Here is a 55,012-nt window from a genome sequence, read left to right as displayed (position 1 = left end):
GTCCTCGGCGAGGGCGGAGCCGAAGATCCGCGACGGAATGCCCAGCTCGAAGGGGATCACGCCGTCCAGGGCGAGGACGGCGACCCGGTTGACCGGCCGCACGGAAGAGGACATGGCCAGATTCTGTCACATCATGTCCATCTGGCCAGTATTCGTGGGCGGGCCTCTCGCGGAGGGTGGTGGACACGCCGGGATCAGCCGGCACCCCACCGGCAACCGCCACAGCACCCCTCGCACTGGAGCGCACCCTCATGAACGACACGTCCACCGCCGCCCCCGCCACCATGCGCGCGATCACCGCCGCCGGGTGGGGCGGACCCGAGGTCCTCACCGAGACCCGGGTGGCGCGCCCCGAACCCGGCCCGACCGAGATCCTCGTCCGGGTCCACGCGGCCGGCCTGAACCCGGTCGACTGGAAGTCCCGCGCGACCGGCGGTTTCGGCGGCTGGGCCGAACAGCCGGTTCTCGGCTGGGACGTCTCCGGAGTCGTCGAGGCCGTCGGACTGGGCGTCACGCTCTACGCGCCCGGCGACGAGGTCTTCGGCATGCCGCGGTTCCCGGGTCAGGCGGGCGCTTACGCCGAGTACGTCACCGGCCCGGCCCGGCACTTCGCTCGCAAGCCCGCCACCCTCGACCACGTCCGGGCCGCCGCCCTCCCGCTGGCCGGGCTCACCGCCTGGCAGTCCCTCGTCGGCACCGCCGAACTGCGCGCAGGCCAGCGGGTCCTGGTCCACGCGGCTGCCGGCGGCGTCGGACACCTCGCGGTGCAGATCGCCAAGGCCAGGGGCGCCTACGTCATCGGGACCGCGAGCGCCGCCAAGCACGACTTCCTGCGCACCCTCGGCGTCGACGAGCCGATCGACTACACGGCGGCGGACTTCGCCGAGACCGTACGGGACGTGGACGTCGTCCTCGACTGCTACGGCGGCGACGACTACGGGACGCGCTCGCTCGCGGTGCTGCGGGAGGGCGGCACGCTGGTGACCCTGCCGTCGCCGGACGCCGTCCCCGCGGCGGAGCGGGGGATCCGTACCGGCTTCACCCTCGTCGAGCCGGACTACGCGGGACTGCTCGGCCTGGCGGAGCTGGTGGAGACGGGGCGGCTGCGGCCCGAGGTGGAGACCGTACTGCCGCTGGAGGAGGTGGCGAAGGCGCACCGGCTCGGCGAGTCGGGCCGGACGCGCGGAAAGATCGTCCTGACCGTCCGGGACGCGGACGCCTGACCGCGCGAACGAGAGGCGCCGGCCCGCTGCGAACGGGGGCCGGCGCCTCTCCCCGGGTGGCCGGCAGCGGGTCGGCGCCCTTCCTGCCGGCTGAGGCTCAGGCGCCGAACCGGGCCGGGTCGGGGCCGAGGCGCCGGTTCTCGTCGAGGGCGGCGATGCCCGCCATGTCCTCGTCGTCGAGCTCGAATCCGAAGACGTCGATGTTCTCCCGGATACGGGAGGGGGTCACCGACTTCGGGATGACCACGTTGCCGGTCTGCAGGTGCCAGCGCAGCACCACCTGGGCCGGGGTCCTGCCGTGCTTCTGGGCGATGGCGACGACCGCCGGGACCTCCAGGAGCCCCTTGCCCTGTCCCAGCGGCGACCAGGCCTCGGTCGCGATGCCGTGCCGGGCGTGGGCCTCACGCGAGGCCTGCTGCTGGAGGTGGGGGTGGAGCTCGATCTGGTTGACGGCGGGCACGACCGAGGTCTCCTCGATCAGCCGGTCCAGGTGCTCCGGAAGGAAGTTGGAGACACCGATCGCCTTGGCGCGGCCGTCGGCATGGATCTTCTCGAACGCCCGGTAGGTGTCGACGTAGGCGTCCTTGGCCGGCACCGGCCAGTGGACGAGGTACAGGTCGACGTAGTCCAGGCCCAGCTTGTCGAGGGAGGCGTCGAAGGCGCGCAGGGTCGAGTCGTAGCCCTGCTCGCTGTTCCAGAGCTTGGTGGTGACGAAGAGCTCGTCGCGGGGGATGCCGGAAGCGGTGACGGCCCGGCCGGTGCCCGTCTCGTTCTCGTAGGCCGCGGCGGTGTCGATGGAGCGGTAGCCCGCCTCCAGAGCCGTGGTCACGGCCTCCGTCGCCTCGTCGTCCGGCACCTGCCAGACGCCGAAGCCGAGCTGCGGCATCACCACGCCGTTGTTCAGGGTGAGGGAGGGGACCTTGTTGTCCGTGCTCACGTGCGGTCGATCCTAACGTCGTCGGGTGGTACTCCCAGGGTCAACGATCGAAGCGAGGATCGCATTCCGCCGGGCCGGAAGCCGCACGGGACGCGGGGGCGGACGCCGGCCCGGAACCGGAAGCCTCGCCCGGGTGCGCTGCTTGCACGGCGGGGCAGGCCCGGACCCAGGACGTCGAAGAGGGTCGTCCCGCCGGCGCCGTTCGGGCCGCGTGTGCAGGCGGTGACGAGAAGCAGCACAAGGGCGGCGGCGATGGCGCCCAACGGTCGAGGCACGGGCGGTCCCTCGTGCGGTGACCGCTTTTTGACCGCGCTGATGAACCGTCCATAGCTGATGAGGCGTCAAATTCCGACCGGTCGGGCCCAGATGTCGTCCGGTTCGGCCCGCTCCGCGATCAGCCGTACAGCGCCTCGACCTCCACCGCGTACGCCTTCTCGATCGCCTTCCTCTTCAGCTTCAGCGAGGGCGTGAGCAGACCGTGCTCCTCGCTGAACGGGTGCGCCAGGATCCGGAAGGTGCGGATGGACTCCGCCTGCGACACCAGGGTGTTGGCCGCCACCACCGCCCGGCGGATCTCCGTCTCCAGGCTCGGGTCCCGGACCAGTTCGGCCGGTGGCAGCGGCGCCCGGCCCTGCATAGCCAGCCAGTGCTCCACCGCCTCCTGGTCCATCGTCACCAGCGCGGCGATGTAGGGCCGGTCGTTGCCCACCACGATGCACTGAGCGATCAACGGATGCGACCGCACCCGCTCCTCCAGAGCGGCCGGCGACACGCTCTTGCCGCCCGAGGTCACCAGGATCTCCTTCTTCCGCCCGGTGATCGTCAGATAGCCCTCCTCGTCGAGCATGCCCAGGTCGCCCGTGGCCAGCCAGCCGTCGTTGAGCACGGCGTCCGTGGCCTGCGGATTGTTCAGGTACCCCGAGAAGATGTGACCGCCGTGCAGCCACACCTCCCCGTCCTCCGCGATGTGCACCGTCGTGCCGGGGATCGGCTGCCCGACCGTCCCGTACTTGGTGCGCTCGGGCGGGTTCGCCGTGGCGGCGGCCGAGGACTCGGTCAGGCCGTACCCCTCGAACACCGTCACCCCCGCGCCCTCGAAGAACAGCCCGAGCCGCCGGTTCATCCCGGAGCCGCCCGACATCGCGTGCCGCACCCGCCCGCCCAGGGCGTCGCGGACCTTCCCGTACACGACCTTCTCGAAGAACTGGTGCTGCACCCGCAGCGCCGCCGACGGTCCGGGGCCGAGCCCGAAGGCCTTGTGCTCCATGGCCTCGGCGTACCGCACCGCCACCTCGACCGCCTTGTCGAAGGGCCCGGCCCTCCCCTCGCTCTCCGCCTTGCGGCGGGCCGCGTGGAAGACCTTTTCGAAGACGTAGGGGACCGCGAGGACGAACGTCGGACGGAAGGAGGCGAGGTCCGGCAGCAGCGCGGACGCCGCGAGGGCCGGCTGGTGACCCAGCTTCACCCCGGAGAGGACCGCCGCAACCTCCACCATCCGCCCGAAGACGTGCGCGAGCGGGAGGAAGAGCAGCGTGGAGGCCTCGTCGCCCGGCTTGGAGTGGAACACCGGCTCCCAGCGGCCCACCAGCATGTCCGCCTCGAACATGAAGTTGGAGTGCGTGATGACGCAGCCCTTGGGGCGGCCCGTGGTGCCCGAGGTGTAGATGATCGTGGCCACGGACTCCGGCGTCACCGCCCGCCGGTGCCGGTGCACCACGTCCTCGTCGATCTCCGCGCCCGCCGCCATCAGCTCCGCGACCGCCCCCTCACCCGCGTCCAGCTGCCACAGGCGCCGCAGCAGCGGCAGCCGGTCGATCACCGAGCCGATCGTCATGGCGTGGTCCTCGTGCTCCACCACGCACGCCGTCACCTCGGCGTCGTGCAGCATCCAGTGGACCTGGTCGGCGGAGGAGGTGGCGTAGATCGGCACGGGCTGCGCGCCCAGCGTCCACAGCGCGAAGTCGAACAGTGTCCACTCGTAGCGGGTCCTCGCCATGATGGCGACCCGGTCGCCGAACCGTACGCCGTGCGCGATCAGCCCTTTCGCGAGGGCCAGCACCTCGTCGCGGAACTGGGCCGAGGTCACGTCCCGCCACCGGCCCGAGGCGTCCTTGCGGCCGAACGTGACCCGGTCGGGAGTCTTCTCGGCGTGATCGAACACGGCGTCCGCCAGGCCGCCGACCTGAGGCGCCGCCTCGACGGGCGGCACGGTGAACTCGCGCAATGACCTGCTCCTCGACCGCTCGTTGTCGCGCTCCGTACAGCGCGGGTGACGGTACCCCACCCGACCAGCGGGTGGGAGGGCCTTCACCAACCCGGGACATTGGGCGTTCGCACAGGTCAGAGGGTAGAGAGCAGGCAAGGGGCGGTCGACCGGGGCTCCTTACTGACTCGCGGGTAAGCAAGGGGCGCCGGAATCTCCACCGAATCTGTACGTACCAGTCACCGTCCCGTCCGACGCCGGCCTCGGCCCGCACCGACATGCGCACGCGGTGAGGCCGAAGTCTCCCGCCGCCCCGAGTCAGCGCGGGCGCTGCAGCCGGTCGCCACTCGCCAGGATCGCCGTGGCCAGGGCGTCCGCCGCCTCCTGGCCGGCCCCACGCCGCCGCCCCTTGCGCAGAACGAAATCGACATCGCCGAGGTCCGGCAACCCGGCGCGGGCCGGGACCTGGACGAGACCCGGCGGGACCAGACCCCGCGTGTGCGCCATGACGCCGAGCCCGGCCCGGGCCGCCGCCACGTTCCCGCTCAGACTGCTGCTCGTACAGGCGATCCGACAGGCCCGCCCCTGCGCCTCCAGCGCTTCGAGCGCCCTGGCGCGCGTGATCCCCGGAGGCGGGTAGACGATCAGCGGAACGGGCCGGTCCGCCTCGAGGCGCAACCGCGGGGAGCCGATCCAGATCAGTGAGTCCTGCCACACCAGCTCGCCCCCGCTCTCCTCCGCGCGCCGCTTGGCGAGGATCAGATCCAGCCGACCCGCCTCCAGGCGGGCGTTCAGCGTCCCGGACAGCTCGACCGTCAGCTCCAGATCCACCTCGGGGTGCTCGCGCCGGAACGACTCCAGGGTCTCGGGGAGCCGGGTCACCACGAAGTCCTCCGACGCGCCGAAGCGCAGCCGCCCGCGCAGCCGGGTCCCCGTGAAGAAGGCCGCGGCCCGCTCGTGCGCCCGCAGGATCGTCCGGGCGAAGCCGAGCATCGCCTCGCCGTCCTCCGTCAACTCCACACTGTGGGTGTCCCGGGTGAACAGCGGCCGCCCGGTGGCGGCCTCCAGGCGCCGCACGTGCTGACTCACGGTCGACTGGCGCAGCCCGAGCCGGCGCGCGGCCTGCGTGAAGCTCAGCGTCTGCGCGACCGCGAGAAAGGTGCGCAGCTGGGAGGGGTCGTACACGCTTCGAGGCTATCGCGGAACGTGATGACAGTCAGAGCGCTGTACGGGATTCCCGATCGCGGGAGCCGGGAGCAGGATAGGGAGGGCACGATCCCGCCCCCCTCCGGGCAGCCGGCCGCACCGGGCCCCGGGCAGCCCGACCCTCAGCAAGCAGAGCAGTGGAGCACATGCGCCGTACGACCCTTCTGCCGTCCTGGCTGCCGATCGACCCGTACATCCTGGCGCTGCTCGGCACGGTCGGCCTCGCGGCGCTCCTGCCCGCCTCCGGCACCGCCGCAACGGTCGCGAACGGAGCCTCGACCGCCGCCATCGCCCTGCTGTTCTTCCTCTACGGCGCCCGGCTCTCCACCCGCGAGGCGCTCGACGGGCTCCAGCACTGGCGGCTCCACCTCACCGTCCTCGCCTGCACCTTCCTCGTCTTCCCGCTCCTCGGACTCGCGGCGAAGGGGCTGGTACCGGCCGTTCTCTCCCCACCGCTCCACAGCGGCCTCCTCTTCCTGTGCCTGGTGCCCAGCACCGTCCAGTCCTCCATCGCCTTCACCTCGATCGCCCGCGGCAACGTGCCCGCCGCGATCTGCGCAGGCTCGTTCTCCTCCCTCGCCGGAATCGTGATCACCCCGCTGCTCGCCGCAGCCCTGCTCGCGGGCGGTGCGGGCGGTGCGGGCAGTGCGGGCGGATTCTCCGCCGACTCGCTCCTCAAGATCGTGGTCCAACTGCTCCTGCCCTTCCTGGCCGGCCAGTTCCTGCGGCGCTGGGTGGGAGCGTTCCTGGTACGGAACAAGAAGGTGCTCGGGTACGTCGACCGGGGCTCGATCCTGCTCGTCGTGTACGCGGCCTTCAGCCAGGGCATGGTCGCCGGCATCTGGCACCAGGTGACTCCGGCGCGGCTCGGACTGCTGCTCGTCGTCGAGGCCGTGCTGCTCGCCCTGATGCTGACGCTGACCTGGTACGGGGCGAAAAGGCTCGGCTTCGGCCGGGCGGACCGCATCGCGATCCAGTTCGCGGGCTCGAAGAAGAGCCTGGCGGCCGGGCTCCCCATGGCCGGCGTGCTCTTCGGGCCGCAGGCATCGCTCGCGGTCCTGCCGCTGATGCTCTTCCACCAGATGCAGCTGATGGTCTGCGCCGTGATCGCCAAGCACCGGGCGCGCGACCCGGAACCGACGCCGGCCGAGGGGCCGGATCCCGCCGGGGCGAAGGACCCGGACGCCGCGCCGCCGGAGCCCGGCCGTGAGCCGTCCGTGGGCACGGCGAGCACCCACCCCTGAGACGGGCGGGAGGGCGGCGGCCGTGGCGGGATCACCACCCACCACCACCGGGAAGATCAACGGTGCCGCTACCGTGCTCCCATGCCCGCACTCGATCCCGGCCGCACCGCGCTCGTCCTCGTCGACCTGATGGAACGCATCGTCGCGCTGCCCCTCGCCCCCCGCTCCGGAACCGACGTCGTCGCCGCCGCGACCCGGCTCGCCGACACCTTCCGGGCCGCCGGCGCCCCTGTGGTCCACATCAGGGTCGAGCGGCCGAACGTCGACCCCCAGCCGCCCGGCAGCGAACTCGTCCCCTCCCTCGTCCATGACGACGACCTGATCGTCGTCAAGCGCACGATCGGCGGGTTCCACGCCACCGGACTCCACGAGCTGCTTGCCGAACGCTCCGTATCCACCGTGGTCTTCGGCGGCATCGCCACCAACCTCGGCGTCGAGTCCACCGCCCGTGCCGCCTGCGACCTCGGCTACGAACCGGTCTTCGCCGAGGACGCCATGACCGCCTTCACCGCCGACGAGCACCACGCCTCGGTGAGCCTCGACTTCCCCCGCCTCGGCACGGTCGCCACCGTCTCCCAGATCACCCTGGACGGCCCCGAGTGACCCGCGCGCCGATACGCTACGGCGCCCGCCCCTGCTCCCTCGTCGTCTGCCGAGGCTGCTGCTGCGGCGACGCCCGCAAGAACCCCGGCATCGACCACGCCGGCCAGCTCGACCGGCTCCGCCGCGCCGCAGCGGCCTCGGCCGGCCGGCTGTCCGTCCGTACCAGCGACTGTCTCGGCCCCTGCGCCCAGGCGAACGTCGTGGTGGTCCAGCCCTCCACGGAGGGCCGCCGCCGCGGCGGCCGGGCCGCGTGGATCGGCTGGACGGCGGACGACGACTGCCTCGACGACATCCTCGCCTGGACGGCGGCGGGCGGCCCCGGTCTCGCCGACCCCCCGGCCACCCTCACCCTCCAGATGATCGACCCCCCGAAGGAAGCCGGCACCGGCGGCCGGGCCCGCCGATAGGGGGATGCCCGTACGGGCGATGTGCGGACGGTGTGACGGCTGCGTGTCGACGACGTGGGACAGGGCCGGCCGGCGCAGGGGGCGCTCCCCGCCGTCCGGTGCCCGACCCGAGCAGCGGGAGCCTCCGCCTCAGCCGCGGGAGGCCCCGGCCCCCAGAGCGATCCGGTGCTCACCCGCGTACACGTTCATGTCCGGACCGCGCAGGAAGCCGACCAGCGTCAGCCCCGTCTCGGCGGCCAGGTCGACGGCGAGCGACGAGGGCGCCGAGACGGCCGCGAGGACCGGGATGCCCGCCATCACCGCCTTCTGCGCCAGTTCGAACGAGGCCCGTCCCGAGACCAGCAGGATCGCCCGGTCCAGCGGCAGCCGGTCCTCGCGCAGGGCGCGGCCCACCAGCTTGTCCACAGCGTTGTGGCGGCCCACGTCCTCCCGTACGTCGAGCAGCTCCCCGTCCTCGGAGAACAGCGCCGCCGCGTGCAGGCCCCCGGTTCGGTCGAAGACCCGCTGGGCCGCCCGCAGCCGGTCGGGGAGACCGGCGAGCAGCCCGGGCGTGATCCGGACCGGGGGGGTGTCCGCGATCGGGAACCGGGCGGTGGTGCGGACGGCGTCCAGACTGGCCTTGCCGCACAGCCCGCACGAAGACGTCGTGTACACGTTCCGCTCCAGCGTGATGTCGGGGACCGGAACGCCCGGTGCCAACTGCACGTCCACCACGTTGTACGTGTTCGTGCCGTCGTCCTTGGCACCCGCGCAGTACACGATGTTCCGTACGTCGGAGCCCGCGGCCAGCACCCCCTCGCTCACCAGGAACCCGGCCGCGAGTGCGAAGTCGTCGCCCGGCGTGCGCATGGTGATCGCGAGCGGCCTGCCGTTCAGCCGGATCTCCAGCGGCTCCTCGGCCACCAGGGTGTCGGGCCGCTCGTTCACGACACCGGCACGGATCCGGATGACGCGCCGTCGCTCGGTGACCCGTCCCATCGTGGCTACACCCGCTTCTGTACGTGTTGGAAGCCGCAACGGCCCTTGATGCAGAGGTTGCCCCGGGCCACCGGTGTGGTGCGGGGAGGTGACCTTGACGATCTCATTGTCCTGCACGTGCGGAGTCGGGTCGCAGCCGAGATGCGGTCGCCGCAGTACCCACAGGCCCACTCCGTGGGCGGCGCGTCGAGCTGGACGGGGATCCGGGCGCCGCGCCGGCGCCGAGGACTGCGGCCTTCGCGTGCGGATCTCCGTTCTGTCGAGGGACCGCGAGGGGAGGAAGGAACGAAGACGCGTCGGCGAAATCGTCTGCGGTAGGGAATGAGTGCCGACAAGGGTGTGAACACTGTCCGCTTGTCGCGGTCTCCCAACAGGTACGGGTGAATGTTGGTGGTTTACGTGTCCTGTTACCGATCAGTCGCTGGCAAGACTGGGTGGTTCCTGCGTGAAACACGCGCCACATGAACCCAAGGGGGTCCCGAGCATGACGGGCACTCGTATCGCCGCGCTCGGGCACTACCAGCCCGCGAAGGTGCTGACCAACGACGACCTGGCCGCACTCGTCGACACCAGCGACGAATGGATCAGCAGCAGGGTCGGCATCAGGACCCGCCACATGGCGGGGCCCGAGGAGCCGGTCGACGAGCTCGCCGCCCACGCCGCCGGCAAGGCACTCGCCGCCGCCGGACTGGGCCCCGACGACATCGACCTCGTCCTCGTGGCGACCTCCACCGCGATCGACCGTTCGCCGAACACCGCCGCCCGCGTCGCCGCCCGGCTCGGCATGACCTCGCCCGCCACCATGGACCTCAACGTGGTGTGTGCGGGCTTCACGCACGCCCTGGCCACCGCCGACCACGCGGTACGGGCCGGAGCGGCCCGCCGGGCCCTCGTCGTCGGCGCCGACAAGATGACCGAGGTCACGGACTGGTCCGACCGCACCACCTGCGTCCTCGTCGGCGACGGCGCGGGCGCCGCGGTCGTCGAGGCGGTCGAGGACGGCCGGGAGCCCGGCATCGGCCCCGTCCTGTGGGGTTCGGTCCCCGAGATGGGCCACGCCGTCCGCATCGAGGGCACCCCGCCGCGCTTCGCGCAGGAGGGCCAGTCCGTCTACCGATGGGCCACCCAGCAGCTCCCCGCACTCGCCCGCCGGGTCTGCGAGCGCTCCGGCATCAGGCCCGAGGAACTGGCGGGAGTGGTCCTCCATCAGGCGAACCTGCGGATCATCGAGCCCCTCGCCGCGAAGATCGGCGCCGTCAACGCGATCGTCGCCCGTGACGTCATCGAGTCCGGCAACACCTCGGCCGCCTCCATCCCGCTGGCCCTCGCCAAACTCGTCGAGCGCGGCGAACTCCCGTCCGGAGCGCCCACGCTCCTCTTCGGCTTCGGAGGGAACCTCTCGTACGCGGGCCAGGTGATCCGGGTCCCGTGAGACGTCGTCCGGAAGCCCTCGATGGCCCTCGGGCGGCCCTCGGGGGTGGTGTTTCGCCCGAGTACGCGGGCAGCGGCATGTCGGGACATGTGCGTCGGCAGACCGTGGACAAGGGCCGATCCGAGCTGACCGATCCGCCTTCGCCGATCGAATCCGGGTCGATCGCCGCGGCGAACCGAGGGGGCCGCAGGGGGCCGCGATGTCGTCCGCAGGACTGCCGCAAGGAGCCGAGCCCAGGCTGGAGCGGCCGGGACCGCTGCGCGACCGGGTCTGCGAAGCGCTGCTCGAGCTGATCCTCACCCGCGCCCTGGGACCCGGTCGGCACCTCGTCGAGAGCGAACTGGCCGGGCACCTCGGTGTCTCCCGGCAGCCCGTGCGCGAGGCGCTGCAGCGGCTGAACACCGAGGGACGGGTGGACCTGCTGGCCTGCCCGAAGGCGCGTTCGTCCACGAACCGACCGACGAGGAGGCCGACCAGCTGCTCTGTCCGCCGTGCCGGGGCCCTCTCGGCGAGTCGTTTCCCCGGCCTCCCCGTTCGGCGGAGTCCGGTGGCGGGGCGCCCGGCAGGGGCCTAGCTTCGATCGCGTCGAGGGGTGTTTCCCGCCGTACGGGAAAAGCGCGGAAGGCGTCCGTGTACACCCCTCCTGTGATCTGGAGGTCGCCATGCGCGCGATACGTGCCGGTTCCGCCGCTCTGCTCGCCACCGCCACCGTCGCCGCTGTCTCCTTCGGCGCGCCGGCCGCCGTGGCCGACGACGGCACCGGGTTCGGAACCGGAACCGGCACCGGCACCGGGATCGAGACCGAGACCGAGACCGAGACCGAGATCGAGACCGAGACCCAGATCGGGATCGAGACCGAGATCGAGACCGAGACCCAGATCGGGATCGAGACCGAGATCGAGACCGAGACCGGGACCCAGATCGGGATCGAGACCGAGGCCGAGACCGAGACCGGGATCGGGACGATCGGGACCGAGAGCGGCATCACCTCCTTCGGCTTCTCCGTCTCGCCCGAGACGGTCGCCCCCGGCGGCACGGTCACGCTGAAGTCCCACGGCTGCCAGTTGCCGTCCGTCACCGTCTCCTCCGGTGTCTTCGACACCGTCACGCTCAAGGAGGGGCACGCGGGCAAGGCCACCGTCGACGTCGACGCCAAGGTCGGCGCCGAGTACGTGGTGACCTTCGACTGCAAGGGCGAGAAGGGCACCACCATGCTCACCATCGCCGGCGGCTCCGGCCATTCCACCGGTGGTCACTCGACCGGCGGTCACGCCACCGGGGGTGAGTCGCCCGGCGGACATTCCACCGGCGGCACCGGCACCGGCGCCCACAAGGGCGTCAGAGCCGGCTTCGGCGGCGGCTTCGGCCAGTTCGGCACCGCCGAGACGGTCGTCGGCTCCGGGCTGATCGCGGGCGCGCTCGGTGGCGCGGTGGTTCTGATCCGCCGCCGCGGCGCCGAAGGCCGCGTCTGACGGCCGGACGAAGAGAGGGTCCTGACACCGTCCTTCCGCCCCGGGGTGACGAGGTCGGGGGCGGAGGACACCACCACGCCCACACAACGGTCGTACGCACACACGCACACACGTCGACGGAGAGAGCGGATCGGATCGTGCACGGGTCGAACGGTTCCGGCGGGCGGGGCGCCTGGGGCGTGCTCGCCGTCGTCCTCCTCGTGGGCATCCACCTGGTGCGAGGCGGTACGGAGGAATGGCGGGCCGCGGGGCCACCGCAGCCCCTCGCCGCCGCGGCCCCCGGCCGGTCCGGCGACGCCGGCACCCCGGCCACGGGCACCGCCGCGGCCGTCCCCGCTCCGCTGACCGCCTCGCGTCCCGAACGCGTCCGCGTCCCGGCCCTCCGCGTCGACGCGCCCGTCATGGACGTCGGCCTCGACGCCGAGGGGTGGATCGACGCCCCGCCCTCGCACGAGAAGAACCTCGCCGGCTGGTTCACCGGCGCCGTCACCCCGGGGGAGCAGGGCACCTCCGTCGTCGTCGGCCATGTCGACACACCCGACGGGCGCGCCGTCTTCTTCGGCCTCGGCGCGCTGCGCAAGGGCCAGCACGTCGAGATCGCCCGCCGCGACGGCACCACGGCCGTCTTCGCCGTGTACGGAGTCGAGGTCGTCTCCAAGGACCGTTTCCCGGCCGAGCGGATCTACAAGTACGGTGCTCTGCCCGAGCTGCGCCTCCTGACCTGCAGCGGGCGCTTCACGAAGGAGAAGGGGTACGACGGCAACGTCGTCGTCTCCGCACGCCTGGTCGAGGTCCGTCCGCCGGCCACCGCCCCGGCTTTGTCCTCACTCGGGAAGAAGTCCTAGCAGATTCGTGCGCGACTTCTTCCCCTCCGGGACGCCGCCGCTACGTTCCCCTCGAAAGCCCGACGGAGGTTCCGGAACGGATGATCGAGCGCGGCTACGAGGACTTCGCCGAGCGCTGGAACCCGATCCTGGACGTCTTCGACGCCGAGGGCGTGCGGTTCTCGCACGAGGTCATCCGAGCGAGATCGCCTACGACGACTGGACCACCCGGCGGGCGCTGGAGGCGGTCGACCGCCGCCCCGCCTTCGGGCTGCACTTCGACCCGAGCCATTTCGTCTGGCAGGACCTGGACCCGGTCGGCTTCCTCTGGGACTTCCGCGACCGGATCCACCACGTGGACTGCAAGGAGGCCCGCAAGCGCCTCGACGGCCGCAACGGGCGGCTCGGCTCACACCTGCCCTGGGGCGACCCCCGGCGCGGCTGGGACTTCGTCTCGGCGGGGCACGGGGACGTCCCCTGGGAGGACGTCTTCCGGATGCTCCGCTCCATCGGCTACGCGGGGCCCGTCTCGGTGGAGTGGGAGGACGCCGGCATGGACCGGCTGACCGGTGCGCCAAAAGCGCTTTCCCATCTCAAGCGGTACGACGTCGATCCCCCGGCGGCTCCTTCGACGCCGCCTTCGGAGGCGATCGATAACCATCTGCGCCGCCCGGTCGACGACACCCGGGGCCCGGTGGCACCGGACGCTCGGTGACATCCGGCGTTCAGCCGATCCCCTGGCGGTCCGCCTCCAGGGCGAAGGTGACGTCGGCGGCCTCCGGCGCCGTACGCTCCACCCGCTGGACCAGGAGCGTACGGTGCCGGACCAGCGGCTCCCGCCGGTCCTTCGGAGCCAGCGAGAGCAGATCGTCGAGCCCGGCCAGCATCCGCCGGGACACCTGCGGGCTGTCCGCCGCGCAGCCCCGGATCTCGGTGAACCCGAGATCCACCAGATCGGTCCACCCCGGTACGTCCTGCACCAGGCGGACCTCACCCTTCCGGTCACGGTGCAGGACGGCCCCCAACGGGCGGTTGGCGAGCACCGCGAGGATCTGGACGATCCGGTCCAGGCACTGAACGGCCGTCGTCGGGTCGTTGACGGCGGGGGAGAGGGCGCGCAGGGCGATGTCGGCGAGCTGGCGCAGCCCGAAGCCGAGATCCTGGTGGAAGGTCCGTTCGACCCCGACGGAGACCGCCGCCGCCATCCGGGGTGGCACCTGACCGCCGTGCACGGCGAGGATGCGGGTCCCCGGCACCACGAAGTCCCCGATCCGCGGCAGCAGCCGCAGCACGGCCCCGTGCCGACGCGCGCCCCGCACCAGCCACGCCACGTTCACGTCCCGCAGCACGCCGGCCCGCCCCCGGTGCACCAGCAGAGCCGTCGGCTCCCCGAGCTCGCCGGCCTCGCCGCCGTACTCCGGCTGCTTCGCCAGTACGGCCAGCGCCTCCGTCGTGATGCGTTCCACCACGTGCCCCACCCGCATCAGCCGCAGCGTCGTGTTCACGTACGCCACGAAGAGCAGCAGGCTCACTCCCACGAGCAGCAGCGTCAGCAACGACTGCACCAGCGGCACGCTCGTGACGTCCCGGGGATCGGTCTCGCTCTCGTACGAGGTCAGGACGAGCAGCGACAGCAGAAAGGTGGCGAGGAAGACGGAGAAGGCCGCCTTGGTGATGCGGCTGCGGATGAAGATCCGTACCACCCGCGGACTGAACTGCCCGCTCGCCATCTGCACGGCGACCAGCGAGATGGAGAAGACGACACCGATGAAGGTCATCATGGCCGAGGCGATCGTCGTCACGATCGTCTTGGCGTCGTCGGCGATCCCGATCAGCTCGGAGATCTCCTCATACGCCCCGTCGTCGCGGAGGACCCCGACGATCGCCTCGTCCAACGTCGCCGCACCGGTCCACAGCGCGAACACGGCCACCATCGACGTGACCGGCGCGAACCAGAAGGTGTCCCGCAGATGCTCCCGCAGCGGGGACAGCATCCGGGGCCGACGGTACTCGGAGAAGTAACCCACCTCGCGGAGGCTAGGGCCTCCCTCACTCCGCGAGCACGACGACGCCCCGTGAAGCGTCGGTGACACTCCGCACGGACAGGCCCGGCGGCCCCGCCCCGACGTAGGCCCTCACGCCCACCGCACCCCACTGACCACGGGAAACGTGGGTGAAAGGCGCCTCGAACCCCTGGTAGAGTTATCCATGTCGCCGCGGGGAACACCCCAGAGCGGCAGACACCTTGTCCGGGTGGCGGAATGGCAGACGCGCTAGCTTGAGGTGCTAGTGCCCTTTATCGGGCGTGGGGGTTCAAGTCCCCCCTCGGACACCAGTCGAAATCCCCGTGGTTCCTCGTGAACCGCGGGGATTTTCGCGTTGCCCCGGTGGCCCTACCGTCCCCGGCTCACTTCCGCGCCACCACCAGTCGGCACTTCGGGCTCCCGTCCTCGCGCCGGCCCAGGCTCTCGACCGCCATGAGCGACACCTCGAATCCCGCCTCCTCCAGCCTCGCCCGTACGTCCGCGAGCCGGAACGTCCGGTAGTACATGACGAAGCGAGGTCGCCACAGCGCGTTACGGATACGCATCAGGGTGTCGAAGCCGAGCAGGGTCCAGTAGGGCGGCGAGCCGAGGCGCGGGGGAGCCGGGAGGGGGAAGGCGAAGAGGCCGCCCGGGCGCAGGGAGGCGTGGACCTGGGCGAAGAGCGGTGCCTGTTCGCGCGGGAGGAAGTGGCCGAAGGCGCCGAAGCTCACCGCCAGGTCGAAGACGGGCGCGAAGGGGAGGGCCAGGGCGTCCGCGCGGACGAACGCGGCCGTGGGGTGGGCCCGGCGAGCCTCGGCCAGCATGCCCCCGCTGAAGTCGACGCCCGCGACGCGGCCCGTGCACAGGGTCCGGAGTACGGAGAGGCCCGCGCCCGTGCCGCAGCACACGTCGAGGCCCGTGGCGAAGGGGCCGAGCGGCCGCAGGGTGTCCGTCACTGCGGAGAGGAGGTGGTCGGGGGTGCGGAACGGGGTCTCGTCGAATTTCTTCGCCAGCAGGTCGTAGCCGCGTTCCACCGAGGAGAGCGCCTGGAAGGTCAGCTCACGGGCGGTCGGGCCCTGTGGGGTGAACATGCTCAGACAGTACGCCGTCGCCCCGCGTCCGCACCGCCGTCCAGGAAGGGGCGATGCCGGTCAGCTGGCAGGTGAGCAGATAGAGGGGGATCGGCGGGGTGTACGGGGACGTGCCGTCCGGGTGGTGGATCAGGCGCGGGCGGCGGTCGGGGATTTCCGCGCCGGGGGCGTAACAGGCCGGCATCGGCCAGAGCAGGTCCAGGTCGGAGCCGCCCGGGACCAGCCACCACCACCAGTCGGTGTCGGCGTAGACGCAGCCCTTGGCGGGCAGCCGGGAGAGGATCCGGAAGCCGTAGCGGGCGGGCACCCCCACCGCGTCGCAGCCCAGGCTGGTGGAGAAGGCCGGGGGGACGATCAGGCGGGTCGGGCCGGTGGTCGTGGACCTGCGCCCCCGGGGGGTCAGCAGCGTCGCCATCGACCTCAGCACGAGTCCCCCATGCCGTGGGCCAGCTCCGCCCACACGACTCTCGCCGTTCCGTGGCCCGTGCGTTCCGCGCCCCAGGCGCTGCACAGGCCGTCGACCAGGACCAGCCCGCGGCCGCGCTCCTCCTCGCCGCAGTCCCGTATCAGCGGATCGCCCACGCCGCCCTCGTCCCGTACCGCTATGCGCAACTGCTCCTCGCCCTCTCGCAGTTCGCAGACGACATGGCCGCTCGCGGTGTGGACGACCGCGTTGGTGACCAGCTCGGAGACGATCAGCGTCACCGTGTCGCGTATCTCCGGATCGCAGCCCCAGAGGACGAGTCGCTCCTCGGCCAGTCTGCGGGCGCGCGAGACCGATTCCGTGCGGGCGGGGAGTTCGAAGGCGAACCGCCGGATCTCGGGGCGGAAGACATCGGTGCGTGGGCGCTGGGTCATGACGCGGGGGCTCATGAGACCTGAGGGGAGCGCGTTACCAGAAGCCACGACCGGTTCCTCACAACAGTGGGTAAGCAGCTCCGTACGTCGCCCACCGTGGCGGCGCGCGGCAGCAGCGCGTACTGGTTCACCGGAATACTCTGCTCCCGACGGGGACACTTGGCAAGTGGCACTCTGAAAATTGCAGAGTGCCGTGTTCTCTCTGGCACCTCTTCGTGGCACACTCGGTCCAAACAGCGCGTCGGGGAGGTCTGAGAGTGAGCGAGCCGCGGTCCGCCCCCACGGTGGGACAGGTCGTCCTCGGCAAGCGACTGCAGGACCTGCGCGAGCGGGCCGGCCTGAAGCGGGAGGAGGCCGCCAAGGTCCTCCGCGTCGCGCCGGCCACCATCCGACGCATGGAGACCGCCGAAGTCGCGCTGAAGATCCCGTACGTACAACTCCTGCTGAAGGCGTACGGAATCACCGACTCCGAGGCCGAGGGGTTCATCGCCCTCGCCGAGGAGGCCAACCTCCCCGGCTGGTGGCAGCGGTTCCACGACGTGCTGCCCGGCTGGTTCTCCATGTACGTCAGCCTGGAAGGGGCCGCGAGCCTCATCCGCGCCTACGAACCACAGTTCGTCCCCGGTCTGCTGCAGACCGAGGAGTACGCCCGCGCCATCCTGCGCAGCGGGGCCGTCGGCGGAAGCAACGCCCAGGACACAGAACGTCATGTAGCCCTGCGGATGGAGCGACAGTCCCTGTTGACCAGGGAAGACGCGCCGAAGTTCTGGGTGATCATGGACGAGACCGTCCTCCGCCGACCGGTCGGCGACGGGCCCGAAGTGATGCGCGACCAGCTCGACCGGCTGCTCGAAGCGTCCGAGCTGCCGAACGTCACCCTGCAGATCGCGGAGTTCGCGTCCGGCCATCATCCCGGCACCTACGGACCGTTCGTCCTCTTTCGCTTCGCCATGCCCGAACTCCCGGACATGGTCTACAGCGAATACCTCACCGGCGCCGTCTATCTCGACGCGCGCCCCGAGGTGGCCTCTCACCTCGAGGTCATGGACCGCATGGCGGCCCAGGCCGCGACTGCACAACGTACGAAGGAGATCCTCAAGGATCTCCGCGAGGAGCTGTGAATGGATCGCATATACAACGGCATGCCCGCCGCGGAACTCGGTGTCGAGGGATGGCACAAGCCGTGGAGCGGCGGGAACGGGGGCAACTGTGTGGAGGCCATGAAGCTGGCCGACGGCAGAGTCGCCGTGCGACAGTCCGCAGACCCCGAAGGACCGGCGCTCATCTACACCCACGGCGAGATCGCCGCGTTCATCCAGGGTGCGAAATCCGGTCAGGCCGACTTTCTGCTCACCTGACCCCTTCCGTCACACCCCTACCGTCGCGTAACTCTTGATCCAGCAAACGCCGTTCACTCCGCCGACCAGGAGCTCTCCGATGACCCAGGACCCCGCAGCCATACGGATCGACACCAGCAAGCCGCATCCCGCGCGGATGTACGACTGGTTCCTGGGCGGCAAGGACAACTACCCGGTCGACGAGGAGATGGCCCGGCAGCTGCTCACCGTCGACGCCCGCGGCCGGGACATGGCGCGGGTCAACCGGGCCTTCATGCACCGCGCCACCCGCTGGCTCAGCGCCAACGGCGTACGGCAGTACCTCGACATCGGAACCGGCATCCCGACCGAGCCCAACCTGCACCAGATCGCCCAGCAGGCCGCGCCCGAGTCCAGGATCGTCTACTGCGACAACGACCCGATCGTGCTCGCGCACGCGGCCGCCCTGCTGCGCTCGACGCCCGAAGGGGCCACCGAGTACATCCAGGCGGACGCCCGCGACCCCGAGCTGATCCTCGAAAGAGCGGGGAAGGTGCTTGATTTCGGCCGGCCCATCGCCCTGTCGATGCTCGCCCTGCTGCACTTCGTCGGCGACGAGGACGGGGCGTACGACCTGGTCGGCAAGCTCGTCGACAAGCTCGCACCGGGCAGCTACCTCGTCCTGTCGCACGTGACCGGGGACTTCGACCCGGAGGGCGCGGCGAAGGCAGCCGGCATGTACAAGGCCCGCGGGCTGACCCTGCGGCCGAGGTCGCGGGACGAACTGGCCGCGTTCTTCGACGGTCTGGAGCTCGTCGAGCCCGGCGTCTCGCTCACGGCCGAGTGGCACCCGGAGCTGGGCGAGGTCGTCCCGGTGCAGGGCGACGACCCGATCCCGGGATGGGCCGCCGTCGGACGCAAGCTCTGAAGTCCTACCGGTACGCGCGGGCCCGCAGCCTCGGAGGGCCGCGGGCCCGCGTGCCTCAGTCGTCCTGCGGGGCGACCAGCGTGACCAGGAACGACTTCGCCGCGCTCACGTTGCCCGCCGCGTCGATCGAGCGGTACTCGACCGTGTGCGTGCCGTAGTCCGGGGTCGCGTCGTCCCACGGGACCGCCCGGCTCGTACCCAGCTTGCCGTAGACGAGATCGTCGATGACCGTGCCGCCCGGCGAGAAGCGGAACGGCGCGTCCGCGTCGGTCGGCCAGCCGTAGTACGTGTACCAGCCGTCGCCGTCCACCCGGAACTGACTGACGACGGCGCCGGGTCGGTCGTCGCGCGCCGCCAGCCTCATCGTGAACTCCCCGTCGTACACGTACTCGGTGGGGCGGCCGGACCGGTGCACCGTGCGCAGCGGCTCGGACAGCTCGTACGATCCCGTCGCCGGCCGGGCGTCCACCGTCCACCTCAACTCGGCGTCGGTGCCCGCGATCCGGGCCGTCAGAACGTGTGTTCCTGGGCTGAGGCGGAGTGAACGCAGGTCGAGGTCACGGTCGTTGCCCGGATTGCCGACCGTCCGGCCGTCCAGCCGCCACCGGACGGCGAGCGTGCCACGTGTGGGGTGGGTCGTGTCGGCGTGGACCACCGAGCGCGCGGCGACGGGTGACGTCGTCGGCGTGTGGCCGGTGAAGGCCGCCTCGGCGTCGTCCTCGGCACCGTCCTCGGGGGTGGTCAGCGCCCGGTTCACCGTCCAGCTCACCGTACGGGTCAGGGCCGCCGAACCGCGGACCGCGGGGTCACGGACGAACGGGGTCGGGTCGCTGACCGTCGCCGTCAGGGTGTGGTTCCCGGCGGAGAGGGCCAGGGCGCGCAGGTCGATCGTCCGTGCGCCGCCGGTGCCGATCGTCCGCCCGTCCAGCCGCCACACCACGTCCAGCTCACCGCCCAGCGGGTGCAGGGTGTCCACCCACACCGCCCGGTCGGCTCCGATCGGCGCCCCGTTGGGTGTGTGCGCCTGGACGAGGTTCACCTTCGCCGAGATCGCCTGGACCATCACCTCGCGCTCGACCTGGTCGAATCCGTAGCCGAGCGTCTTCATGATCGAGTGCTTGCTCGGCCGCCAGACACCCCGGGTGCTGTACAGCCCTCCCTCGTGCCGGCCGATGACACCGCCCGCCTCGCTCTTCTCGCCCAGCCAGCGCCACCACTTGGCGCGCTGCTCCCGCATCTGCTCCTCGGACAGCAGGGTGTGGTGCGCCGAGGCCGGCTCGGGGCCGGAGTACGTGCCGCCGGCGACCCCGCGCGCGTAGTAGTCGTACTCGTCCTGGAGCTTGCCCAGCGAGTGGCCGATCTCGTGCGGGGTGATCAGCGAGGAGAGCGCGTTGCCGCCGGACGCGGTGGCGTAACCGCCGCCGGCGCCGCCGTAGGTGTCGCTGTGGGCCAGGGCCGCGACCTGCCGGTTGGCGCCGCTCGTGCCCGGGACGAGGTCGGCCAGCGCGGCCGCCTTCGCGCTGTCCACCGTCAGGAGTCGCTGCACGCTGCTCGGGTTGCAGCCGCCCCAGAAGCCCATGTCCAGCGGGGTGTCACGCCGGGGCGCGTCGAGCCCGGGGTCGCAGTCGACCCCCGACTCCGGCGAGGGGACCTCCACCACCCAGACGTTGACGTACGAGCGGTACGACGCGAACGGCTCGATGCTCCACAGCACGTTCAGATGTTTCTCGACGTCGGCCCGGAACGCCGGCATCTCCTCCGCCGTGTAGCCGTCACCCATCACGACCAGGTTGAAGCGCTTGTCGGCGGGGCCCGTGGTCTGGACGGGAACGACGGTCGCCGCTTCGACGACGTCGGCGACTTCGCCAAAGCCACCGGAGCCACCGGAGCCGGCGGTGTCGGCGGCCGCCGGTCCCGCTCCCACCAGACCGGCGGTCAGCAGACAGCTGGTCGTGAGACGGACCATGGCCCTTCGAAGACGTATGCCAGGTGAGGTCATGGGGCGCGAGCGTATGCCGCGCCCCCGGTCGCGTAAAGATGTTCGCCGGACAGTCGTCTCAGCTTCGCAGGTACGCCAGACCCTCGTGCTCGGAGGTGTAGCGGTCGACCAGCCGGCGCGCCACCGACACCGAGTCGACCAGCGGATGCAGCGCGAACGCCTTCACCGCCGCCGTCCGCGATCCGCTCTCCGCCGCCGCCAGGACCTCCCGCTCCACCGCCTTGACCGCCGTCACCAGGCCCACCGCGTGGTACGGCAGCGGTGCCACCGACACCGGATGGGCGCCCGCCGCGTCCACGAAGCAGGGCACCTCGACGACCGCGTCCGCGTCGAGCACGGAAAGGGTGGTGCGGTTGCGGACATTGAGGATGAGCGTGGCGCGTTCGTTGCGCGCGATCGCCCGCATCAGCGCCAGGGCGACCTTCTCGTACCCGCCCGACTCCAGATCGTCCTCGTCCCGCTGACCGACCCCGGCGGCCACCCGGTTGGCGGCCATGTACGTGGCCTCCCGATCGGCGAGCGTGCGGTGCCAGGTGGCCAGGGGAGGCGTGCCGGGCTTTCCCATCTCCTCGTAGAAACCCGCCTGTTGACCGAGAAGGTAGGCGCCGCGCGTCCGCTCGGCCTGCCGGTAGGCCTGCACGGCCTCCCGGTTGAAGTAGTAGTAGTGCAGGTACTCGTTGGGGATCGCGCCCAGCGAGCGCAGCCACTCGGGGCCGAAGAGCCTGCCCTCCTCGAAGGATCCGAGGGCCTGCTCGTCCGCGAGCAGGCGGGGCAGCTCGTCCCGTCCGCCGACGCGCAGTCCGCGCAGCCAGCCCAGGTGGTTCAGGCCCACGTAGTCGATCCACGCCTCGCCGGGGTCGGCGCCGAGGGTGCGGGCCACCCGGCGGCCGAGCCCCACGGGGGAGTCGCAGATGCCGATGACCCGGTCGCCGAGGACCCGGGACATGGCCTCGGTCACCAGACCGGCCGGGTTGGTGAAGTTGATGACCCAGGCGTCCGGGGCGAGTGCGGCGACCCGCCGGGCGATGTGCACCGCGACCGGCACGGTCCGCAGGCCGTAGGCGATACCGCCGGCGCCGACCGTCTCCTGCCCGAGGACGCCCTCGGCGAGCGCGATCCGTTCGTCGGCCGCCCGGCCTTCGAGGCCGCCCACCCGGATCGCCGAGAAGACGAAACCGGCGCCGCGCAGCGCCTCGTCGAGGTCGGTCGTCGCCGTGACGGCCGGCGCGTCGGGCACCCCGGCACCCTGCTCGGCGAGGACCCGGGCGATGGCCGAGAGCCGCCCGCCGTCGAGGTCGTACAGCGTGACGTGCGTGACCCGCCCCTCGGCGTGGTCGCCCAGCAGTGCGCCGTACACGAGCGGGACCCGGAATCCGCCGCCTCCGAGAATCGTCAGTTTCATGGTCGTACGCTACTGGGATGCACGTACTGAGCAGCCGGATCCTGTTGCGGCCGGCCGATCCCGAGCGCTCCCGGCGCTTCTACGGCGAGACGCTCGGGCTCGCGGTGTACCGCGAGTTCGGCACCGGTCCGGATCGGGGGACCGTCTACTTCCTCGGTGGCGGCTTCCTGGAGGTGTCCGGCCGCGCCGCCGCGCCGCCGCCCCGGCCGGAGCTGCGGCTCTGGATGCAGGTGGCCGACGTGCGCGCGGCGCACGAGGAGCTTCTGGGCCGTGACGTCGTGATCCTGCGGGAGCCGGTGACCGAGCCGTGGGGGCTGGTGGAGATGTGGATCGCGGACCCCGACGGGGTGGAGATCGCCCTCGTCGAGGTCCCCGAGGACCATCCGCTGCGCTACCGCCCCTGAAAGGCCCAGACCTGAGCCCAGGCCACGACCTAGCCCGCGTCCAGGGCGTTGCGCAGGCCGAGGCGGTAGCGCAGCCGGTCGTGCCGCTTGTGCGCCTCCAGTTCGGGGGCGCGGAAGAGCGGCTTCACCGTGCAGCGTGCGGCCGGGGAGCCCGTACGGTCGAGGAGCGCGTTCACCGCCTGACGGGCGGAGGCGTTGGCGCCCTCCATGGTCGCCAGGTCGATGTCCACGGCCACGTAGTCGCCGGCCAGGAAGAAGTTGGGGACGGCCGTCGCAGCCCGCGGGCGGTTGTGGAAGGTGCCGACCGGGTGGATGAGGAGCTGGTCGTCGTTGGTCGGGTTCGGGGTGCCGAGGCCGTCGACACCCGGGTCGAGGAACCACGAGTGCAGGGCGCCGTCCTTGAGCACCGTACGGCCCGTGTCGTTGAACGCGGCCTTGAGCTGCGCCCACACCTCCCGGGCGACCTCGGCGCGGGTGCACTGCTTTGCCGTCTTGCCGTAGAGGACGCCCGGCCGGTCCCACTCGGAGATGTCCACCGAGAGGCAGTCGACGACCGCCCCGTCGCCGTAGTCGGCGGCGAAGTCGCGGGACGGCCAGTGCTCAGCCTGCTGAATGCACGTCAGCGACCAGGGCGAGTCGATGCAGTTGGCGTGCCCGGCGAGCAGGGGCGCGGGTTCGGTCAGGTAGAACTGAATGCCCGTCATCCAGTCCGTCTCCAGCTTGTCGCACCGCCCGAGCTGCGGGTCCGCCGCCCGCAGTGCGGCGCCCCAGGTCCGCCGCGCGTGCTCGACCGGCATCGCGGAGACGTAATGGTCGGCGGTGACCGAACGGCGGGCGCCCTGCGGGTCCTCGATCACCGCCGCCGCGATCCGCCCGGCACCGGAGTCGTACGCCATCTCCCGTACGGTCCAGCCGACCCGGAACTCCACGCCCAAGCCGGTCAGATGGGTGACCCACGGGTCGATCCAGGCCTCGTTGGTGGGCAGGTTCAGGATCCGGTCGAGGGGCCCGTCGGCGCCGCGGCCGAGGGCGTTGAAGGTGAAGGCCTCCATGAGCGTGGCGACCGTGCGGGTGCTGGCCTCCTCGGCCTTGGTGGCCACGATGTTGCGGGTGAGGCCGACGGCGAGGATGCGCTGGTAGTCGTAGCTCATCCGCTCGGCCCGCAGGAACTCCCACCAGGGCGTCCGCTCCCACGTCTCGTCCCGCCGTTCGTCGCAGCTGGTGAGGAAGACCAGGAAGCGGTTGACGAAGTACGCCGACTCGTGGAGCGGGATGGAACGGGCGGTCTCCAGGAGCGCGGTCAGGGCGCGGCGGATCTCGTCGAGCGTGAGCTCGGCGGGCCGGTGGCCGGGCCAGGGCAGCGGGATGCGCAGGTCCTCGCGGCCGGTGCGGGCGAAGGACATCTCGGCCGGGGCGATCAGGTTGTCCCAGACGCCGTTCGCGTTCCCGGGAAAGGGGATGCGCCGCATCGTGTCCGGCAGGTTGTGGTAGATGCCGGGGATGAACCGGAAGCCGTGCTCGGCGGGCAGTGCCCGGCGGCCTCCGCGCGCGCTGTCCGGTACGTCCATGGAGCGGGCCTTCCCGCCGAGCGCCCGCCGTTCGTAGACGGTGACGTGGAAGCCGCGTTCGGCCAGTTCGTGGGCGGCGGTCAGACCGGCGACGCCGCCGCCGAGCACGGCGACGGACGGCGCTCCGGTGGCCGCGGTGACCGCGGTGGTCCGGGCCGTCGTCTCGGCCGCGGCGGCCGAGGTCGGTACGGCTCCGACGGCGGCCGCGCCGGTGACCGCGGCGGCCGTGGTCACGAAGGTGCGTCGCGAGGTGCCCGTACTGTTCATGCCCAACCCCTTTACCGGCGGTAACAGTCACGTCCGGCGCAGGAGCATACGGGCGCCCACCCGCGCCCGGAAGTCCCGTACGTCGGCCGCCGCACACATGGCGCGATCCCGCCCCCGGGTCCCCACGCCACAATGGACCCCATGTCCCGACGCAACGTCCGCAAGAACCCCGCGCGCCCCCAGCGCCGCGCCGGCACCGCCGCCCCCGCTGTCACCGCCGACGCGCCCTGCCCCTGCGGTCGCACCGCCGCGTACGGCGAGTGCTGCGGGCGCTTCCACACGGGGGCGACGACAGCACCCACGGCGGAACTCCTCATGCGGTCCCGCTACAGCGCCTTCGTCGTCCGCGACGAGGCGTATCTGCTGCGCACCTGGGCGCCGGAGACCCGGCCCGGTGACATCGACTTCGACCCGTCGCTGCGCTGGACGGGGCTGGAGATCCGGGACACGGCCGACGGCACCGCCTTCCATCAGGCCGGGACCGTCACCTTCCTCGCCCGGTACACCCAGGGAGGAGAACCCGGCTCACTGCACGAGCGCAGCCGGTTCCGTCGCCACGAGGGCGTCTGGGTGTACGTGGACGGGGAGTTCCTCGAGGGGGCTTGAGGGCGGCCGAAGGCGGCGGCTGAAGGCGGCGGCTCAAGACGGTGCCTACGACGGTCAGGACACGACGCGGACCGGCGTCAGGACACGACGCCGACCGGCTCGCGGCGGACCGGCCGCAGGCCGCCCGCGAGATCCTCCGCGACCAGCTTCTTCGCGATGGCGTCCGTCGCGGCCCGCAGCTCCGGCCCGCTCGGCCGGCCCTGCTCCCGCTCGATCCGGGAGCTGAGCCAGTCCGACCAGGCGCGCGTGATGACCTCGGCCTCCCGCTTCCCCGCCCGGGTGTGCGAGAGCAGCGTGCCGTCCCGGGTCAGGAAGCCCTCGTCGACCATGCGGTCGAAGACCGGGAGCAGGACCTCCGGCGGTACCCGCCGGCCGGCCGAGATCAGGCCGAGGCTGGCGTGCCCGACCAGCCGGGTGAAGAGCTCGACCTGCATCACCGCCCAGGCGCCGGCCATGTCGAGCCGGGTGTCGGAGTCGGCGACGATCCGGCGCGCGGTGTCGGGGTCCGTCTTCCGCAGGATCCTGCCGACGGAGAGTTCGAGCAGTTCGGCCGAGTCGCCGGAGGTCGTCGGCGAGCCGAAGCCCTCGCCCATGTCGGGGGCCGAGGCCCGGGCGGTGTCCCGGAGCGGTACCTCCTTCAGGAAGAGCGCCACGACGAGGCCGACGGCGGCGACCGGCACCGTCCAGAGGAAGACCGTGTGGAGCGTGTCCGCGTACGCCTGGACGATCGGCGCCGCCACGTCGTCGGGCAGTCCGTGGACACCCACCGGGCTCTGCGCGGCCCGCGCGAGGGCGGCCGGATCTCCGGCCCCGGGTACGGCGGCGGCCTCGCCGACCCCTTGGGCGAGGTTAGGCGTGAGGGAGTTGACGTAGATCGTGCCGAAGACGGCCGTACCGAAGGCGCTGCCGAGCGTACGGAAGAAGGTGACGCCCGAGGTGGCGGTGCCGAGGTCGGCGTAGTCCACGGTGTTCTGCACGGCGATCGTGAGCACCTGCATGCACAGGCCGATGCCGGCGCCGAGCACGAACATGTAGAGCGACTCCAGCCAGGTGCTGGTCCGCGTGTCCATCAGCGAGAGCAGGAAGAGGCCGATCCCCATCACCAGACATCCGACGATGGGGAAGATCCGGTAGCGGCCGGTCTTGCTCACCACATTGCCGCTGTAGATCGAGGCGATCAGCAGCCCGACGACCATCGGCAGCGTCCGGATGCCGGAGACGGTGGCCGAGTCCCCGTCGACGTACTGGAGATACGACGGGAGGAAGGTCAGGGAGCCGAGCATGGCGAAGCCGACCACGAAGCTCAGCACGGAACAGACGGCGAACACCGGATTGGCGAAGAGGCGCATGGGCAGCATCGGTTCGGCGGCCCGGGTCTCCACCCGGCAGAAGAGCGCGAGCGCGATCAGTCCGCCGGCGAAGAGCCCGATGATGACGCCGGAGCCCCAGGCGTACTCGTTGCCGCCCCAACTGGTCGCCAGGATCAGGGCGCTGGATCCGGCGGCGACGAGCGCGATGCCCGCGTAGTCGATGACCGGCCGGCTCGCGGAGCGGACGGAAGGGATCGTACGGGCGGCGGCGATGACGACCAGGATCGCGATGGGGACGTTGACGTAGAACGCCCAGCGCCAGCTCAGGTGGTCGGTGAACAGCCCTCCGAGCAGTGGGCCGATGACGGTGGAGACGCCGAAGACGGCGCCGATCGCGCCCTGGTACTTGCCCCGGTCACGCAGCGGGATCACATCGGCGATCAGCGCCATCGAGGTGACCATCAGGCCGCCGGCGCCGATGCCCTGGAGGCCGCGCCAGACGATCAGGAGGGTCATGTTGGTGGCGAGGCCGCAGAGGAACGAGCCGGTGATGAAGACGATCGCCGAGATCTGGAAGATCACCTTGCGGCCGAAGAGGTCGCCGAACTTGCCGACCAGGACAGTGGCGACGGTCTCGGCCAGCAGATAGGCGGTGACCACCCAGGACATGTGGGCGGCGCCGCCGAGGTCCGAGACGATCGTCGGAAGGGCGGTGCCGACGATCGTCTGGTCCAGTGCGGCGAGCAGGACGCCGAGCATGATCGTGCCGAAGACGATGTTGCGGCGGCGGCTGTCGAGCACGGGGGGCTCGGCGGCCGGGGGCGCGGGGGCGACTTCGCTGGTGGTGGTCACCCTCGCAGCCTCACACCGGGCGCCGCGGCCCGCATGCGGGGGACGGCCGAACCGGTGCGGCGCCGGGGGTACGCCCCGAACGGGCTAAGCCGGGTTTCCCCGGCGCGGCGCGGTCAGCGCGGGCGCACCGGCAGGAGGGGGTGGTGCTTGGCCAGGATCTTGTTGGCCCGCGCCAGCGTCGCCAGGGCGTGCTCACGGTCGGCGCGGTCCTCCGCGCAGAGCGGCCCGCGGAACCGGTAGACCTCGCGCGCGGCGCAGTCGGCGTCGATCTCCGCCTGCAGGACGTGCAGCGGTAGGCACGAACCGATCAGCGCGGCCACACGGTCGGGGATCGGAACGGGAACGAGGCGCGAGGGCGAGGTGATCACGAGTCAGTCCTTGTGGGTCTGTGCGAGGCGGGGTCTCACCTACATACGTACCGGATGCGCTTCCGGGTTGGTCGACGGGGATGTCTCCGCTAGGCAACGGCTCTTGGGCCTTTCGGCGAGGCGTACGGATCACCCGGGCGCCGGGCCGGGCGCGGGAGCGTCGGCGGCGCGACGCGTTCCCGCAGGTGCGCGGCGCGCCGCGCGATCACTTGACCGAAAGGATGTTGAGGATCGCTCAGGTGTCCACCGAACAGGAGGTCCTGATTTCGTTTTCGGTGGCCGTCGGCCCGTTGAGGAATGTGAAGCATCTCACCTCCGCGCGGGCGGAGATGGCGGACGAGGGGCGGCTCGCGCACCCCCTCGCTCAGGCCGAGGCCTCTACCCCCGGGACGGGGAGCCGCCGGAGGAGAGCACCTCGGACAGGTCGTAGGAGACCGGCTCCTCCAGTTGCGCGTACCCGCAGGACTCCGGCGCACGGTCCGGCCGCCACCGCTTGAACTGAGCCGTGTGCCGGAACCGGTCGCCCTCCATGTGGTCGTAACCCACCTCGCAGACCCGTTCCGGCCGCAGCGCCACCCACGACAGGTCCTTCTTCCCCGACCAGCGGCTCGGCGCGCCCGGAAGCCGCGCGCTCTCGTGCGCCGACTCCTGCGCCCACGCCGCCCACGGGTGCCCGTCGGGCGGATCCATCCGCAGCGGTTCGAGCTCCTGGACGAGCTCCGCGCGACGCCTGGCGGTGAAGGCCGCGCAGACGCCGACGTGCTGGAGGGCGCCGTTCTCGTCGTACAGACCGAGCAGCAGCGAACCGATGACCGGTCCGCTCTTGTGGAAGCGGTAGCCGGCCACCACCACGTCGGCCGTCCGCTCGTGCTTGATCTTGTACATCAGCCGGGCGTCCGGGCGGTACGGCAGATCCAGCGGCTTGGCGATCACGCCGTCCAGACCCGCCCCTTCGTACTGCTCGAACCAGTGCGCCGCCACGTCGGGGTCCGTTGTCGCCGGTGCCAGATGGACCGGCGCGTCCACTCCGCGCAGGGCCTCCTCCAAGGCGGCCCGCCGGTCCGTGAGGGGGGTGTCCATCAGCGACTCGTCGCCGAGGGCGAGCAGGTCGAAGGCGATGAACCGCGCAGGGGTCCGCTCGGCCAGCATCCGCACGCGGGAATCTGCCGGGTGGATGCGCTCCGTGAGCCGGTCGAAGTCGAGGCGCCCGCCGTGCTCGATCACGATCTCGCCGTCGATCACGCACCGGTGCGGGAGGCGGGGCGGGAGCGCGGCGGCCAGCTCGGGGAAGTAGCGGGTCAGCGGTTTGCCCGTACGGCTGCCGATCACGAGCTCGGGGCCGTCACGGTGCACGATGGCACGGAAGCCGTCCCATTTCGCCTCGTACTGCATCCCGGGCGGAATCTTCTTCACGGCCTTGGCCAGCATCGGCTTCACGGGAGGCATCACCGGCAGATCCATGGATCGATTGTCCGGTATGCGGCGAATGTCGGCGAGCCCTAGGCTGACCCGCATGGCAGGCAAAGCGGCAGCGATCGAGCTGGAGGTCGGAGAGCGGACCGTACGCGTCTCCAATCCGGACAAGGTGTACTTCCCCGAGACCGGCTACACCAAGCTCGACATGGTCAGCTACTACCTGGCCGTCGGCGACGGCATCACCCGCGCCCTGCGGAACCGGCCCACGACGCTGGAACGCTATCCCGACGGCGTGACCGGCGAGTCCTTCTTCCAGAAGCGCGCCCCGAAGTACCTCCCGGACTGGATCCCCACCGCGCACATCACCTTCCCCAGCGGACGCTCCGCCGACGAGATGTGCCCGACCGAACCGGCGGCCGTCCTGTGGGCCGCCAACCTCGGCGCCGTCACCTTCCACCCGTGGCCGGTTCGGCGCGAGGACACCGACCACCCCGACGAACTGCGCCTCGACCTCGACCCGCAGCCCGGCACCGACTACAGCGACGCCGTGCGCGCCGCCCACGAACTGCGCGCCGTTCTCGACGAGGCGGGACTTCGGGGCTGGCCCAAGACCTCCGGCGGGCGCGGCCTGCATGTCTTCGTCCCCATCGAGCCGCTGTGGACCTTCACCCAGGTCCGCCGGGCGGCCATCGCCGCCGGCCGCGAACTGGAACGCCGGATGCCGCGGCACGTGACCACCAGATGGTGGAAGGAGGAGCGCGGGCAGAAGATCTTCGTCGACTACAACCAGACGGCGCGCGACCGCACCATCGCCTCCGCCTACTCCGTCCGCCCCCGGCCGCACGCCCCCGTCTCCGCGCCCCTGCGCTGGGAGGAGGTCGACGACGCGACCCCGCAGGACTTCGACATCAGGACGATGCCGCCCCGCTACGCCGAGATGGGCGACGTCCACGCCGACATGGACGACCACCGCTTCAGCCTGGAGGCCCTGCTCGAACTCGCCCGCCGCGACGAGGCCGAACACGGCCTCGGGGACCTGCCGTACCCACCGGAGTACCCGAAGATGCCGGGCGAACCGAAGCGGGTCCAACCCAGCCGAGCGAAGAAGCCGGCGAAGCGCGACGACGACGAGGGCGACCGCGACGGAGCGTGACGACGGGTAGCCTCGTCTCGTACGTCGACCGGGGGGTGATCGCACCCGGCAGCGCCCTCGGCCTGGGCTGGGGGCCGGGGGCGACGCCCTGTCTCTGGCGTCCCCGGGCTCCGACTCCCTGCTGCTTCGGCGAACCCTTTCCGTGGACCGCTCTCCGTCGGCACCCGAGCGCGTTCGGCGTGCCGCATTGATCGGATGTTGATGAGGTGTTTACGGACACGGGGCAGCGTGTCAGCCATGCAGACCGACACCACCGTACTGACCGCTCCCGCCGCCGACATGGCCTGGCAGGAGGACGCTCTCTGCGCCCAGGCAGGGCCCGATTTCTTCTTTCCCGCCCCCGGGTCCTCCACCCGCGAGGCTAAGCAGCTCTGTGGGGCGTGCGAGGGGCGGGTGGCGTGCTTGGAGTACGCGCTGACGCATGACGAGAGGTTCGGGGTGTGGGGCGGTCTCTCCGAGAAGGAACGGATTCGGCTGAAGCGGCAGCGCGGCTGAGCGCAGGCGAGCGGGGATACGAGAGGGATAACGGGATGCCGACCCGGCCCGCCCTCACTACGATCACCGGATCATGGAGCCCCACCACATACCCGTCACGGACGAGGAACTGCACGCGTTCGACCGCACGATCGCCAGGCTGCGCCGCATGCCCCTCGGTGATCCCGCGCGGATCCGGGGCGAGCGGATCGCGGCCGGATTCGTCCGCGAGAGCCGCCACAAGCGCCGCAAGGCGCTGCGCGCCGAGCGGTCGGCCGCCGACGCCGCGCTCGCCGCGCGCACCGCGACCGGGGCCCTCGACCGGCGGGAGGACGCGCCCCTCGCGGTCGTGGGGAAGGAATCGCCGGGCTCGTTCCTCAAGGCGCGGTACTGCTATGTCTGCAAGACGCCCTATCGACAGGCCGACTCCTTCTACCACCGGCTCTGCCCGGCCTGCGCGGCCGACAACACCGCCCGCAGGGCCCTGACCACCGACCTCGCCGGGCGGCGCGTGCTTCTGACGGGCGGCCGCGTCAAGATCGGGTTCCAGCTGGCGCTGATGATGCTCCGTGACGGGGCCGAGCTGCTCGTCACCAGCCGCTTCCCGCACGACACCCTGCGCCGCTTCCGCGCCGCGGAGGGCAGCGAGCGGTGGATGGACCGGCTCACGGTCGTCGCGATCGACCTGCGCGACCCCCGCCAGGTCCTCGGCCTGTGCGAGCGGCTGCGCACGGAGGGCCGGCCGCTGGACATCCTCGTCAACAACGCGGCCCAGACGATCCGCCGGCCCCCGGAGTCGTACGCCCTGCTGGCGGCGGGGGAGCGCAAGGCACTGCCCGAGGGCGTGATCCCCGCGCCGGGCTACGAGACCGGCGACGCCCGCGTCCCGGTCGTCGCCGGACTGGAGCCGGACGAGGCCGGGCTGCTGCCCGACCCCTCGCCGCGGAACTCCTGGTCCGTACGCCTCGGCGAGCTGGACGCCGCCGAGCTCCTTGAGGCGCAGCTCGTCAACGCCGTCGCGCCGACGCTGCTCTGCGACCGGCTGCTGCCACTGCTGCTCGCCTCGCCGCGGCCGCGCCGCTACATCGTGAACGTGTCGGCGGTGGAGGGCCGGTTCGCCGTACGGAACAAGACGGGCGGCCACCCCCACACCAACATGGCGAAGGCCGCCCTCAACATGCTGACCCGCACCAGCGCCGCCGAACTCGCGGAGCAGGGCGTCCACATATGCAGCGTCGACACGGGCTGGATCACGGACGAGAACCCCGCGCCCCGCAAGGCCAGGATCGCGGCCGTGGGAATCCGTACGCCGCTCGACGTCGTCGACGGCGCGGCCAGGATCTACGACCCGATCGTGCGCGGCGAGGCGGGGGAGCCCCAGTCCGGCGTCTTCCTCAAGGACTACGCCGTGGCGGAGTGGTGACCCCCGAGGCCGTGGACCCGCGTGCCGCTCAGCCGGCCGCGCGGGCCGCCATCCGCGCCTTGCGGGCCGCGAGCCTCTCGTCGAACTTGCTGGCCTCGCTGTCCAGGCCGCTCATGTAGAGCCCCAGCTCCTCCTGGGCCTTCAGACCCTCCGGGCCGAGGCCCTCGATCTGGAGCACCTTGAGGAACCGCAGCACGGGCTGCAGGACGTCGTCGTGGTGGATGCGCATGTTGTAGATCTCGCCGATCGCCATCTGCGCGGCCGCCCGCTCGAAGCCCGGCATGCCGTGACCGGGCATCCGGAAGTTCACGACGACGTCCCGCACGGCCTGCATGGTCAGGTCGGGGGCGATCTCGAAGGCCGCGCCCAGCAGGTTGCGGTAGAAGACCATGTGCAGGTTCTCGTCGGTGGCGATGCGCGCCAGCATCCGGTCGCAGACCGGGTCGCCGGACTGGTGGCCGGTGTTCCGGTGCGAGATGCGGGTGGCGAGCTCCTGGAAGGCGACGTACGCGACCGAGTGCAGCATCGAGTGCCGGTTGTCGGACTCGAAGCCCTCGCTCATGTGCGCCATCCGGAACTGTTCCAGCTTGTCCGGGTCCACCGCGCGCGAGGCGAGCAGGTAGTCACGCATCACGATGCCGTGGCGGCCCTCCTCGGCGGTCCAGCGGTGCACCCAGGTGCCCCAGGCGCCGTCGCGGCCGAAGAGGCTGGCGATCTCGTGATGGTAGCTGGGGAGGTTGTCCTCGGTGAGCAGGTTCACCACGAGGGCGATCTTGCCGATGTCGGTGACCTTGGACTGGGAGGGGTCCCAGGCCTCGCCGTCCTCGAAGAAACCGGGGAAGTTCCGGGCGTCGGACCAAGGGACGTACTCGTGCGGCATCCAGTCCTTGGTGACCTTGAGATGCCGGTTGAGCTCCTTCTCCACGACCTCTTCCAGCGCGTACAGCAGGCGGGCGTCGGTCCACCCCGTCGAGCTGCCGAGGTGGGGAGAGGTGAGCGTCACGGGGACTCCTGGGGGACGGGGAAAGGGGGACGGAATTACCTACGCATTCGTAGGTTACGAAACCGTAGGTTAAAGCCCCGTAAGGCGTCGGCCAAGCCCGTCTCAGCGATGTCCGGTTACGTTCCGTTATGTACGCAGCCTGTGCGCGGCTTCGACCCTCCAGAGAGAGCCAGGTCACGTGCGTGGGCGGGTCCGCGCCCCGCCCTCGTGGCTACGTAGAGCCAGACGCCCCGAACGGCGGCGTGCGGAAGGGGCACGGCGCCGGAGCGGCTGGGCCGGAGGCCTCGCCCCGGCGCTCACCCCGGGGCTCGGCCCGGACGGCGGCACGACGGCGTGGGCGGTGCCGCGCCGCCGGGACGAGACCCTCTCCGGGGGTTGCCGGCTATCCCGCCGACCCGGCTGTCCCTTCCGACGCCGCCGGTCCCTCGGATCCGGTCGACACCTCGGACCCGGTCGAGCGGGCCTCCCACAGGTCCTCCCGTACCGCTTCCGCCGTCGTCGGCCGCAGCTCACCGTCGAGCAGCAGCCAGCGGGTGATCCCGAGCGACTCCAGGAACGGCACGTCGTGGCTCGCCACGATCAGCGCGCCTTCGTACGCCTCCAGGGCCGCCGTCAGTTTCCGGACGGAAGCCATGTCCAGGTTGTTGGTCGGCTCGTCCAGCATCAGCAGCTGCGGCGCCGGTTCGGCGAGCAGCAGCGCCGCCAGCGTCGCCCGGAACCGCTCCCCGCCAGACAGGGTGCCGGCCGGCTGATCCGCCCGGGCGCCCCGGAACAGGAAGCGGGCGAGCCGCGCCCTGATCGCGTTCACCGTCGCCGTGGGCGCGAACCGGGCGACGTTCTCCACGACACTCAGCCCGTCGTCCAGTACATCGAGGCGCTGCGGCAGGAAGCGCAGCGGCACCTGCGTCACCACCTCGCCCGACACCGGTTCCAGCTCCCCGGCCAGGGTCCGCAGCAGCGTGGTCTTGCCGGCTCCGTTCCGGCCGACGAGTGCGATCCGCTCCGGACCCCGCAGCTCGAACTCGCCGCCGACCCGGGCGCCGTAGCGCAGTTCGAGCTCGCGCAGGGCCAGCACGCCCCGGCCCGGATGGACCGTGGTGCGCGGCAGCTCGATCCGGATCTCGTCGTCGTCCCGTACGGCCTCCACCGCCGCGTCCAACCGCTCCCTCGCCTCGGCGAGCCGCTCGGAGTGCAGGGCCCGGTGCTTGCCGGCGGACACCTGCGCCTCGCTCTTGCGGTTGTTGGCGACGATCTTCGGCACCACCTTGTTCTGGGCACTCTTCTGGGCGTACCGCTTGCGCCGCGCCAACTTGAGGTGCGCGTCGGACAGTTCGCGCTTCTGACGCTGTACGTCCGCCTCGGCGACCCGCACCATGCGCTGCGCCGCCTCCTGTTCGGCGGCGAGCGCCTCCTCGTACGCCGAGTACGCGCCGCCGTACCAGGCGACCTCGCCGTCGCGCAGATCGGCGATCTGGTCGACCCGTTCCAGGAGTTCACGGTCGTGGCTGACGACGACCATGACCCCGGACCAGGCCTCCACCGCCTCGTAGAGCCTCGCCCGGGCGTACAGGTCGAGGTTGTTGGTCGGCTCGTCGAGCAGCAGGATGTCCGGCCGGGCCAGCAGCAGCGCGGCGAGCCGCAGCAGGACGGACTCCCCTCCCGACACCTCGCCGATGGTCCGGTCGAGGCCGATGCGACCGAGACCGAGCTCGTCGAGCGTGGCGCGGGCCCGCTCCTCGACGTCCCAGTCGTCGCCGACGGCCGCGAAGTGCTCCTCGGCGGGATCGCCGGCCTCGATGGCGTGCAGCGCGGCACGGGCCTTCGCGATCCCGAGGGTCTCGTCGACGCGGAGCGTGGTGTCGAGGACCAGGTTCTGCGGCAGATACCCGACCTCGCCGACCGTGCGGACGGTCCCCGAGGCGGGGGTCAGCTCACCGGCGATCAGCTTGAGCAGCGTGGACTTCCCCGAGCCGTTCAGGCCGATCAGGCCGGTCCTGCCGGGGCCGACCGAGAGCCGGAAGTCGTCGAGGACCTCCGTGCCGTCGGGCCAGGAGAAGGAGAGGGACGAGCAGGTGATGAAAGTGGGGCGGGTCGCCATGGGGGCCTCCCGGTTGCAAGAGCGTGGGCTGGGGCAACGGGTGAGACACCGGGGGCGCGGGCAGGCACAGAGGCTCGTACGCCGAGGTCGAACACGGCACACGCGGCACGAAAGGGCACGCGCGGCGCGGTGTCTCGAACCTCAGACGAGCAACGGCCTTCTCCGATCGGGCGACAACAGGGCCAGGTCAGGACGGTACGCGCGCCGCAGGGCGGGAGGCAATCGATTTACGGGCGGGAGTCGGGCAAGCCGGGGTTGGCAGGTGGAAGGCAGGCAAACGGAACCCGGCAGGCGGAAGACAGGCGCGAGGCAGGGCAGAAGGGAGGAGGGCTGCCGCGGGCCGGAGGCGCCGAGGCGGCCCGGAGGCCGGTCACCGGTAGGTCAGGAGTACTCCTCCAGCAGCGCCGCCAGCTCGTCGTCCCACTTGTCCCACTCCAGGTACTGGTGTTCGCGGCCGGCCGGCACGAGGTGCTGCGAGCGCTCCAGGAAGCGCCGCACCTCCGTCGTGCGGATGTGGACCACAGCCACGCCTTCGGGCGCGTGGAACTCGACGACCGTGCGGTCGTAACCGTACGGACGGACGCGCACGTCCCCGACCCCGGCCGGTCCGTCCACGCCCTGCGCGAGCAGCTCGCGCGAGAACGCCCACGACACCTCGACGCCCTCCAGGGTCGCCCGGGGCGGGAAGGCCATGCTCACCGCGAACGGATCCTCGAGGTCGTAGCGGAGTGTGGCGGGGACGGTTTCCATCCGGGGAGAGGATGCGACCATACGGGCCTGGACGGCCTGCTCGATGACGGTGGACAAGGCCAGCTCCTGTCACGCGGCTTCGGTTCCTGACGTCTCCCTGACACAAGGGAAGACGAACGATCGGGCCGGAACGTGCACCGGAGGGCCACGTGAGCTGTGTCACCGCTCCGTCGCGCGTCCGTACCCCCCGCCGGTGGGAGCCGGCCCGAGCGATCGCAGTACGTCTGGTTCCCCGAACCTCCGTATCCACACGGCGTGTCCGTACGACATAGCCGGATGGCCCATCGACGCCGTTCCTCCCCCACCACGCACCCTGGACGGGACCCGCCCCGTGGGCTAGCTTCCCGCGCCATGACGTCCATGGGGAAGACGAGACGAATGCTGTCGGTGGGACTGAGCGGGGCGGCGCTGGCCATGGCCCTCGCGGTCCCCGCGCAGGCCGGGGAGACCCCCGCGGCGGCGCCCGGCTGGCAGCTCGCACCGACCGGTACCGACGCCCGCTTCCGCGGCCTCGCGGCGGTGAGCCGGAACACGGCGTGGGCCGCGGGCTCCAAGGGAACGGTGCTCAGAACCACCGACGGCGGGCGGAGCTGGCGGAACGTCTCGCCGCCCGGCGCGGCGGAGCTGCAGTTCCGTGACGTCGAGGCGTTCGACGCCCGGCGGGCGGTGGTCCTCGCCATCGGGGAGGGGGAGGCGTCCCGGGTCTTCAGGACCGAGGACGGCGGCGCGAGCTGGACCGAGTCCTTCCGGAACACCGACCCGCGCGCGTTCTACGACTGCATGACCTTCTTCGACCACCGGCACGGACTGGCCATGAGCGACCCGGTGGACGGGAAGTACCGGATCCTCTCCACCCACGACGGAGGGCGGTCCTGGCGGGTGCTCCCCGACGAGGGGATGCCGGCCGCGCTGCCGGGCGAGGCCGGGTTCGCGGCGAGCGGGCAGTGCCTGGTCTCCTCCGGGCCCCGGGACGTCTGGCTGGCCACCGGGGGAGGGGCCACGGCCCGGGTACTGCACTCCGCCGACCGGGGCCTGACCTGGACCGTCGCCGAATCGACGATCCCGGCGGGTGACCCGGCGCGCGGCGTCTTCGCGCTCGCCTTCCGCGACCGTACGCACGGGATCGCGGTCGGCGGCGACTACCGCGCCGACCAGGCGTCGCCGCGGGCGGCCGCGGTCACCGAGGACGGCGGCCGCAGCTGGCGCCAGGCCGCCACACCACCGCCGGCGTACCGCTCCGGTGTCGCCTGGCTCCCGTACGGCGGCTCGGCGGCGCTCGCCGTCGGCCCCACCGGCACCGACCTCACGACGGACGGCGGCCGCACCTGGCGGACGGTCGACACCGGCTCGTACGACACCGTCGACTGCACGCGGGACGGCGCGTGCTGGGCCTCGGGGGAGCAGGGCAGGATCGCCCGCCTCACGCGCGGCTAGGCCGGGTCCGTGAAGTCCCGCCTGGCCCGCCGGCAGACGGAGCTCCTTTCCGGACACGACCTAGAAGGGCAACTGCTCCCGGTACGGAGCGAGTTCGTCGGCGGTCTTGGTCGCGTAGAACTCCGTGACCCGGTACGCGCACACGCCCTCGACGGTGAAGGGGTCGGCCGCGACGATCTTCTCGATCCGCTCGCGGTCGACCCCGGCGGCGAGGATGACCCCGCCGTCGCGCGGGTTCTTGCGGCCGGAGGCGATGAAGACGCCGGCGGCGTACTGCGCGTCGAGCCACTCGATGTGCGCGTCGAGCAAGGCGTCGACCCGCTCGACCGGCGCGGTGTAGGTCAATTCCAGTACGAACATGATCGCCAGGCTACCCGGGCGTTCGCAGGGCGCGGAAGGCTGTTCGTCCCTCGGACGCGAGGGCGCCGTAGGGTGGCCGTCATCATGACGATCATCGACATTCCCGCGGGCTGGCCCGCCGACGAGGCCGCCGCCCGCGCGCTCCAGCGGGAGCTGCGCGGACGGCTCGTGCTCGACGAACCGGGCCCGGAGCCCGGCACGGGGCATGTCACGGGGCTCGACGTGGCCTACGACGACGAGCGCGACCTCGTGGCGGCGGCGGCCGTCGTGCTCGACGCGCGGACGCTCGACGTCGTGGAGGAGACCACGGCGGTCGGCCGCGTCTCGTTCCCCTACGTGCCGGGGCTGCTCGCCTTCCGGGAGATCCCCACCGTGCTCGCCGCGCTCGACTCGCTCACCGTCGACCCCGGTCTGCTCGTCTGCGACGGCTACGGACTCGCCCACCCACGCCGCTTCGGCCTGGCGAGCCACCTCGGTGTGCTGACCGGTCTGCCGTCGATCGGGGTCGCCAAGAACCCCTTCACCTTCACGTACGACCAACCGGGCCCTGACCGCGGGGACTTCAGCCCGTTGCTGGCCGACGGCGGGGAGGAGGTCGGCCGCGCGCTGCGTACGCAGTCCGGCGTGAAACCCGTCTTCGTCTCCGTCGGACACCGGGTCTCCCTGGCCCACGCCTGCGCCCACACCCTCCTCCTCGCCCCGCGCTACCGCATCCCCGAGACGACCCGTCACGCGGACTCCCTCTGCCGCCGCGCACTGAAGGCGGCGCTCGGCGGTGGGCCGTGACCGAGCTGATCCTCGACGTCCGGGACCGTCCCCGGCCGGGCCTGTGCCTGTGGACGGCGGAGCGCCGGGTGGTCCTGAGGCAGGGCGGCGATCCGCTGCTGCTCGCGGTGGTGGAGCGGGGCGACCTCGGCGTCGACTTCTACCGCACGGCCTCGCCCCTCCCTCTGCTCCCGCCGCTGCGAGCGGCCGACGCCGAGGCGTACGCGGACCGGCCCGAGCGGTGGGCCCATCGCTTCGCGGACCTGCTGACAGCCGACCCTGACGGGCCGCTCCACGACGGCCGCTGGGTGCTGACCTCCGCCACGGGGCCGCAGTGGAACCGGCACGGACGAAATCCGGCCGCCTTCTGGAGTGAACTCGTCGTCGACGGGCACCCGGACGGGTACGTCGACTGGTTCGTCCACGACGGCTCCTGGGAGCTGCTGCCGCTGCGACCCCTGCCCGAGCCCGACGACGCCCGGGTCAAGGCGTACCGCAAGCAGGCCCGCGCCGGCGTCCTGCCCCCGCTCCTGCTGTGGTGGGTGAGCGGCCTCGACTGCTCCGTCGTGCTCGACGGCCACGCCCGGCTCACCGCCGCCCTCGCCGAGGACGTGGAACCACCCGTCCTCGTCCTGCGGCGCACGGTGCCCCACGACGAGCGCGAGCGCGGGGAGGCCGAGGCGGCGGCCCGCTACGAGGCCGAACTCACACGGTCTTCCGCCCTCATGGCCCGCCACGGCCCCGCCGTCCCCGACGGGGCCGAGATCGCCGGCGGCGTCCTCGCCCGCCGCCTCGAAGAGCTGCGTACCGGAAACCGCCCCAGCTGGGCCTGGCCCCTGCCCGGAGGTGAGCGCGCATGGCACCGCATCGTGCGCGACCTGAGTACGAGTACGGATACCGGGCTTCGATCTTGGGCGGCACAGTGGGGGGCATGACAGCCCCCGCTTCCCTCTCCACCTCGCTGCGCCCCGTCGAGCGCGGCATGATCGCGATCCTCGCCGTCGCCGGTCTCGTCGCGCTGGCCTGGGTCTGCGCCATGGTCTACGTCCTCGCCGTCTGGGTGACGGCATGATCGGCAGCCTGCAGTGCGTCGTGCTCGACTGTACGGACGTCATGGAACTGGCCTCCTTCTACCAGCGGTTGCTCGGCGGCGAGATCAACCGCCCCGACCCGCAGTGGGCGCTCGGCGACAGCTGGGCCACCCTGCACGACGGCGCCGGAGCCCCCGTCCTCGCCTTCCAGGGCGTTGCCGACCACCGCCCGCCGGTCTGGGGCGCGCCCGAGCAGCAGTTCCACCTCGATGTGCGGGTGACGGACCTGGAGGCCGCCCACCACGCGGTCCTCGCCCTCGGGGCGTGGCAGTTGGACGACGGGGACGGCGACCGGGGCTGGCGCATCTACGCGGACCCGGCCGGCCATCCCTTCTGCCTCGTACGGCACCAGCACCCGACGGCGTAGCGGGAGCCGGGACCACGGCCGCCGGCCGGGCGGCGGTCCAGGCGGCCCCCCTCGCGGGTACGGGAGGCACGCGAGGCTACAGTCCCCTGGTCCTTCGTCGTCAGTGATCAAGAACCAGTACAGGGGATGTTCCGCAATGCGTCTCAGAAGCCGACTCGCCGCCCGCCTCGGCGGCATGTTCGCCGCGTCCGTTCTCGCTCTCGCCGGCCTGACGGCCACCGCCACGCCCGCGCAGGCGGTGCTGACGGACCCGTTCGACTACCCGGTGACGCCCAAGGCCGGCCCGTACCACGACATCCCCGGTTCGGAGGTGACGTTCACGGCGGCGGCCGGTGAGCGTTCGTACCTGTGGTCCCGCAACCTGGTGCTCTCGAACGTGACGGAGCTCGGGGCGAAAGAATGGCTCGGCACCACACTCTCCATCCGCTGCGCGTACGCCGGCGGCACGCCGGAGACCGCCCCGCTTCCGACCGGTGTGGAGGCCGGAGCTTACTGGGCGGCCAACTACCTGCCGGGCGAGACCTCGCAGTCTCCGACCGTGCGATGGGTGTTCGTCGCGCCCGAGCAGGGCACGTACACCTGCCGTCTGTCGGTGACCAGCTACTCCACCATCGTCGCGGACGGCCGTCAGGTGACCATGCGGGTCGGCGCCGGCGCGGAGCTCGCCAGGGCCGCGTACCCGTACGCGGCACGCTGGACGCTCCTGCCGGAGAGCGAGCGGACGGTGGGATCCGGCAGCACCGCGACGACGCTGGGGTACACGGTCACGCCGACCGGCGCCGACCGGATCGCCGTCGTGCAGGACGCCAACCTGAGCACCTGCAAGGCCGGCTCGCCCTACCCGAAGTGCTCGGGCGGCACGAGCGCGTACACAGGCACCCACGTCCAGACCTGGATCGAGGCCCAGCCGCAGAACCCGGACGGCACCCTGTGCGGCGCCCCGAAGGCGAGCACGGCCGCCACCTGGCGCATCTCGGACGCCAAGCACCACCAGGCGGCGGTCAACACGCTCCACCTCACCACCGCCGACCTCGGAGGCTGCTCCCAGATCCGGGTGTCCCTGAAGGTAAGGCACGCGTGGGGCAACCCGGTGCTGATCCACGGGGGTCACGCCGCCGGGCACATCGCCGCTACGCACGGCCTGGCCTTCACCTACTGAGACCGGCTCGGTCAGGACCGGAAGACTACGAGATTCCGGCCGGACGGCCCGGTGCGCGCCGCATGGCCCACAGCACCGGCCCGTCCCCCGGCAGCCGCACCTCGCCCCGCACGGTGAAGCCGAAGTGCTCGTAGAAGGGCAGGTTGGACGGCTTGGAGGACTCCAGGTAGGCGGGCAGACCCGCCGCGTCGGCCTTGGCGAGGCCCGAGCGGAGCAGGGCGGCTCCGTGACCCTGGCCCTGGCCGGCCGGGTCGGCGCCGACCACCGCCAGGTACCAGTGCGGTTCCCCGGGTGCGTGCTCGGCGGCCGTCATGACGGCGTCCCGCAGCAGGGGGGCCCGCTCGCCGAGGATCTCCTCGAGCTCCTGGATGGTCTCCGCGTCGGGAACGGCCTTGGCCCGCGCCTCCGGCGGCACCCAGAAGGCGGCCGCGGCCCCGGTGCGCTCGCACACGGCGTGGTGGACGTACTGACGGGTGAAGAGCGTGGAGAAGTAGCGGCCGAGCCGCGCCTCACGCGAGGCGTCGTCAGGGAAGAGCCAGCGCATCATCGGGTCGTCGTCGAAGGCGCGGGACAAGGTGCGGCTGATCGCGGCGGCGTCGTCGACCGTCGCCGTCGTCGGGGTCTTCATCATCGACATACGGGTCATTCTGCACCCCGATGATCTTGAGTGACGTGACGGGGTAGGCCGCCCCCGTGCCCGAGCAAGCGGCCCACGCCGCGAGCCGGGCGTGGTGGCGGCCGCCGCGTCGACAACGCTCCGCGTCGAACACCTAGCGCGCGTCGGCCACCCGGAAGCGGATGCCCGCCGCCCGGAGCCGGTCGAGCAGGGCGTCGCCCATCGCCACCGCCGTCGTCATCTGACCGGAGGTCTTGGGAAGCGGGTCGAGGGCGAGGCAGAGCGCCGATTCGGCGAGCATCTTCGCCGTCTCGTCGTAGCCCGGGTCGCCGCCCGAGACCTCGGTGAAGACCCGTCGCCCGCCGCCCTCGCCTACGAACCGCACCGAGAACCAGCTACGGGCCCGTCGCTCGGCGTCCGGACCCTGGCCCGACTCGTAACGGTCCATCAGCCACCTGCGTACGGCAGGCACTTGGGCGACTGCCACACCCGTGCCGACCGCCGCGGCGCCGCCGAGCGCCATCGGGAGTGTCTTGACCGAGGCGTAGTGCCGGTAGCGGAAGTCGGGTCCGTACCGGCTCAGCGCCGCCGCCGAGCGCGCGACCACCTGCGGATCCAGGGTCGGCAGCGGCAACGCCCACGTACCCGTCTCGCGGCTGAACCGCGGCCCGCCCAGAGGTGCCCGTGCCCGTCGGCCCACCAACCGGGGCTCGTGCAGGCGTCGTTCGTGGGCCGCACGCAGCATCTGACGGCCACGCCCCATCGCCGTGAGCGCGGAGGCGAAGGTCCCGCCGGAGAAGATCGCGCCGGCGCGCACGAAGCCGTCGATGCGCAGCGGCACGTCCTTCGGAAGCTGTTGGACGGTGAAGTACACGCCCAGGTCGTGCGGTACCGAGTCGAAGCCGCAGGCGTGCACGATCCGCGCCCCGGTCTCCCGGGCCCGCGCGTCGTGCCGTACGTACATCAGGTCGACGAACTCCGCCTCGCCGGTGAGGTCCACATAATCGGTACCGGCCTCCGCGCACGCGGCCACCAGACCCTCGCCGTACCAGACGTACGGGCCGACCGTGGTCGCCACCACCCGTGCGGACTCGGCCAGTTCGCGCAGCGCGTCCGCGTCGGCGGAGTCCGCGACCAGCAGCGGCAGCTCCGCGCACCGGGGCCACCGGGCGGCGAGCCGCTCGCGAAGAGCCTCCAACTTGACGCGGCTGCGCCCGGCGAGCGCCCAGCGGCACCCGTCGGGAGCGTGCTCGGCCAGATACTCCGCGGTGAGCTCGCCCGCGAACCCCGTCGCCCCGAAGAGGACGACGTCGTACGGTCTCCCTCCGGCGTCCCGCCCCGCGACCGCCCCTGTCTCCATCCGGCCCCTCGCCTTCCCCTGCGCCGCTCTCCGGGCGCTTGTCGTCGGCGGAGCCTAGCGGAACTCCCCGGAGACACAATTTCCAAGCGCTTGCTCGGCCAGGGGGCTTGTGCGGAGTGGAACACGTTCCTAGCATCTCCGGTGTTACATCATTGGTGTCACACAGCGCTGGGGGCTTGATGGCAGGGACGCGCAACGCCCGGAACGGCCCGCTCTCCGGGGTACGCGTGGTCGAGCTGGCGGGGATCGGGCCCGGCCCCTTCGCCGCCATGCTCCTGGCCGATCTCGGCGCCGACGTCGTCCGGGTCGACCGGCCCGGCGGCTCGGGGCTCGGCATCGACCCCGCGTACGACCTCACCAACCGCAACAAACGCTCCGTCCTCGTCGACCTCAAGGCGCAGGACGGGCCCGGAACCGTCCTCGACCTGGTCGAACGGGCCGACATCCTGATCGAGGGCTACCGGCCCGGAGTCGCCGAGCGCCTCGGCGTCGGCCCCGACGTCTGCCTCGCCCGCAACCCGAAGCTCGTCTACGGCCGGATGACCGGCTGGGGACAGGACGGGCCGCTCGCCACCAGCGCCGGACACGACATCGCGTACATCGCCGTCACCGGCACCCTCGGCATGATCGGCCCCGACCCGGACGGCCCGCCCACCGTCCCCGCCAACCTCGTCGGCGACTACGCCGGCGGCTCGCTCTACCTGGTCGTCGGCGTCCTCGCCGCCCTCCAGCACGCGCGCACGCACGGCGAGGGACAGGTCGTGGACGCGGCGATCGTCGACGGTGCCGCCCACCTCGCCACCATGATCCACGGGATGCTGGCGGCCGGCGGCTGGCAGGACCGCCGGGGCGTCAACCTGCTCGACGGCGGCTGCCCCTTCTACGGCACCTACGAGACCTCCGACGGCGGACACATGGCCGTCGGAGCACTGGAGCAGCAGTTCTACGACGAGTTCGTCACCCTGCTCGGCGTCGAGGACATCGCCCCGGCCCGCAAGGACCTCCGGTGCTGGGACGACCTGCGCGCGACCGTCGCCGACCGCTTCCGCACCCGTACCAGAGCGGAATGGACCGAGGTCTTCGCCGGGACCGACGCCTGCGTGGCGCCGGTCCTCTCGCTGCGCGAGGCCCCCGCCCACCCGCATCTCGCCGCCCGCTCCACCTTCGTCGAACACGGCGGCCTCACCCAGCCCGCCCCCGCACCCCGCTTCTCCGCCACCCCCGGCGCCGTCCGCAGCGGCCCCGCCCTGCCCGGCGCCGACACCGACGAGGTCGCTCGCGACTGGGCCGTACCGTCACTGACCGGCAAAGACGCCTCCCAGGAGCCCGAAGCATGAAGCGCCTGCTCTACACCGACGACCACGACGCCTTCCGTGAGACCGTCCGCACCTTCCTCGCCAAGGAGGTCCTGCCCCACTACGAGCAGTGGGAGAAGGACGGCATCGTCTCCCGCGAGGCGTGGCGCGCCGCCGGACGCCAGGGGCTCCTCGGCCTCGCCGTCGACGAGGAGTACGGAGGCGGCGGCAACACCGACTTCCGCTACAGCGCCGTCCTGGCCGAGGAGTTCACCAGGGCCGGCGCGCCCGGGATCGCCCTCGGCCTGCACAACGACATCATCGGCCCGTACCTCACCTCCCTCGCCACCGAGGAGCAGAAGCGCCGCTGGCTGCCGGGCTTCTGCTCCGGCGACCTCATCACCGCCATCGCGATGACCGAGCCGGGAGCCGGCTCCGACCTCCAGGGGATCAGGACCGCGGCCGAGGACCGGGGCGACCACTGGGTGCTCAACGGCTCCAAGACCTTCATCTCCAACGGCATCCTCGCCGACCTGGTCATCGTCGTCGCCCGGACCACGCCCGAGGGCGGTGCCCACGGACTCTCCCTCCTCGTCGTCGAACGCGGCATGGAGGGCTTCGAGCGCGGCCGGAACCTCGAAAAGATCGGCCAGAAGTCCCAGGACACCGCCGAACTCTTCTTCCACGACGTCCGCGTCCCCAAGGAGAACCTGCTCGGCGAGCTCAACGGTGCCTTCGTCCACCTCATGACGAACCTCGCCCAGGAGCGGATGGCCATCGCCGTGGCCGGCATCGCCGGCGCCGAGCACCTCCTGGAGATCACCACGAGGTACGTCAAGGAGCGCGAGGCGTTCGGGCGCCCGCTGGCCAGGCTCCAGCACATCCGCTTCGAGATCGCGGAGATGGCGACCGAGTGCGCCGTCACCCGTACGTTCCTCGACCGCTGCATCGTCGACCACGCGAACGGCGAGCTCGACGCCGTCCACGCCTCGATGGCCAAGTGGTGGGCCACCGAACTGCAGAAGAGGGTCGCCGACCGCTGCCTGCAACTCCACGGGGGATACGGCTACATGGCCGAATTCCCGGTCGCCCGGGCCTTCACCGACGGCCGCATCCAGACCATCTACGGCGGGACGACCGAGATCATGAAGGAGATCATCGGCCGCTCCCTGCTCGGCTGACCCCCGCTGTCCACCCCTCCGCCGACCACCCTCGGCCTCGTGAAAGGCTTCTCGTGAGCACCGAAGCGTACGTGTACGACGCGATCCGCACCCCGCGCGGCCGCGGCAAGGCCAACGGCTCCCTGCACGGAACCAAGCCCATCGACCTCGTCGTCGGCCTCATCCACGAGATCCGGGCCCGCTTCCCCGGACTCGACCCCGCCGCGATCGACGACATCGTCCTCGGTGTCGTGGGCCCGGTCGGCGACCAGGGCTCCGACATCGCCCGGATCGCCGCCATCGCCGCCGGGTTGCCCGACACCGTCGCCGGGGTCCAGGAGAACCGCTTCTGCGCCTCAGGCCTCGAAGCCGTCAACATGGCCGCCATGAAGGTCCGCTCGGGCTGGGAGGACCTCGTCCTGGCCGGCGGCGTCGAGTCCATGTCGCGGGTCCCGATGGCCTCCGACGGCGGTGCCTGGTTCGCCGACCCGATGACCAACCACGAGACCGGCTTCGTCCCCCAGGGCATCGGCGCCGACCTCATCGCCACCATCGAGGGCTTCTCGCGCCGCGACGTCGACGAGTACGCGGCGCTCTCCCAGGAGCGCGCGGCCGCCGCCTGGAAGGACGGCCGCTTCGACCGCTCCGTCGTCCCCGTCCGGGACCTGCGCAGCGGCCTGCTCGTCCTCGACCACGACGAGCACATGCGTCCCGGCACCACCGCCGAGTCGCTCGCCGCGCTCAAGCCCTCCTTCGCCGACATCGGCGATCTGGGTGGCTTCGACGCCGTCGCGCTGCAGAAGTACCACTGGGTGGAGAAGATCGACCACGTCCACCACGCGGGCAACTCCTCCGGCATCGTCGACGGCGCCTCGCTCGTCGCCATCGGCTCCAAGGAGGTCGGCGAGCGGTACGGACTCGCGCCCCGGGCCCGGATCGTGGCCGCCGCCGTCTCCGGCTCCGAGCCGACCATCATGCTCACGGGCCCGGCGCCCGCGACCCGCAAGGCGCTCGCCAAGGCCGGCCTGACGATGGACGACATCGACCTCGTCGAGATCAACGAGGCGTTCGCGGGCGTCGTGCTCCGCTTCGTCAAGGACATGGGCATCAGCCTGGACAAGGTCAACGTCAACGGCGGCGCGATCGCGCTCGGCCACCCGCTCGGCGCGACCGGCGCGATGATCCTCGGCACCCTGATCGACGAGCTGGAGCGCCAGGACAAGCGCTACGGCCTCGCCACGCTCTGCGTGGGCGGCGGCATGGGCATCGCCACGATCGTCGAGCGCGTCTGACCGTCCTGTTCGCACCCCTCTTACGGAGAAGCAGCAATGACCGAGAGCACGACCATCCGCTGGGAGCAGGACGAGAGCGGGATCGTCACCCTCGTCCTCGACGACCCCAACCAGTCCGCGAACACCATGAACCAGGCGTTCAAGGACTCCATCGCCGCGATCGCCGACCGTGCCGAGGCGGAGAAGGACTCCATCCGCGGCATCGTCTACACCTCCGCCAAGAAGACCTTCTTCGCGGGCGGCGACCTCAAGGACATGATGAAGGTCGGGCCCGAACAGGCTCAGCAGGCCTTCGACACCGGCATGGCCATCAAGCGGTCCCTGCGCCGGATCGAGACCCTCGGCAAGCCGGTCGTCGCCGCCCTCAACGGCGCCGCCCTCGGCGGTGGTTACGAGATCGCCCTCGCCTCCCACCACCGGATCGCCCTCGACGCGCCCGGCTCCAAGATCGGCCTGCCCGAGGTCACGCTCGGCCTCCTCCCCGCGGGCGGCGGCGTCACCCGTACCGTACGGCTGATGGGCATCGCCGACGCGCTGCTCAAGGTGCTGCTCCAGGGCACCCAGTACTCCCCGCTGCGGGCGCTGGAGAACGGTCTGGTCCACGAGGTGGCGGCCACCCCGGAGGAGATGCTGGCCAAGGCGCGCGCCTTCATCGACACCCACCCCGAGTCGCACCAGCCCTGGGACGTCAAGGGGTACAAGATCCCCGGCGGCACCCCGTCCAACCCGCGGTTCGCCGCCAACCTGCCGGCCTTCCCGGCCAATCTGAAGAAGCAGCTGAACGGCGCGCCCTACCCGGCGCCGCGCAACATCCTGGCCTGTGCCGTCGAGGGCGCGCAGGTCGACTTCGAGACCGCCCAGTCCATCGAGGCGCGGTACTTCACCGAGCTGCTCACCGGCCAGACCGCGAAGAACATGATCCAGGCGTTCTTCTTCGACCTCCAGGCCGTCAACTCCGGCGCCAACCGGCCCCAGGGCGTCGCACAGCGCCCCGTCCGCAAGGTCGCCGTCCTCGGCGCCGGAATGATGGGCGCGGGCATCGCGTACTCCTGCGCGCGCGCCGGGATCGAGGTCGTCCTCAAGGACGTCTCGGCCGACGCCGCCCAGCGCGGCAAGGGGTACTCCGAGAAGCTGCTCGCCAAGGCGCTCTCGCGGGGCCGCACCACCGAGGCCAAGCGCGACGAGCTGCTGGCCCGGATCACCCCGACCGCCGACCCGGCCGACCTGTCGGGCTGCGACGCCGTCATCGAGGCGGTCTTCGAGGACACCGCGCTCAAGCACAAGGTCTTCCAGGAGATCCAGGACATCGTCGAGCCGGACGCCCTGCTCTGCTCCAACACCTCGACCCTGCCCATCACGGTCCTCGCCGAGGGCGTCTCCCGCCCCCTCGACTTCATCGGACTGCACTTCTTCTCGCCCGTCGACAAGATGCCGCTGGTCGAGATCATCAAGGGCGAGCGGACCGGGGACGAGGCGCTGGCCCGCGCCTTCGACCTCGTACGGCAGATCAACAAGACCCCGATCGTCGTCAACGACTCGCGCGGCTTCTTCACCTCCCGGGTGATCGGCCAGTTCATCAACGAGGGCGTGGCGATGGTGGGGGAGGGTGCCGACCCGGCCTCGGTCGAGCAGGCGGCGGCCCAGGCCGGCTACCCGGCCAAGGTGCTCTCGCTGATGGACGAGCTGACCCTGACCCTGCCCCGCAAGATCCGCGACGAGACCCGGCGGGCGATCGAGGAGGCCGGCGGCACCTGGGCCGGCCACCCCTCGGACGCGGTGATCGACCGGATGGTCGACGAGTTCGGGCGTACGGGACGCAGCGGCGGCGCGGGCTTCTACGCGTACGGCGAGGACGGCAGGCGCGCCGGTCTGTGGCCGGGCCTGCGGGAGCACTTCACCCGTTCCGACGTGACGATCCCCTTCGAGGACATGAAGGAGCGGATGCTCTTCTCCGAGGCGCTGGATTCCGTCCGTTGCCTGGAGGAGAACGTCCTCACCTCGGTCGCCGACGCCAACATCGGCTCCGTCATGGGGATCGGCTTCCCCGCCTGGACCGGCGGCGTGCTTCAGTACATCAACGGGTACGAAGGGGGGCTGCCCGGGTTCGTGGCCCGCGCGCGTGAGCTGGCCGAGAAGTACGGGGAGCGCTTCCAGCCGCCGGCGCTCCTGGTGGAGAAGGCGGAGCGGGGTGAGGTCTTCACGGACGCGTGACGCCTCCCAGGGCCACGCCTTCCCCGCGCTGAACGGCCCCGTCGCGCCCCTCCTCGACCCTCCGGTCGAGCGGTGCGGCGGGGCCGCCACATGGGGGTTCGGGCGGGGTGCGACGCGGGACTGCGTCCTCGTCACCGCTGCACCGGGCTGCGCCTGCGCCTGCTCCTGGAACGCGAGTGCGGTACTACGCCGTCCCCGTGGGCCGGGACGTGGACCGTGACGCGATGCACATCATCCGGGAGAGCGACGCCGTGGGGATCGGTCTGACTCCCGCACCCGGCCGCGGGCCGCGCGGCTAGTCGGCCCCTGGGGCCTTCGCCGTCTCCGTACCGAACGCGGCACGCAGCTCCTCCCGCAGGGAACGCTGGAACGCGGTCACCAGAGCCTGGATCACCATCGGCTGCATGTGTGCGGAGAGCGACTTCATGGCGGCAAGGTGGTTCGGGTCCTCGGCACTCTCGCGGTACGGGTTCCACACCTCCTCCCGGAAGAGCCGGGACAGCTCCTGGGCGGCGGCGCGGGCGTGCTCCAGGAGGACCGTGCGCGAGGCGAGGATCGTCTCGTGCGCGATGGGCACGTCGAGGAGCTCCACGCCGAGACGCAGCAGCGTGGAGTCGAGCCGGAAGGCGTCCGGGTCGGTGCCCTTGTCGAGGACGCCCATGGCCGCGAGCCGGTCGATGTCCTCGTCGGCGAGGGCCCGCCCGACCCGGCGCTCCAGCTCGCGCCGGGTGATCTCCTCGGCGGACTCCGGCGCCCAGGAGGCGACCAGGGCCCGGTGGACGGCGAGGTCACGGGCGCTGAGATCGGGCGGCAGCTGATGCAGATACCGTTCGATGGCGGCCAGCGTCATGCCCTGGCGCTGGAGCTCCTCGATCAGCGCGAGCCGGGAGAGGTGGTCGGGCCCGTAGTGGCCGACCCGGCGCGGACCGATCACGGGCGGCGGCAGCAGCCCCTTGGTGCTGTAGAAGCGCACGGTCCGCACGGTGAGACCCGCCCGCGCGGCCAGCTCGTCGACGGTGAACGTCGGCCCCCGCTCCGGCTGCCCGGGCCGCTCCTCGGTCTCATCGGCCATCTGAGGTCCTCGCTTCCGGTGCCGTGCCGTTCCCCGATGGTGCAACAGTATTGCTGTCTCACCAGCGTTGTAAAAGCGTACGGGCGCTGTCGGTGGCGCCTCGTACGCCGAGGACCATGAAGTCCAGGTCGGCCCACGGCTGTGGGGGTCACCACGGCTGGCCGGTGGGGGCGGGGGCTTCGGGGAACTGGCGGACCCGGGCGGCGAGGTGGGGGCGCCTGCCGCTAGAGTCACGTGCTTGTTCGAATCCGGGGAAGCGGGACAGGGGAGCGGGATGTACGCGGAACTCAGGGAGAGGGCATCGGAGTTGGCCCGTGTTCTGTGGCGGGAGCACACCGTCTACCGCGAGCGGGGCGGTGGTGTGGTCATCCGAGGGGAACATGTGGGGCGCTGGATCAGCCTGGCGCCCACCGGGGGCAAGGACCAGGCGCGCGTTCGCGCCGGGAGGCTCCTCGACGGCGGCACCACGGCTCCGGCCCGCTCGGAGGCGGTGGTGGACCTCACCGCCGGGACGAACGAACTGGCCGCCGTCTGCCGCCGCCTGCTCGCCGACGTCGCCGCCGCCGAGTCGGCTCCGGTCGGAGGGCCGCGCCCGGCCCGCGCGTCGAAGCCGTCGAAGCCGGCCAGGGCGGCCAAGCCCGCGAAGCCCGCGCGCCGACGGCACACGAGTCTCGGTTCCTGGGTGGTGCTGCTCTGCGTGGCCGGGATCGTGGGTCTCTGGGCCTACAGCGTGCTCGGCGTGTACACCCCCTAGTCTTCTGAGTCAGGAGTTCTTCTCAGATATGAGGCGAGGCGTTCGAGGATCTCGTCCGCCGTCTTGGTCCAGATGTAGGGCTTGGGGCCGGTGTTCGATGCGGCGATCCAGTCGCGGATGTCCTGCTCCAGGGCTTGGACGGTCTTGTGGACGCCTCGCCGTATCTGTTAGTTCGTCAGTTCGGCGAACCACCGTTCCACCAGGTTGAGCCAGGACGACCCGGTCGGTGTGAGTGCAGGTGGAACCGGGGGTGAGCCAGCAGCCAGGTCTTGATGGCCGGGGTCTTGTGGGTGGCGTAGTTGTCGAGCACCAGGTGGACTTCCGCGACACGGTCGACTGCGACAGTCCCAGTTCCTTCGCCATCGAGCGCGTCGACCAGTGGGTCGCGTTTTTCGGGGTGGACTCCAGCGTCCTGGAAACCAGTGCGGCCACCTGCTCGTCCGTCACCGTCCGCGGGCCACCCGGACGCGGCATGTCACTCAGACCGGCGATCCGGTGCTCCACGAACCTCGCCCGCCAGCGGCCCACCGCGTGGGGAGTCGAGCCGAGGCGAGCCATGGCTTCGGCACCGCCGCGTCCGGCCTGGTCATCGCCTTGCATACGGGTTCCATGTATCTGCCGTCGCCCCTGGTCGGCCGCCTCGTAGACCGATGCGGTGCCACGGCGATGAGCGTGGTGACGGGCGGCACGCTGCTCGCGGCGGGAGTAGTCGCCGCCCTCGCGCCGGGCTACTCCTTCCCCCTGATCACCCTCGCCCTCGTCCTGCTCGGCGTCGGCTGGAGCTTCGGCTTGGTCACCGGCACCGCGATCGTCGCCAACAGCACGCCCCTGGCCACCCGCGCCAAGGTCCAGGGACTGGTCGACGTCGCCATCGCGGGCGCTGTCGGCGGCCTGGCCTCCGGCATCGTCGTCGCCTTCGCCAGCCACCCGATCCTCGCCGTTCTGTGCGGCGACCTCGCCTCGATGGCTGCGCCTGCGGCCATCGTCGCGCCCCGCAAGGGCTCCTCGCCTGCCACACACCAGCCGCCAGGTAGGCCACAGGCGCGAATCGGTGGCGAGGACCTCCGCTGACTCGAAGAGACGGCAACGCGAACACTGAGGTTGTTTCATGGGTGATCGCTCATGAAACAACCGACCGCGCGGCCCCATCTGCGGCGATCATGTTGCATGAGTTGTTGTCGCCGCCGGTCAGACGTCCTGGCCCCTGCCCCCGGTCAGGCGTTCTCGCCCCCGCCGCCGCTCCGTTATGTTCGGTCGCCGTTCATCAGCAGTGCCAGCTCGACCCGTGAGCGGACGCCCAGCTGGCTGAAGATGTTGCGCAGGTGGTGGTCCACGGTGCGAGGGCTGAGCGACAGTCGCGCGGCCACTTCGCGGTTCGTGGCGCCCGACGCCACCAGGCCCGCCACGCGCTGTTGTTGCGGAGTCAGCCGTCCAAGAGCGCTGACGTCGTCGTCGGCTGCGCTGTCCCCCGCGGCCCTCAGCTCGGCCCGTGTTCGCTTCTCCCACAGCAGGGCGCCGCAGCGTTCGAAGCCGACGAGGGCGGCCCGCAGTTGCTGCCGGGCCTCCAGGGGCCTGCGCCGGCGGCGCAGCCACATGCCGTAGGACAGGAGCGTGCGGGCGTGCTCGAACTGGCCGTCAGCGGCCTCGTGCTCCGCCAGAGCCCGCTGGTACAGAGTGTCGCAGTCCTCTTCCCGTGCCGTCAGGGCTCGGAGGCGGGCCAGTTGGGCCGCGGCCTGTGGATCGGCGCCCAGGGCCGCCCACTTGGCGTACAGGTCGACCATGTCGGTGACGTCCTCGTCCAGTCCCGCCAGGACCGTCGCCTCTACGAGGCACGGCACCGCGAGCATCCACAGGCCGAAGTGCCCTCGCCGGGGGCCCGGTCGGAGCAGCGGCGCGAGACGGATCGCGGCCTGTTCGGCCCGGCCGTGGCCCAGGTCGGCACGGGCGCGGGCCCACTCCGCCATGGTACTCACCTGGAGCAGTCCATGCGGCCGGGCGACCGACAGGGCGGCCTTGGCGTGGTCTTCGGTGGCGGAGTCGGCGCCTACCAGGGAGAAGAGCAGTGCCAGCAGGGCGTGGTGTTGCGCGCCGATGTTGCGCTGACCGAGCCGGCGGGCGGCACGGAGACCTTCCTCGGCGTGGGCACGGGCCTGATGGTGGAAGCCGGCGCGCAGTTCGGCGTAGGCCAGGAACTCCAGGATGCGGGCGGTCGGCCCGGACACGCACTGGGCGCCGGCGGCCGCCAGGGCCCGGCCGAGCAGGCGCCGCGCGGCGGCGATGTCGCCCAGCACCAGCGCCGCGCGGCCCGCGTACAGCAGGGCGTCCGGCTGCTGTGTGCGTGCCGCGGCGGCGAGCAGCGGTTCCAGCTTCTGCGCCGCCCGGGCGAAGTCGACCAGCACGACGTGGCGCATGCCCGCCCGGAAGGCGCCCCACGGTGCCGCCGCGGCGGCCGGGCCCTCGGGGCGTCCGTCGGGCGGCGTCTCGTCCGCGGTGCGTCCGGCGGGGCGTTCCAGCGTCTGGAGGTAAGCCGTGAGGTCGCCGGCGGCCCAGGCTGCTTCCGCCGCCGCCGCAAGGGCCTGCTCCGCGCCCTCCACGTCGTGCGACCCCAACGACTCGGCCGCGAGCAGCAGGGTCTGGTGGGCATCGGTCACGGGGCCGTCGCTCAACAGGAGCAGGCCCCGCCGCAGTTCGGCCCGGGCGCGCAGCGGTGCGTTGTCACCGGCCGTGCTGTGGGCGGCCACGAGGAGGGCAAGAGCGCGGCGGGTCTGCCCGCCGCGGCGAGCACGCTCGGCAGCCTTGAACAACTGGGAGGCCCGGTCGCCGCCCGTGCCGGCTATCTGGTCGTACATGTTCATTGCCGCTTTCTGTCTTACGTTTCCGGAGAGTAACAGAGGGTTTGAAGACATCCTGGCGAGAATCAGGTGGTTGAACAGCGCAGAAGTACGCAGCCCAGGCAGCCGATTCTCAGACAAGTAAGGGAGGGCGGCCGAGAGTGCCGTGGCCGTGAGCTTGCTGAGTGTGAGCTGTGAGACCGGTGATTCCACCGATGCGCAGGAGTATCCCGGCTCTTACGCTGTGCCCGGCCGATCGTCCCGGGGATGGCCTCGGGAACCGGCCGCAGGTGTCCGATCAGGAGTGCCCCACGCTCCTGCCGTCCCCATACGGCCCGGACGCCTGCCCGATCCACGTACCACCGTCCTCCTCGACCTCCCAGACGACACGGTTCACGGCCGACGACATGTGTCAACGGCCGTTGGGCGCCCGGCTCCCGGGACCGCCCGCGCACCCGCCGTCGGGGGACGAGGAGAGAGGAAACCGCTCATGCAGGCAACTCCCCAGTCGTCCACACCCGCCCCGGAGAACGGCCCGGCGCGGCACCGCCGTCGGTCCCCCGGCCCGATCCTGGGTCTCCTCGCGGCCGCGGCGGCGCTGGCCGGCCTGGCGACCACGCTCACCGGCGGCGCGAACGCCGCCGAGAACCTCTACGAGCGTGGTCCGGACCCCACCGAGGCCAGCGTGACGGCCACGCGCGGTCCGTACGCCGTCTCCGAGACCAGGGTCTCCCAGTTCAGCGTGTCCGGGTTCGGCGGTGGCACGATCTACTACCCGACCAGCACCGACGACGGCACGTTCGGCGCCGTGGCGATCTCCCCGGGGTACACCGCGCGCCAGTCCTCGATCGCCTGGCTGGGGCCGCGGCTCGCCTCCCAGGGCTTCGTGGTGTTCACCATCGACACCAACACCACCTCGGACCAGCCGGCCTCCCGCGGTGACCAGTTGCTGGCCGCGCTCGACTACCTCACGAAGACCAGCAGCGTCCGCAGCCGGGTGGACAGCACGCGGCTCGGGGTCATGGGCCACTCGATGGGCGGCGGCGGCACGCTGGAGGCGGCCAAGGACCGGCCCTCGCTCAAGGCCGCCATTCCGCTCACCGCGTGGAACCTGGACAAGAACTGGCCGGAGATCCAGACGCCCACCCTCATCGTCGGAGCGGACGGCGACGCCGTCGCCTCGGTCCGCTCGCACTCCGAACCGTTCTACGAGAGCCTGCCGTCCTCGCTGGATCGGGCGTACCTGGAGCTGAACAACGCCAACCACTTCACGCCGAACATATCGAACACGACGATCGCGAAGTACAGCATCAGCTGGCTGAAGCGGTTCATCGACAACGACACCCGCTACGAGCGGTTCCTGTGCCCGTTGCCGCAGCCGAGCTCGTCGATCGCGGAGTACCGGG

The 55,012-nt window shown here is 71.6% G+C and carries 51 protein-coding genes, 1 tRNA gene and 5 pseudogenes (1 of these 57 running past the window's edge); 31 read left to right on the top strand and 26 right to left on the bottom strand.

Features of this window, described 5'->3' with window-relative positions; genetic code table 11:
* Positions 1-114: the 5' portion of a GlxA family transcriptional regulator gene (locus IE136_RS22730; protein ID WP_189601250.1), read on the bottom strand. It extends 966 nt beyond the left edge of the window; the window shows 114 of its 1,080 coding nt (coding positions 1-114); it begins with the start codon at positions 112-114; the stop codon falls past the left edge of the window.
* A 137-nt stretch (positions 115-251) separates the two neighbouring features.
* On the opposite strand from IE136_RS22730, the gene IE136_RS22725 reads away from it, so the two are divergent.
* The gene (locus IE136_RS22725) at positions 252-1,223 is read left to right on the top strand and encodes an NADP-dependent oxidoreductase (RefSeq protein WP_229819049.1); all 972 of its coding nucleotides are present in this window, start codon (positions 252-254) and stop codon (positions 1,221-1,223) included.
* A gap of 97 nt (positions 1,224-1,320) precedes the next feature.
* On the opposite strand, the gene IE136_RS22720 is transcribed toward IE136_RS22725, so the two are convergent.
* From IE136_RS22720 to IE136_RS22710, 3 genes are all read right to left on the bottom strand, one after another.
* Positions 1,321-2,109: an aldo/keto reductase gene (locus IE136_RS22720; protein ID WP_158994863.1), complete on the bottom strand. Its 789-nt coding sequence runs from the start codon at positions 2,107-2,109 to the stop codon at positions 1,321-1,323.
* A 445-nt stretch (positions 2,110-2,554) separates the two neighbouring features.
* Entirely contained in the window at positions 2,555-4,384 is a 1,830-nt protein-coding gene (locus IE136_RS22715) for an AMP-dependent synthetase/ligase (RefSeq protein ID WP_189601249.1), read from the bottom strand.
* Positions 4,385-4,681: 297 nt separating this feature from the next.
* A complete protein-coding gene (locus IE136_RS22710; protein ID WP_189601248.1) occupies positions 4,682-5,548 on the bottom strand; it encodes a LysR substrate-binding domain-containing protein in 867 nt (288 codons plus the stop codon).
* Between the two features lie 167 nt (positions 5,549-5,715).
* Here IE136_RS22710 and IE136_RS22705 point away from each other — a divergent pair, with 167 nt between their 5' ends.
* From IE136_RS22705 to IE136_RS22695, 3 genes are all read left to right on the top strand, one after another.
* The gene (locus IE136_RS22705) at positions 5,716-6,813 is read left to right on the top strand and encodes a bile acid:sodium symporter family protein (protein ID WP_189601247.1); all 1,098 of its coding nucleotides are present in this window, start codon (positions 5,716-5,718) and stop codon (positions 6,811-6,813) included.
* A gap of 81 nt (positions 6,814-6,894) precedes the next feature.
* Positions 6,895-7,416, top strand: a complete 522-nt coding sequence (locus tag IE136_RS22700; RefSeq protein WP_158992143.1) for an isochorismatase family protein — start codon at positions 6,895-6,897, stop codon at positions 7,414-7,416.
* A complete protein-coding gene (locus IE136_RS22695) occupies positions 7,413-7,823 on the top strand; it encodes a (2Fe-2S) ferredoxin domain-containing protein (protein ID WP_189601246.1) in 411 nt (136 codons plus the stop codon). Before IE136_RS22700 ends, IE136_RS22695 begins: the two co-directional genes overlap by 4 nt.
* Positions 7,824-7,952: 129 nt before the next feature.
* Here IE136_RS22695 and fdhD read toward each other — a convergent pair whose 3' ends face one another.
* Positions 7,953-8,801, bottom strand: coding sequence for a formate dehydrogenase accessory sulfurtransferase FdhD (fdhD, locus tag IE136_RS22690; protein ID WP_158992145.1), 849 nt, complete (start codon positions 8,799-8,801; stop codon positions 7,953-7,955).
* Positions 8,802-8,806: 5 nt separating this feature from the next.
* Positions 8,807-8,942, bottom strand: a pseudogene (locus IE136_RS22685) (2Fe-2S iron-sulfur cluster-binding protein); the annotation flags it as partial.
* A 343-nt stretch (positions 8,943-9,285) separates the two neighbouring features.
* Between IE136_RS22685 and IE136_RS22680 the strand changes: the two are divergent.
* The 5 genes and pseudogenes from IE136_RS22680 to IE136_RS22660 all read left to right on the top strand — a co-directional run.
* Entirely contained in the window at positions 9,286-10,233 is a 948-nt protein-coding gene (locus IE136_RS22680; protein ID WP_158992147.1) for a beta-ketoacyl-ACP synthase III, read from the top strand.
* Between the two features lie 199 nt (positions 10,234-10,432).
* Positions 10,433-10,716: pseudogene (locus IE136_RS22675) on the top strand (GntR family transcriptional regulator); the annotation flags it as partial.
* A gap of 179 nt (positions 10,717-10,895) precedes the next feature.
* On the top strand, positions 10,896-11,705 hold the full coding sequence (locus IE136_RS22670) for a hypothetical protein (RefSeq protein ID WP_189601245.1): 810 nt from the start codon (positions 10,896-10,898) through the stop codon (positions 11,703-11,705).
* A 134-nt stretch (positions 11,706-11,839) separates the two neighbouring features.
* A complete protein-coding gene (locus IE136_RS22665; protein WP_189601331.1) occupies positions 11,840-12,550 on the top strand; it encodes a class F sortase in 711 nt (236 codons plus the stop codon).
* Between the two features lie 68 nt (positions 12,551-12,618).
* Positions 12,619-13,186: pseudogene (locus tag IE136_RS22660) on the top strand (sugar phosphate isomerase/epimerase family protein); the annotation flags it as partial.
* Between the two features lie 68 nt (positions 13,187-13,254).
* On the opposite strand, the gene IE136_RS22655 reads toward IE136_RS22660, so the two are convergent.
* A complete protein-coding gene (locus IE136_RS22655; RefSeq protein ID WP_158994867.1) occupies positions 13,255-14,523 on the bottom strand; it encodes a DUF2254 domain-containing protein in 1,269 nt (422 codons plus the stop codon).
* Between the two features lie 253 nt (positions 14,524-14,776).
* Between IE136_RS22655 and IE136_RS22650 the strand changes: the two genes are divergently transcribed.
* Positions 14,777-14,864 (top strand) — tRNA-Leu (locus IE136_RS22650).
* Between the two features lie 72 nt (positions 14,865-14,936).
* On the opposite strand, the gene IE136_RS22645 is transcribed toward IE136_RS22650, so the two are convergent.
* From IE136_RS22645 to IE136_RS22635, 3 genes are read right to left on the bottom strand one after another with little or no spacing between them, the layout of a single operon-like run.
* Entirely contained in the window at positions 14,937-15,644 is a 708-nt protein-coding gene (locus IE136_RS22645) for a class I SAM-dependent DNA methyltransferase (RefSeq protein WP_189601244.1), read from the bottom strand.
* On the bottom strand, positions 15,613-16,059 hold the full coding sequence (locus IE136_RS22640) for a hypothetical protein (RefSeq protein ID WP_229819044.1): 447 nt from the start codon (positions 16,057-16,059) through the stop codon (positions 15,613-15,615). The genes IE136_RS22645 and IE136_RS22640 overlap by 32 nt, the downstream gene beginning before the upstream one ends.
* Positions 16,060-16,064: 5 nt before the next feature.
* The gene (locus tag IE136_RS22635) at positions 16,065-16,502 is read right to left on the bottom strand and encodes an ATP-binding protein (RefSeq protein WP_158992153.1); all 438 of its coding nucleotides are present in this window, start codon (positions 16,500-16,502) and stop codon (positions 16,065-16,067) included.
* Positions 16,503-16,759: 257 nt separating this feature from the next.
* Between IE136_RS22635 and IE136_RS22630 the strand changes: the two genes are divergently transcribed.
* The 3 genes from IE136_RS22630 (at position 16,760) to IE136_RS22620 (ending at position 18,746) form a co-directional block, all read left to right on the top strand.
* On the top strand, positions 16,760-17,623 hold the full coding sequence (locus IE136_RS22630; RefSeq protein ID WP_158992155.1) for a Sco1979 family transcriptional regulator: 864 nt from the start codon (positions 16,760-16,762) through the stop codon (positions 17,621-17,623).
* Positions 17,624-17,860 (top strand): DUF397 domain-containing protein, encoded by a 237-nt coding sequence (locus IE136_RS22625; RefSeq protein WP_125742105.1) that lies wholly within the window; start codon positions 17,624-17,626, stop codon positions 17,858-17,860.
* Positions 17,861-17,939: 79 nt separating this feature from the next.
* Positions 17,940-18,746 (top strand): SAM-dependent methyltransferase, encoded by an 807-nt coding sequence (locus tag IE136_RS22620; RefSeq protein ID WP_158992157.1) that lies wholly within the window; start codon positions 17,940-17,942, stop codon positions 18,744-18,746.
* 55 nt (positions 18,747-18,801) lie between these two features.
* Here IE136_RS22620 and IE136_RS22615 read toward each other — a convergent pair whose 3' ends face one another.
* A complete protein-coding gene (locus IE136_RS22615; protein WP_229819042.1) occupies positions 18,802-20,712 on the bottom strand; it encodes a M64 family metallopeptidase in 1,911 nt (636 codons plus the stop codon).
* A gap of 91 nt (positions 20,713-20,803) precedes the next feature.
* Positions 20,804-22,147 carry a 6-phospho-beta-glucosidase gene (locus tag IE136_RS22610; protein ID WP_189601242.1) on the bottom strand — a complete coding sequence of 448 codons (1,344 nt, stop codon included), beginning with the start codon at positions 22,145-22,147 and terminating at the stop codon, positions 20,804-20,806.
* A gap of 17 nt (positions 22,148-22,164) precedes the next feature.
* Here IE136_RS22610 and IE136_RS22605 point away from each other — a divergent pair, with 17 nt between their 5' ends.
* Complete coding sequence (locus IE136_RS22605; protein WP_158992163.1) at positions 22,165-22,551, top strand: VOC family protein; 387 nt, start codon at positions 22,165-22,167, stop codon at positions 22,549-22,551.
* A 29-nt stretch (positions 22,552-22,580) separates the two neighbouring features.
* On the opposite strand, the gene IE136_RS22600 is transcribed toward IE136_RS22605, so the two are convergent.
* Positions 22,581-24,386 (bottom strand): hydroxysqualene dehydroxylase, encoded by a 1,806-nt coding sequence (locus IE136_RS22600; protein ID WP_158992165.1) that lies wholly within the window; start codon positions 24,384-24,386, stop codon positions 22,581-22,583.
* A gap of 141 nt (positions 24,387-24,527) precedes the next feature.
* Between IE136_RS22600 and IE136_RS22595 the strand changes: the two genes are divergently transcribed.
* On the top strand, positions 24,528-24,992 hold the full coding sequence (locus IE136_RS22595) for a YchJ family protein (RefSeq protein WP_189601241.1): 465 nt from the start codon (positions 24,528-24,530) through the stop codon (positions 24,990-24,992).
* 77 nt (positions 24,993-25,069) lie between these two features.
* Here IE136_RS22595 and IE136_RS22590 read toward each other — a convergent pair whose 3' ends face one another.
* The 3 genes from IE136_RS22590 to IE136_RS22580 all read right to left on the bottom strand — a co-directional run bounded on the left by IE136_RS22590 (position 25,070) and on the right by IE136_RS22580 (position 28,983).
* The gene (locus IE136_RS22590; protein WP_158992169.1) at positions 25,070-27,154 is read right to left on the bottom strand and encodes an MDR family MFS transporter; all 2,085 of its coding nucleotides are present in this window, start codon (positions 27,152-27,154) and stop codon (positions 25,070-25,072) included.
* A gap of 113 nt (positions 27,155-27,267) precedes the next feature.
* Positions 27,268-27,519 (bottom strand): hypothetical protein, encoded by a 252-nt coding sequence (locus tag IE136_RS22585; RefSeq protein ID WP_189601330.1) that lies wholly within the window; start codon positions 27,517-27,519, stop codon positions 27,268-27,270.
* A 381-nt stretch (positions 27,520-27,900) separates the two neighbouring features.
* Positions 27,901-28,983: an ATP-dependent DNA ligase gene (locus IE136_RS22580; RefSeq protein WP_158992173.1), complete on the bottom strand. Its 1,083-nt coding sequence runs from the start codon at positions 28,981-28,983 to the stop codon at positions 27,901-27,903.
* Between the two features lie 52 nt (positions 28,984-29,035).
* Here IE136_RS22580 and ligD point away from each other — a divergent pair, with 52 nt between their 5' ends.
* The 3 genes from ligD to IE136_RS22565 all read left to right on the top strand — a co-directional run bounded on the left by ligD (position 29,036) and on the right by IE136_RS22565 (position 31,988).
* On the top strand, positions 29,036-30,091 hold the full coding sequence (gene ligD, locus IE136_RS22575; protein WP_189601240.1) for a non-homologous end-joining DNA ligase: 1,056 nt from the start codon (positions 29,036-29,038) through the stop codon (positions 30,089-30,091).
* 237 nt (positions 30,092-30,328) lie between these two features.
* Complete coding sequence (locus IE136_RS22570) at positions 30,329-30,586, top strand: WhiB family transcriptional regulator (RefSeq protein WP_189601239.1); 258 nt, start codon at positions 30,329-30,331, stop codon at positions 30,584-30,586.
* 73 nt (positions 30,587-30,659) lie between these two features.
* A complete protein-coding gene (locus IE136_RS22565; RefSeq protein ID WP_189601238.1) occupies positions 30,660-31,988 on the top strand; it encodes an SDR family NAD(P)-dependent oxidoreductase in 1,329 nt (442 codons plus the stop codon).
* Between the two features lie 28 nt (positions 31,989-32,016).
* Here IE136_RS22565 and IE136_RS22560 read toward each other — a convergent pair whose 3' ends face one another.
* The 3 genes from IE136_RS22560 to ssgD form a co-directional block, all read right to left on the bottom strand.
* Entirely contained in the window at positions 32,017-32,991 is a 975-nt protein-coding gene (locus IE136_RS22560) for an acyl-ACP desaturase (RefSeq protein ID WP_158992179.1), read from the bottom strand.
* Between the two features lie 382 nt (positions 32,992-33,373).
* Positions 33,374-35,089, bottom strand: a complete 1,716-nt coding sequence (locus IE136_RS22555; RefSeq protein ID WP_189601237.1) for an ABC-F family ATP-binding cassette domain-containing protein — start codon at positions 35,087-35,089, stop codon at positions 33,374-33,376.
* Between the two features lie 381 nt (positions 35,090-35,470).
* On the bottom strand, positions 35,471-35,896 hold the full coding sequence (gene ssgD / locus IE136_RS22550) for a spore wall synthesis regulator SsgD (protein WP_158992183.1): 426 nt from the start codon (positions 35,894-35,896) through the stop codon (positions 35,471-35,473).
* A gap of 294 nt (positions 35,897-36,190) precedes the next feature.
* Between ssgD and IE136_RS22545 the strand changes: the two genes are divergently transcribed.
* On the top strand, positions 36,191-37,273 hold the full coding sequence (locus tag IE136_RS22545; protein WP_189601236.1) for a WD40/YVTN/BNR-like repeat-containing protein: 1,083 nt from the start codon (positions 36,191-36,193) through the stop codon (positions 37,271-37,273).
* A 60-nt stretch (positions 37,274-37,333) separates the two neighbouring features.
* Here IE136_RS22545 and IE136_RS22540 read toward each other — a convergent pair whose 3' ends face one another.
* On the bottom strand, positions 37,334-37,633 hold the full coding sequence (locus IE136_RS22540) for a YciI family protein (protein ID WP_158992185.1): 300 nt from the start codon (positions 37,631-37,633) through the stop codon (positions 37,334-37,336).
* An 84-nt stretch (positions 37,634-37,717) separates the two neighbouring features.
* Here IE136_RS22540 and IE136_RS22535 point away from each other — a divergent pair, with 84 nt between their 5' ends.
* From IE136_RS22535 to IE136_RS22515, 5 genes are all read left to right on the top strand, one after another.
* Positions 37,718-38,419, top strand: a complete 702-nt coding sequence (locus IE136_RS22535) for an endonuclease V (protein ID WP_158992187.1) — start codon at positions 37,718-37,720, stop codon at positions 38,417-38,419.
* The gene (locus IE136_RS22530; RefSeq protein WP_189601235.1) at positions 38,416-39,333 is read left to right on the top strand and encodes a hypothetical protein; all 918 of its coding nucleotides are present in this window, start codon (positions 38,416-38,418) and stop codon (positions 39,331-39,333) included. Before IE136_RS22535 ends, IE136_RS22530 begins: the two co-directional genes overlap by 4 nt.
* The gene (gene mmpA / locus IE136_RS22525) at positions 39,330-39,470 is read left to right on the top strand and encodes a morphogenic membrane protein MmpA (RefSeq protein ID WP_189601234.1); all 141 of its coding nucleotides are present in this window, start codon (positions 39,330-39,332) and stop codon (positions 39,468-39,470) included. Before IE136_RS22530 ends, mmpA begins: the two co-directional genes overlap by 4 nt.
* On the top strand, positions 39,467-39,856 hold the full coding sequence (locus IE136_RS22520; RefSeq protein WP_158992191.1) for a VOC family protein: 390 nt from the start codon (positions 39,467-39,469) through the stop codon (positions 39,854-39,856). The genes mmpA and IE136_RS22520 overlap by 4 nt, the downstream gene beginning before the upstream one ends.
* A gap of 136 nt (positions 39,857-39,992) precedes the next feature.
* Complete coding sequence (locus tag IE136_RS22515; RefSeq protein WP_229819040.1) at positions 39,993-41,015, top strand: hypothetical protein; 1,023 nt, start codon at positions 39,993-39,995, stop codon at positions 41,013-41,015.
* Between the two features lie 25 nt (positions 41,016-41,040).
* Here the strand turns inward: IE136_RS22515 and IE136_RS22510 are convergent, their stop codons facing one another.
* The gene (locus tag IE136_RS22510) at positions 41,041-41,661 is read right to left on the bottom strand and encodes a GNAT family N-acetyltransferase (protein WP_158992195.1); all 621 of its coding nucleotides are present in this window, start codon (positions 41,659-41,661) and stop codon (positions 41,041-41,043) included.
* Between the two features lie 124 nt (positions 41,662-41,785).
* Complete coding sequence (locus tag IE136_RS22505) at positions 41,786-42,991, bottom strand: saccharopine dehydrogenase family protein (protein WP_158992197.1); 1,206 nt, start codon at positions 42,989-42,991, stop codon at positions 41,786-41,788.
* Between the two features lie 179 nt (positions 42,992-43,170).
* Between IE136_RS22505 and IE136_RS22500 the strand changes: the two genes are divergently transcribed.
* The 4 genes from IE136_RS22500 to IE136_RS22485 are packed head-to-tail and all read left to right on the top strand — an operon-like array spanning position 43,171 to position 48,949.
* On the top strand, positions 43,171-44,328 hold the full coding sequence (locus tag IE136_RS22500; RefSeq protein ID WP_158992199.1) for a CaiB/BaiF CoA transferase family protein: 1,158 nt from the start codon (positions 43,171-43,173) through the stop codon (positions 44,326-44,328).
* Positions 44,325-45,467 (top strand): acyl-CoA dehydrogenase family protein, encoded by a 1,143-nt coding sequence (locus tag IE136_RS22495; protein ID WP_189601233.1) that lies wholly within the window; start codon positions 44,325-44,327, stop codon positions 45,465-45,467. Before IE136_RS22500 ends, IE136_RS22495 begins: the two co-directional genes overlap by 4 nt.
* 53 nt (positions 45,468-45,520) lie before the next feature.
* On the top strand, positions 45,521-46,738 hold the full coding sequence (locus tag IE136_RS22490; protein ID WP_158992203.1) for an acetyl-CoA C-acetyltransferase: 1,218 nt from the start codon (positions 45,521-45,523) through the stop codon (positions 46,736-46,738).
* A 36-nt stretch (positions 46,739-46,774) separates the two neighbouring features.
* A complete protein-coding gene (locus IE136_RS22485) occupies positions 46,775-48,949 on the top strand; it encodes a 3-hydroxyacyl-CoA dehydrogenase NAD-binding domain-containing protein (protein WP_189601232.1) in 2,175 nt (724 codons plus the stop codon).
* Between the two features lie 295 nt (positions 48,950-49,244).
* Here IE136_RS22485 and IE136_RS22480 read toward each other — a convergent pair whose 3' ends face one another.
* Positions 49,245-50,021 carry a MerR family transcriptional regulator gene (locus IE136_RS22480; RefSeq protein WP_189601231.1) on the bottom strand — a complete coding sequence of 259 codons (777 nt, stop codon included), beginning with the start codon at positions 50,019-50,021 and terminating at the stop codon, positions 49,245-49,247.
* A 274-nt stretch (positions 50,022-50,295) separates the two neighbouring features.
* Between IE136_RS22480 and IE136_RS22475 the strand changes: the two genes are divergently transcribed.
* The gene (locus IE136_RS22475; protein WP_158992209.1) at positions 50,296-50,775 is read left to right on the top strand and encodes a hypothetical protein; all 480 of its coding nucleotides are present in this window, start codon (positions 50,296-50,298) and stop codon (positions 50,773-50,775) included.
* Positions 50,776-50,956: 181 nt separating this feature from the next.
* Here the strand turns inward: IE136_RS22475 and IE136_RS36775 are convergent.
* Positions 50,957-51,097, bottom strand: a pseudogene (locus IE136_RS36775) (transposase); the annotation flags it as partial.
* Positions 51,098-51,156: 59 nt separating this feature from the next.
* Positions 51,157-51,249: pseudogene (locus tag IE136_RS36770) on the bottom strand (hypothetical protein); the annotation flags it as partial.
* A 135-nt stretch (positions 51,250-51,384) separates the two neighbouring features.
* Between IE136_RS36770 and IE136_RS22465 the strand changes: the two are divergent.
* Entirely contained in the window at positions 51,385-51,846 is a 462-nt protein-coding gene (locus tag IE136_RS22465; protein WP_373309110.1) for an MFS transporter, read from the top strand.
* Positions 51,847-52,019: 173 nt separating this feature from the next.
* Here the strand turns inward: IE136_RS22465 and IE136_RS22460 are convergent, their stop codons facing one another.
* The gene (locus tag IE136_RS22460) at positions 52,020-53,630 is read right to left on the bottom strand and encodes a helix-turn-helix domain-containing protein (RefSeq protein ID WP_229819036.1); all 1,611 of its coding nucleotides are present in this window, start codon (positions 53,628-53,630) and stop codon (positions 52,020-52,022) included.
* A 466-nt stretch (positions 53,631-54,096) separates the two neighbouring features.
* Between IE136_RS22460 and bdeA the strand changes: the two genes are divergently transcribed.
* Positions 54,097-55,012 (top strand): bis(hydroxyethyl) terephthalate hydrolase (bdeA, locus tag IE136_RS22455; RefSeq protein WP_229819033.1); only part of this gene is annotated, 916 nt, incomplete at its 3' end.

The organism is Streptomyces lateritius (assembly GCF_014649715.1).
GTDB classification, from domain to species: Bacteria; Actinomycetota; Actinomycetes; order Streptomycetales; family Streptomycetaceae; genus Streptomyces; species Streptomyces lateritius.
The sequence above is the reverse complement of the archived record's forward strand: the minus strand, read 5'-3'. Positions and strand labels throughout refer to the sequence as shown.

What these genes read in the sequence shown, in the direction of transcription:
- IE136_RS22480 (WP_189601231.1), bottom strand. Translation starts at nt 50,021, where the DNA reads ATGGCCGATGAGACCGAGGAGCGGCCCGGGCAGCCGGAGCGGGGGCCG.
- IE136_RS22645 (WP_189601244.1), bottom strand. Translation starts at nt 15,644, where the DNA reads ATGTTCACCCCACAGGGCCCGACCGCCCGTGAGCTGACCTTCCAGGCG.
- IE136_RS22670 (WP_189601245.1), top strand. Translation starts at nt 10,896, where the DNA reads ATGCGCGCGATACGTGCCGGTTCCGCCGCTCTGCTCGCCACCGCCACC.
- IE136_RS22720 (WP_158994863.1), bottom strand. Translation starts at nt 2,109, where the DNA reads ATGCCGCAGCTCGGCTTCGGCGTCTGGCAGGTGCCGGACGACGAGGCG.
- IE136_RS22680 (WP_158992147.1), top strand. Translation starts at nt 9,286, where the DNA reads ATGACGGGCACTCGTATCGCCGCGCTCGGGCACTACCAGCCCGCGAAG.
- ligD (WP_189601240.1), top strand. Translation starts at nt 29,036, where the DNA reads ATGGCAGGCAAAGCGGCAGCGATCGAGCTGGAGGTCGGAGAGCGGACC.
- IE136_RS22605 (WP_158992163.1), top strand. Translation starts at nt 22,165, where the DNA reads ATGCACGTACTGAGCAGCCGGATCCTGTTGCGGCCGGCCGATCCCGAG.
- IE136_RS22510 (WP_158992195.1), bottom strand. Translation starts at nt 41,661, where the DNA reads ATGACCCGTATGTCGATGATGAAGACCCCGACGACGGCGACGGTCGAC.
- IE136_RS22565 (WP_189601238.1), top strand. Translation starts at nt 30,660, where the DNA reads ATGGAGCCCCACCACATACCCGTCACGGACGAGGAACTGCACGCGTTC.
- IE136_RS22615 (WP_229819042.1), bottom strand. Translation starts at nt 20,712, where the DNA reads ATGGTCCGTCTCACGACCAGCTGTCTGCTGACCGCCGGTCTGGTGGGA.
- IE136_RS22655 (WP_158994867.1), bottom strand. Translation starts at nt 14,523, where the DNA reads ATGCTGTCCCCGCTGCGGGAGCATCTGCGGGACACCTTCTGGTTCGCG.
- IE136_RS22635 (WP_158992153.1), bottom strand. Translation starts at nt 16,502, where the DNA reads ATGACCCAGCGCCCACGCACCGATGTCTTCCGCCCCGAGATCCGGCGG.
- IE136_RS22570 (WP_189601239.1), top strand. Translation starts at nt 30,329, where the DNA reads ATGCAGACCGACACCACCGTACTGACCGCTCCCGCCGCCGACATGGCC.
- IE136_RS22610 (WP_189601242.1), bottom strand. Translation starts at nt 22,147, where the DNA reads ATGAAACTGACGATTCTCGGAGGCGGCGGATTCCGGGTCCCGCTCGTG.
- IE136_RS22595 (WP_189601241.1), top strand. Translation starts at nt 24,528, where the DNA reads ATGTCCCGACGCAACGTCCGCAAGAACCCCGCGCGCCCCCAGCGCCGC.
- IE136_RS22515 (WP_229819040.1), top strand. Translation starts at nt 39,993, where the DNA reads ATGCGTCTCAGAAGCCGACTCGCCGCCCGCCTCGGCGGCATGTTCGCC.
- IE136_RS22465 (WP_373309110.1), top strand. Translation starts at nt 51,385, where the DNA reads ATGTATCTGCCGTCGCCCCTGGTCGGCCGCCTCGTAGACCGATGCGGT.
- IE136_RS22555 (WP_189601237.1), bottom strand. Translation starts at nt 35,089, where the DNA reads ATGGCGACCCGCCCCACTTTCATCACCTGCTCGTCCCTCTCCTTCTCC.
- IE136_RS22725 (WP_229819049.1), top strand. Translation starts at nt 252, where the DNA reads ATGAACGACACGTCCACCGCCGCCCCCGCCACCATGCGCGCGATCACC.
- IE136_RS22505 (WP_158992197.1), bottom strand. Translation starts at nt 42,991, where the DNA reads ATGGAGACAGGGGCGGTCGCGGGGCGGGACGCCGGAGGGAGACCGTAC.
- IE136_RS22640 (WP_229819044.1), bottom strand. Translation starts at nt 16,059, where the DNA reads ATGGCGACGCTGCTGACCCCCCGGGGGCGCAGGTCCACGACCACCGGC.
- IE136_RS22545 (WP_189601236.1), top strand. Translation starts at nt 36,191, where the DNA reads ATGACGTCCATGGGGAAGACGAGACGAATGCTGTCGGTGGGACTGAGC.
- IE136_RS22475 (WP_158992209.1), top strand. Translation starts at nt 50,296, where the DNA reads ATGTACGCGGAACTCAGGGAGAGGGCATCGGAGTTGGCCCGTGTTCTG.
- IE136_RS22625 (WP_125742105.1), top strand. Translation starts at nt 17,624, where the DNA reads ATGGATCGCATATACAACGGCATGCCCGCCGCGGAACTCGGTGTCGAG.
- IE136_RS22520 (WP_158992191.1), top strand. Translation starts at nt 39,467, where the DNA reads ATGATCGGCAGCCTGCAGTGCGTCGTGCTCGACTGTACGGACGTCATG.
- IE136_RS22495 (WP_189601233.1), top strand. Translation starts at nt 44,325, where the DNA reads ATGAAGCGCCTGCTCTACACCGACGACCACGACGCCTTCCGTGAGACC.
- fdhD (WP_158992145.1), bottom strand. Translation starts at nt 8,801, where the DNA reads ATGGGACGGGTCACCGAGCGACGGCGCGTCATCCGGATCCGTGCCGGT.
- IE136_RS22705 (WP_189601247.1), top strand. Translation starts at nt 5,716, where the DNA reads ATGCGCCGTACGACCCTTCTGCCGTCCTGGCTGCCGATCGACCCGTAC.
- IE136_RS22485 (WP_189601232.1), top strand. Translation starts at nt 46,775, where the DNA reads ATGACCGAGAGCACGACCATCCGCTGGGAGCAGGACGAGAGCGGGATC.
- IE136_RS22580 (WP_158992173.1), bottom strand. Translation starts at nt 28,983, where the DNA reads ATGGATCTGCCGGTGATGCCTCCCGTGAAGCCGATGCTGGCCAAGGCC.
- IE136_RS22500 (WP_158992199.1), top strand. Translation starts at nt 43,171, where the DNA reads ATGGCAGGGACGCGCAACGCCCGGAACGGCCCGCTCTCCGGGGTACGC.
- IE136_RS22620 (WP_158992157.1), top strand. Translation starts at nt 17,940, where the DNA reads ATGACCCAGGACCCCGCAGCCATACGGATCGACACCAGCAAGCCGCAT.
- IE136_RS22535 (WP_158992187.1), top strand. Translation starts at nt 37,718, where the DNA reads ATGACGATCATCGACATTCCCGCGGGCTGGCCCGCCGACGAGGCCGCC.
- IE136_RS22700 (WP_158992143.1), top strand. Translation starts at nt 6,895, where the DNA reads ATGCCCGCACTCGATCCCGGCCGCACCGCGCTCGTCCTCGTCGACCTG.
- IE136_RS22540 (WP_158992185.1), bottom strand. Translation starts at nt 37,633, where the DNA reads ATGTTCGTACTGGAATTGACCTACACCGCGCCGGTCGAGCGGGTCGAC.
- IE136_RS22600 (WP_158992165.1), bottom strand. Translation starts at nt 24,386, where the DNA reads ATGAACAGTACGGGCACCTCGCGACGCACCTTCGTGACCACGGCCGCC.
- mmpA (WP_189601234.1), top strand. Translation starts at nt 39,330, where the DNA reads ATGACAGCCCCCGCTTCCCTCTCCACCTCGCTGCGCCCCGTCGAGCGC.
- IE136_RS22460 (WP_229819036.1), bottom strand. Translation starts at nt 53,630, where the DNA reads ATGAACATGTACGACCAGATAGCCGGCACGGGCGGCGACCGGGCCTCC.